Source organism: Hydrocarboniphaga daqingensis, assembly GCF_900129825.1.
GTDB classification, from domain to species: Bacteria; Pseudomonadota; Gammaproteobacteria; order Nevskiales; family Nevskiaceae; genus Hydrocarboniphaga; species Hydrocarboniphaga daqingensis.
Genome location: NZ_FQWZ01000001.1, coordinates 341,380 through 399,050, shown reverse-complemented (window position 1 = coordinate 399,050; position 57,671 = coordinate 341,380). Strand labels below are relative to the sequence as shown.

Genomic DNA, 57,671 nt, shown 5'->3' with positions numbered 1-57,671 from the left:
CCGGCCGTGCTGCTGGTGCCGGGGCCGCTGCGGCCCTTGCTGGCGCGCTTCGTCCGCCAGACCGTGCCCGACCTGCATGTGCTGGCCTACAACGAAGTACCCGAAACCAAGCGCGTGCGCCTGCTCGGCGCGATGGGCTAGCGCGTTGCCGGCGTCGCCGGCCGTGCGGCAACGCGCGGGTTGAGGATCGCCGACACAGGATCATGGCCGATGAAACCGACGATCGAACAAATCCCGACGCTGTCGTACGAGGAACTGGTCGAGCAACTGCGGCTGTCGCGCATCAACGGTGCCGACTACCGCGACATCAGTCGCGCGCTCAATGCCGAGATGCGCTTGCGCACGCCGTCGAGCCAGTACCGCTGCTTCAAATGCGGCCACACGGCTTGCGAGCTGATCCAAGTGCGCACCTCGGGTGGTTTTCTCAGCGCCGCATTCAACTTGCAGAATCAGCGCTTCACAGCCGCGGTCTGCGTGCGCTGCAAGTTCACCGAGTTTTATCACGGCAAGCCCAGCGGCTTTCAGCAGGTCGCGGATTTTCTGATCGGCGGCTAGTGGCCCGGACCCTGCTTCGGTAGGCTGCAGTGATTCCTGCGGCGATGCCGAAGATGACATCGCCCCTTTGCCGAGGAGCCGGCCCCGATGAGCCCGTCCAAAGTTCGCCGTGATCGGCTGCTGCAGTTCACCGACTTGCCCAATATCGGGCCGGCATCGGCGCAGGATTTTGTGCAACTGGGCTACACGCATCCGCTGCAGTTGACCGGCGCCGATCCGCTGGTGCTGTACGACGATTTATGTCGCGTTTCGGGCGTCTTCCAGGATCCTTGCGTGCTCGACGTGCTGATGTCGGTCACTGATTTCCTCGCTGGGCAGCCGCCGCGGGCGTGGTGGCATTACACCGCGCAGCGCCGGCAGCAGTACGGCGACCTGCGCGCCCGTGCCGCTGCGTTGCGCGCTATCGCGCAGTAGCGCGCAGTGCCTCGATCAACACGCGGTACCGAACAGCCGCTGGACGTCGTCGGCTGCGGTGCCCACGGCTCGTATGATGATCCGGTCAAAGATTGCGGAGACGCTCGTGAACGAACAGTTGATTCAGGACGTGCAAGGTAGCTGGGTTGCCGTCGAGGGCATCGCGCCGCAGGCGGCGGCCTTGTTCTACCGCAATCTGTTCGAGGCCGATCCGGCCCTGCAGGCGCTGTTCAAGGGCGACATGGTCGCGCAGGGCGCCCGACTGATGCAGATGATCGGCGTCGCCGTGTCGAAGCTGCGCGACATCGATGCGTTGGTGCCGGTGCTTCAGGCGCTGGGCCGCCGTCATGTCACCTACGGCGTGCAGGACGCGCACTACGCCGTCGTCGGTGCGGCGCTGCTGAAAACGCTCGGTCAAGGTTTGGGGCCGGCCTTCACGCCACAGGTGCAGGCATCGTGGACGGCCGTCTACGGCGCGATCAGCGACGTGATGATCGAGGCGGCGCACAAGCCCGCGCACTAGGCAGGCGATCCGGCCGTTCCGGCGTGACCCGATGGACTGGTCACGCGTCCGTTGCCGACGCATGCTTGTGATGTTTGCACGTGAGTCGAGCCCGACAGCGGGTGATGCTGCGTGCCATTGCGGAGGCTCGCGGGGAATCGATGACGTTGAGGCGGTCGAGGTCGCTAGAGGCGGCCTGTATCAGTTTATGTGGAGCGGTTCTGGCCTCGATCACGACGCTGGCTGGGGCTGATCCTTTAGCGGCGACGCGGCTGGATACCGCCCGGTTCGGCTATGCCGCGTCGGCGTTCGTTGCGCCGGTCGGCTACGGGGGGCGCACCGGCTCGTTGGCGCTGGGCATGATCACCGAGCGCGAGCGTGGCGATGCGTCGATCGCCGTGGCCGCGTCGGTCGGCGATCCCGATCGATGGCTGGCGCTCGACACGGCGGTGGTCATTTCGTCGCTGTCGGACCGATCGCTGGGCCAGGCTGGCTTCGGCGAGGAAGGCAGTCTGGCGTTCAAGCTGCACCGCAACGTCGGCGAGTCGACCGCCGTTGCCATCGGCAGCAGCGCGGTGCCTCGCTGGGGCGGGTCGGTGTATCGCGCCAGCAATCCTGCCGGGCACTACGTGGCGCTCAGTCACGCCGTGCCTCTGGGCAATCAGCTGCTGATGCTCAGCGGCGGCGCCGGCCAAAACGTGACCAACAAGAACGGCAACAGCGACGATCTATTCGGCGTCGACCTGTTCGCCGCGCTCGCCTGGTATCCACACCACGGCCTGTCGTTGATCGGCGAATACGACGGCTACTGCGTCAACGCCGCGCTGTCGGTGGCGCCGCTGTTCCGCTGGTGGCCACTGACGCTGACGGCCGGCTACGTCGACCTGCTCAGCGACCACAACCGCACGCCGCGGCTGACGCTATTGGCCAGCGTCGCCTATGCGTTCTAGGAGCGGGCGATGAAACGCATTCTGCTTCGGGCACGATCGAGCTTGGCATCGATCATCGTCGGCGTCGTCGCGGCGGGTACCGCATCGGCCGGCGTGCCGATCGACTCGCTCAATTCCGCCAGCGCCGGCGTCAATCCCGCCAGCGCGGCGACGCCGGGCCCGGCGCACGCGGGCCAGCCTGAGCGCCGCGGCCCGGCCGCCGCACTGCGGCGCATGGCCGAGCGGCAGCACCGTGACGACGCCCGAGCGTCGCCGGACGCGGACTCACCGCCGCCGCTGGACCCGGTGCACGACCGCTAGCGGCTGCGAGGGATGCCGACGGATCAGCGCGCCGCGGTGGGCGCGGGCCGCATCAGCAGGTACAGCAGCAGGCCGATCGAGCCCAGGCCCAAGGTCAGCAGCACGAACGGTATCGGGTTGCGGCCCTGGGCACGGGCGTCGCGCCAGATCCAGACGATGCCGAGCGTGCAGGCGATCACCAGATCGGCCAGTACTTGCAAGCCGGCCGGGTGCAGGTTGGCGGTAAACAGGCCCAGGTAGCCGACCTGGCTCAGAACCCACACTGAAAAAGCGGTAAACGGCAGCAGGATCAGCAGAACGAGCGGGCGGGGCAGGTGCATGGTGGGGCCTTGTCATCGACGGTGGAGGAACGCGACCAGACTCGCCGCTGACGATGACCCGCTCAATGACCTGTGACGTCATACCCGCACGGTCGGCGCCAGCGCACAATCCGCGTATGAACCCGACGCAGACGACCGCGGCACTGGCCGCCACCCCCGTTGAAGCCTGCGAGCGGCCGGCCGGCTTTGCCACGCTGCTGCGCGAACGGCGGCGCGGGCAGGGCATCAGCCAGATGGCACTGGCCGGCGACGCTGGGCTGTCGCAGCGCCACTTGAGCTGCCTGGAGTCATCTAAGGCGCGGCCGAGCCGCGCGATGGTGCTGCAACTGGCTGAAGCGCTGGCCCTGCCGCTGCGTGAGCGCAACCGCTGGTTGGTCGCGGCCGGCTTTGCGCCGCTGTTTGCCGAGCGCGCCCTGCACAGCCCCGACATGGCCCCGGTCCAGCACGTGCTGTCGCTGCTGCTGCAACAACAGGACCCGTATCCGGCGCTGGTGCTCGATGCGGGCTGGAACGTGCTGCAGGCCAATGCGGCGATTCAGCGGCTGCTGGCCTGGATCGCACCGGGCGGCGACGTCGACGCGCTGTGGCGGCGCGTCTGTGGCGATGGTCCGCCCAACCTGATGAAGCTGACGCTGCACCCCGATGGCCTGAGGCCGTACATCCGCAATCTCGACGAACTGGGCCCCGGCTTGCTCGGCCGCGCGATCCGCGAGGCCCGCGAAAGCCCGCAGGCCGCACAGACGCTGGCCGTGGTGCTGGCGTATCCAGGCATTCCGCCGCGCTGGCGCTTAGCGGAAGTGTGGACGCCGCTGGCGCCGGTGCTGCCGACGCGGATCGGGGTCGGCGACGCGACGCTGAGCTTCATCACGATGCTATGCAGCTTCGGAACGCCGCTGGACCTGACCGCCGACAACCTTCGAGTCGAGTGTCTGTTCCCGGCCGATGCGTTCACCGAGGCCTTTCTGCGTCAGCCGGGCTGAGATTCCCTGCACACGACCCGCGCAGGCGCGCGTCGCTTGCATCCGTTCAATGGTGCTCCCCGTAGCCCTTCGCTCAACAAGTGATGTTGCGTTCAGGTTGCTTCGCAGCGATCTAAAACAGGGAGTTACTTATGCAAAAGAAGAAATTCGGTGGGCGGCTGACGCCGCTCGCCGCCGTTGCGCCCGCTTTCTTGCTGGTATCGGCCTGTTCAGGCGACGGCCCGCAGGCCGGCGAACTGTCGCTGTCGCAGGCCTCGTACACCGTCGATGAGTCGGCGGGCACGATCACGATCAGCGTGCTGCGCACCGGCAAGAACCTGACGGAAGCCGGCGTCGACTACACCGTCACAGCCGGCACCGCCGGCGCGTCCGACTTCACCGCCGTCAGCGGCACGCTCAATTGGGCCGTCGGTGACAACGCTTTCAAGAGCTTTACCGTGCCGATCGCCGAAGACGTCGCGATCGAAGGCAATGAAACCTTCACCGTCACGCTCGGCAACGTCCGCCTCGCCGACCTGAAGGCGCCGTCGACGGCCCAGGTCACGATCGTCGAGAACGACCGGCTGGGCGACAGCTTCGCCACCAGCGGCAACACGCTGTTCACGTTCGACCGTGCGGCCCCGGGCAGCGTGCTCAGCCAGGCGACGCTGGGCGTACCGGCCGGCGAGACCGTGCTCGGCGTCGACGTGCGTCCTGCCACCAACGAGCTGTATGCGCTGACCGATGCCGGCAAGCTGTACGTCATCGACCCGGCCACGGGCGCGGCGACGCTCAAGTCGACGCTGGTCGCCGACCCGACCGATAACACCAGCCCGTTCAGCGGCGTGGGCAGCGGCACCTTCGGTGTCGACTTCAACCCGGTTCCGGACCGCTTGCGCGTGGTCAGCGACGCCGGCCTGAACTTGCGGATCAACGTCGACAGCGGCGTCACGATCACCGATGGCGCGATCAACGGTGCGGCCACCGGCTACGGCGCAGCGGCGTACACCAACAACTTCGCGGCGGCTTGCCGTACCGCGCTGTACACGATCGACCCGGTCACCGACCGCTTGCTGCTGCAGAACCCGCCGAACGACGGCACGGCCGTCGTCGTCGGCTCGCTCGGTGTCGACGTCGGCGCCGTCAACGGCTTCGACATCATCACCAGCAGCAGCGGCGGCAACACGGCGCTGGCTGCGTTGACCGTCAACGGCACGCCGAGGCTGTACTCGATCAACCTGAGCAGCGGCGCGGCCACCGCGCTGGCCGCGTTCAGCAGCACCAGCGTGATCTCGGGCCTGAGCTTCCCGGTGACCTCGGATGCGCGCTCGCAGGCAGCCGGTGACACGATCGGCCTGACCGAGACCGGCAAGCTGGTGACCTTCAACCGCGCGGCGCCAGCCAAACTGTGCACCTCGGCAGCGCTCAGCGGCCTGGGCAGCGGCGAGAACGTCGTCGGCATCGACACGCGTCCGGCCGACGGCCAGCTGTATGCGCTGACCAGCGCCAGCAAGCTGTACACGGTCGACAAAACCACGGCGGCGGCCACGCTGAAGTCGACGCTGTCGACGGCGCTGGCAGGCTCGGCGTTCGGTATGGACTTCAACCCGGTGCCCGACCGCTTGCGCGTGGTCAGTGATACCGGCCAGAACCTGCGCATCAATGTCGACACCGGCGCCACCACGGTGGACGGTGGCCTGACCGTCGGCGGCAGCACGCGCGGCGTCAGCGCCACGGCCTACACCAACAGTCTCAAGGGCGGCAACGCGGCCACGCTGTCGACGACGATCTTCTACCTCGACACGGCCAACGACCGTCTGCTGACCGCAGCCGATCCGAATGCCGGTGCGATGTCCGAAATCGGCGCGCTCGGCGTCGACATCAGCGAGGTCAACGGCTTCGACATCAACGGCAGCGACAACACCGCGCTGATCGCCGTCAACGCCGCCGGCACGCAGACCACGACGCTGCACACGCTGAACCTGAGCACCGGCGCGGCCAGTGCCTCGCTCGGCACGGTCGGGGGCGGTGAGCGTCTGGTCGGTCTGACGCCGTTCGCGGCGCCAGCGTCGGCCACCGTGTTCGGTCTCAACACCGCAGGCGAACTGGTCAGCTTCGTGCCCAGCGCGCCGGCTACGGTGACGACGATTGGCCCGGTCAGCGGCCTGCAGGGCGGCGAGACGGTGCTCGGCATCGACTTCCGTCCGTCGACCGGCAAGCTGTATGCGCTGACCAGCGCCGGTCGCCTGTACACGGTCGATCCGGCCACGGCCGTCGCCACGCCGGCGTCGACGCTCGCCGCCGACGCCAGCGACATGAGCTCGCCGTTCACCGGCATCGGCAGCGACACGGCCTACGGTCTGGACTTCAACCCGACCGGCCCGGTCGCGCTGCGCGTGGTCAGCAACAGCGGCCAGAACCTGCGCATCGGCAATCCGGACGCTGGCAACACGTTCACCGACGCACCGCTGGCTTACGGACCGTTTGCGGTTACGGCCGCTGCCTACACCAACAGCTTCGCGGGTACGGCCACGACGCAGCTGTTCGTGATCGATACCACCAGCGACCGCGTGTTCCTGCAGTCGCCGCCGAATGATGGCGTGCTGAAGGATCGTGGTCTGCTCGGTGTCGACGCTGACGCGGTCAACGGCTTCGACATCGTCGGCGCCAGCGACGCCTACGCGGTGCTGACGGTGGGTGGAATGGCGGGCTTGTACAAGGTCGACGTCGCCTCGGCGTTCTCGACGGCGCGCGCCACGCGCATCGGCGGCATCGGCGCCACTGGCTCGATCAAGGGCCTCGCGATTCCGACGACGATGACCGCACCGGCCACGCCGACGCTGTTCGCGCTGATCGGCACCAGCGGCGCCGACGTGCTGGCCAGCTTCCCGGCCGACGCGCCGGGCAGCGTGTCGACGATCGGTAACGTCACGGGCCTGGGCATGGGCGAGCAGTTGGTCGGTATCGACTTCCGCCCGGCGACCGGCGTGCTGTACGGCCTGACGCAGAACGGCAAGCTGTACACGATCGACACCACGACCGCGATCGCGCTGCCGGCTTCGACGCTGACCGCCGATGCGGGCGATTTGACCGCACCGTTCACGGCACTGGCGGGCACGTCCTTTGGCGTCGACTTCAACCCGGTGCCGGATCGCTTGCGCGTGGTGTCCAGCGCCGGTGAGAACCTGCGCATCAACGTCTCCAGCGGCGCGACGATCACCGACACGGCGCTGACGCGTCCGCCGCAGATCGCCGCTGCCGCCTACACCAACAGCTTCGCCGGCAGCACCGCGACGCAGCTGTATGTGTTCGACGCCAACAGCGCCGGCCTGAGCCTGCAGGCACCGCCCAACGACGGCGTGCTGACCAGTGTCAATCCGGTGGGCTTGAACCTGACCGATCTGACCGCGGTCAGCTTCGACATCGCCGGCGGCGGCAACGGCTTTGCGCTGGCCGCGCTGCAGGCCGACGGCGCCACGCAGTCGAGCCTGTACCGGATCAACCTGGCCACCGGCCAGGCGACGCTGGCCGGTGCGATCGGCGGCGCCGGCGCCTCGCCGCTGCGTTCGCTGGCGATCCAGGTCAAGTAAAGGCTCTGGGCGACCTCGCGACTTCAACGAGCATCTACGCCGAACGCGGGGGGTAATCCCCGCGTCATCGGCCTATAAACACAGCGCTGCAAGCATCTGGGCCGGTCCGCGAGGACCGGCCCTTTTTTTGTGCTGACGCCCCGCGTTTCGCCTCACTCCGGTGTTCGAGGGCGGGGCGATGCGATGTTCGCGCCGGCGACTTTGAACTGGCGGCTTTCGTGCGTATCATCCGGTGGTATATCCCATTAGGACATGGCAGATGGAACAGGGTGCCGTCTTCAAGAGCAACCGCAGTCAGGCGATACGACTGCCCAAAGCGGCGGCGTTGCCGGACGACGTCAAACGCGTGGATGTGGTCGCCGTGGGCCGCACCCGCATCATTGCCCCGGCCGGAGAAGCCTGGGACAGCTGGTTTGATGGAGCCGGCGTCAGCGACGACTTCATGGCCGAACGGGAACAGCCCGCAGACCAACAGCGCCAGCCGTTCTGATGCTGCGCTACCTGCTGGATACCAATGTCTGCATTGCCACGATCCGGGACAAGCCAGCTGTGGCCCGGACGGCATTCAAGCGTCATCACACGCAGATCTGCATCAGCTCGGTGACGATGATGGCGTTGTTGTACGGCGTAGAGCTGTCCTCTCAAGCGTCTCGAAACCTGGCGGTGGTGGAAGGGTTCATCGCGCGGCTGGACGTGCTGGATTACGACATGCCGGCTGCCGCTCATACGGCGCAGATTCGCGCCGAGCTCAAACGAGCCGGACTGCAAATCGGTCCGTACGACCAGATGATCGCGGGGCATGCCCGGTCGCGTGGACTGGTCGTCGTGACCCACAACACCAAGGAGTTCGAGCGCGTGGCGGGTCTGCGCATCGAAGACTGGTTGACCTGAAGCAGCGGCGCCGCTAGCCGTCCACTGGTGATCCGCAACCGACGGATCCGACGGACCTCGGTCCACCGATGCGTCCCTGGACGGTGCCGCTGGAAACCGCCGCGGCATCGATGCTCGGTGCAGCGCCGGTCGCCGTGTCCGCGTTGCGCTTATGACCTGCTGCGTCGTTGAGCGCGCCGCTCCCCCGGCCGACGCTGGCGCGGTGTCATTGATGACCCAAGCCCTGAGGTTGATTCCATGCGCTTCGACGCTGCCACCGCCCTTGCTGCCGCGCTGATGCTCGCCGGCGTCATCAACCTGTTGCCGCTGATCGGCGTGCTCGGCCAGCAGCAGCTGCAAACGCTGTATTCACTGCCGTTCGACGACGCCAGCCTGCGCGTGCTGATGCGGCATCGCGCGGTGCTGTTCGGGCTGCTGGGCGTCGCGCTGATCGTCTCGGCCTTTGTGCCGGGCTGGCGCCTGCCGCTGGCGCTGCTGGGATTGGCGAGCATGGTCAGCTTCATCGTGCTGGCCTATCTCGAAGGCGGTGGCAATGCCGCGATCCGCCGCGTCGTACGGGCCGATCTGATCGCCAGTCTGCCGCTGGCGGCGGCGCTGCTGTGGGGTCTGCGCTGATGCGTTTGCGGGCTGCGGTCGGCTGATCGGCAGCAGCTCGCCGGGTTTCCGACACCCGGCGGTCAGCGCGGCGGTCCGCGCTGCAATACGGCGACGGAAAACCCGCACGTCGTGGCGACGAGGGGCTGGTACAGCGGTTGCACCTAGGGCTCGCCGAGGCGCTTTGCCCGGCATGCAAGCCCCTACAGACCGCCGGCAGCCACGATGAAGATAAAACGATTCCAGGCGAACACCATGCGCGAGGCGATTCGCCTCGTGCGCGAAGAACAAGGCGCGGACGCCGTCATCCTGTCCAACCGCCGGGTGCCCGGCGGCGTGGAAGTGGTGGCGGCGACCGACTACGACGCGGCGCTGGTGCAAAGCGCGGCGCTGCGCAGCGAGCCGATGCCCGAGCGCTCAGCGCCGATGGCATCGCCGGCCAGCCCGCCGCCACTGCCGGCATCGCAGGCCGCCACACTGCGCCAGACCACCGAGCGTCCGCCGTCGCCGCCGGCACCGAACGCGCCGCCACCGCGCAGTCCGGCCGCCGCGCTGCCGGTGACCCCGCCGCCGCCGGAGCCCTTGTCGGCCGTCGCGGCCGCCGCGGCACTCGGCAACGATCAGCTCAGCCGCGAAATCCAGACGCTGCGCGCGCTGCTCGAAGAACAACTCGCTGGGCTGCGCTGGGGCGACATGCAGAAACACCGCCCGCGCCAGGCCGCTGCGCTGCGGGCCTTGGCCAACCTGGGCATCGAGCCGGATCTGGCGCGGTCGATCGCCGAAGAAATGCCCGAGTCCGCCGACCCGGAGCGCGCTCGCTTCCTGCCGCTGGGCCTGCTGTCGCGGCGTCTGCCGGTCAATGCGGCCGACCCGATTCTCGACGGCGGCATGATCGCGCTGGTGGGACCGACCGGCGTCGGCAAGACCACGACGATCGCCAAGCTCGCCGCACGCTACGCCGCTCATAACGGCGTCCGCGATATCGCGCTGGTCACCGCCGATCACTACCGGATCGGCGCTCAGGAACAGCTCTACACCTATGCCCGCCTGCTCGGCGTGCCTGTGCATGCGGTCGGCCCTTCCGACAGCCTGCCGACGCTGCTGGCGCGTCTGTCGGATCGCAAGCTGGTGCTGGTCGACAGCGCCGGCCTGTCGCAGAACGATGCGGCGCTGGGCGGCCAGATCGAGCAACTCAAGTTGTGCGGCCCATCGCTGAAGACCTGGCTGGTGATCGCCGGCAATGCCCAGCCCGGCGCGCAGGCCGACGCGGTCGAGCGCTTCGGCGCGGTCGGCCTCGACGGATGCGTGCTGACCAAGATCGACGAAGCGCACCGGATCGGCGGCGCGCTGTCGGTGGCGATGCGCACTCGCTTGCGGATCACCTACTTCACCGACGGGCAGCGTGTGCCCGAAGACCTGCACCTGGCGCGCGCCGACCGGCTCGTGCTGCAGGCCACGCAACTCGCGCGACGCTCGGCGGCCACCGTCGACGAATCCCTGCTGATCGCCGGATTTGCCGGCGGCTTCGGGGCCAGCGCTGGCAATGCGAGCCGCGCCAATGTCTAACCCGACCCCGATGAGTTCCACTGCATTCGAAGACCAGGCATCGGGCCTGCGTCGCCTGCGACCGCTACGGCCCGTGCAAGTCATGGCGGTCAGCAGCGGCAAGGGTGGCGTCGGCAAGACCAGTGTCTCGGTCAATTTGTCGATGGCGATGGCGATGGCGGGAAAGAAAGTCGTGCTGCTCGACGGCGATCTGGGCCTGGCCAATGTCGACGTGATGCTCGGTCTGCAGCCCAGCTACAACATGGCCAACGTGCTGGCCGGCGAATGCACGCTCGACGACACGCTGATCGAAACCGCGCACGGCTTGTGCGTCGTGCCGGCATCCAGCGGCAAGCGCCACATGGCCGAGCTGACGTCGATGCAGCATGCCGGCATCGTCCAGGCGTTTTCCGATCTGCGCCGGCCGCTCGACGTGCTAGTGGTCGACACCGCAGCCGGCATCGCCGATTCGGTGATCACGCTGAGCCAAGCCAGCCAGCAGGTGATCGTCGTCGTCACGCAGGACCCGTCGTCGATCACCGACGCTTATGCGCTGATCAAAGTGCTCAACCGCGGCCATGGCGTCCAGCGCGTGCAAGTGCTGGCCAACATGGTCGCCAACGAAGCCGAAGCGCAGGAAATCTTCGAAAGCCTGCGTCGCGTCGCCGAGCGCTTTCTCGACGTGACGCTGAGCTACCTGGGCTCGGTGCCTCAGGACGAATGGCTGCGCCGCGCGGTACGCCGACAGCGCGCCGTCGTCGATGCCTATCCCAATTGCCCGGCCTCGGCCGCGTTCCACTCGCTGGCCAAGAAGGCGCTGGCATTCGGATCGCCGCAAGGCGCGCGCGGGCATCTCGAATTCTTTGTCGAACGACTCGTCCAGAGGACCGCCGGATGAACGCCAGAAACTGCTACACCACGACCACGCGTGCCGTCGATCCCCGCTCGGAGGCCGGGCTGGTGCAACAGCATGCCGATCTGGTCAAACGCATTGCGTTTCATGTCGCAGCGCGTTTGCCGGCGAGCGTCGATGTCGAAGATCTGATCCAGGCCGGCGTGATCGGTCTGCTGGAAGCGGCGCGGCACTACAACGGTGAGCGCGGCGCTTCGTTCGAAACCTACGCCGGCATCCGTATCCGCGGCGCGATGATGGACGAGCTGCGCCGCGGCGACTGGGCGCCGCGCTCGGTTCATCGCCGTCACCGCGAGATCAGCGGCGCGATGAAGACCATCGAGCAGCGCGTCGGTCGTGAAGCTCGCGAAGACGAAATCATCGCCGAGTTGAAGCTGACACCCGAGGCCTACCGCGCGGCATTGCAGGACGCGGTTCAGTGCCAAGTGCTGTCGCTCGATGAGCCGCCCGAAGGCAGTGACGACCCGTTCGAAGCGGCCGATCCGAACGAGAACCCGCTGCAATCGCTGGAGCGCGACGAGTTCCAGATGCGGCTGGCGCGTGCGATCTCCACCTTGCCCGAGCGCGAGAAGCTGGTGCTGTCGCTGTATTACGACGACGAAATGAACCTGCGCGAGATCGGTGCGGTGCTCGAGGTGTCCGAAAGCCGCGTTTGTCAGATTCATGGCCAAGCACTGCTGCGAGTCAGAGCACAGTTGCAGGACTGGGCCGCTGCCGACCAGAAGCCCAAATCACGTCGTAGCGCCGATAAGGCGACCGACAAGTCCGCAGCCAAGTCTTCCACGCTGATGTCGCAACAGGCACGTGCGGCCTGACCCCAACCTTCCTTCATCTAGACCGACCGCCAAACGCCATGGACAAGAACGCCAAGATCCTGATCGTCGACGATTACTCCACGATGCGTCGCATCGTCAAAAACCTGCTGCACGACCTGGGATACGCCAATACCACGGAAGCCGATGATGGCCGCACCGCGTGGCCGATTCTGCAGGCGGGCGACTTCGACTTCGTCGTCACCGACTGGAACATGCCCGGCATGACCGGTATCGATTTGCTGCGCAACATCCGCGGCGACGCCAGGCTGGCCAAGACGCCGGTGCTGATGGTCACGGCCGAAGCGCAGCGTGACCAGATCATCGAGGCTGCCCAGGCAGGTGTGAACGGCTACATCATCAAGCCGTTCACGGCCGTCACGCTGAAGGAGAAGATCGACAAGATCTTCCAACGCGCCGCGACCGCCGCATAAGGGATATCGACATGAACTCGATTGCCGATATCAACAATATGTCCAACAGCGAGATGGCCAGCCGCCTGCGTGCGGCATTGGTGGCGATCGAGCATGACGATGCCGAGGCGCTCGACACCGCCGTCAACAGCATCCTGGCGACGGTACAGCGGCCGCTGGCGATGGGCGTGGCGCGCTTGGCGCGCGACGTCCGCCAGACGCTGCAGGAACTCGATCTCGATTCGCGGATCGTCGATCTGGCCGAAGGCGAGATCAAGGACGCGCGGACTCATCTGGACCACGTCGTCAAGATGACCGAGGAAGCGGCGCACAAGACACTCGACCTGGTCGACGACAGTCGTCGCGTGATCGACCTGATCGCGGCGCGGCCCGAGTGCGCCTCGCTGGCCGAGGAACTGGCCGGCCTACGCCGCAACATGACCTCGCTGGCCATGGCCCAGGAGTATCAGGATCTGACCGGGCAGCTGATCCGTCGCGTGATCGGCCTGGTGCGCAACGTCGAAGTGGCGCTGGTGGACCTGGTGCAACTGGCACGTCCGGCGCTCAAGGATCACTCGCGCGCGCCGATACCGTCGTCAGAGGCGTATCAACCGCTATCAGAGCTCAAAGGCCCGGCGGCCGCCGTGTCGGCCAGCCAGAGTGACGCCGACGCTTTGTTGGCCGACCTCGGATTCTGATCAGGATCGCAGACACACATGGGTATCGAACTCGACAGCGAATTGCGCGACGACTTTCTGACCGAAAGTCGCGAATTGCTGCTGCGCTTGTCGGAGCAGCTGGTCGATCTGGAACGTACGCCCGACGATCGCGACCTGCTCAACGCCGTGTTTCGCGGATTTCATACGCTCAAGGGTAGTGCCGGCTTCTTCGAACTGAACTCGGTGGTCAGGCTGGCGCATTCGGCCGAAGAGATCTTCGGCCTGTTGCGCACCGGCCAGTGCAAGCTCGATGCGTCGATGCTCGACTCGATACTCGAAGCGCTCGATGGTCTTCGCGAGATGCTCGAAGCGGTTGCCGCCGATCGCGAACCACCGGCGCCGAATCCGGATCTGCTGGAAGTACTCGAATTCATCGCGGTGGCCAACGGCGCCGGCTCGGCATCGGCTGCGCATGATGCGCCGGCCGTCGAGGTCACGGCTGCCGGCATTCCCGGTGATCCGTTCAGCGACGATGAATTCGAAGCGCTACTGAATCAGCTACAGGGCACCCCGTCGGCCCCCGCGCCGATCAGCACGGTAGCGGCGACGCCTGCTGCAGCCCCGACGCCGGCCGCACCGCCGCCACGCTCGACGTCACTGGCCACCGCAGCGCCGACGGCTGCGGCGGAGCACGCCCATGCAGCGCCCGATCCCGAGCAGGCCTCGGTCCGCGTCGATACACAGCGTCTCGATCAAGTGATGGACCTGCTCGGTGAACTGGTGCTGGTGCGCAACCGGATCAAGTCGCTGAGTGCCGTCGAGCCAATCAGCAGCGAAATGCGCAAGGCGATATCCGAGCTGGACGTGACCACGTCCGGCCTGCAGAACCAGGTGACGCGGATGCGGATGCAACCGATCCGCAAGCTGTTCTCACGATTTCCGAAGCTGGCGCGAGATACCGCGCGCAAGCTCGGCAAGATGGTCGACGTCGAACGCGTCGGTGAAGACACCGAACTCGACAAGACGCTGATCGAGCTGCTCGGCGATCCGCTGATGCACATGGTGCGCAACGCAATCGATCACGGTTTGGAGATGCCCGAGACGCGGCTTGCCGCCGGCAAGCCGGCCGGTGGCCGTGTCGTGCTGTCGGCCGAGCAGCTCGGTGGGCAGATCGTTGTCGCCATCAGTGACGATGGCGCGGGCATGGACCCGGACAAGCTGCGCAAGAAAGCCATTGAAAAGGGATTGATCGATCCGGCCGACGCAGCGCGCCTGAATCGTGACGAATGTCTGCAGCTGATCTTCATGGCCGGCTTCTCGACCAAGGATCAAGTCAGCGATCTGTCCGGCCGCGGCGTCGGCATGGATGTGGTGCGGTCGAATATCCAGGCACTCAACGGCGTCGTCGCGATCGAATCCGAACTGGGCAAGGGCAGCACGATCCGGATGCGCCTGCCGTTGACGCTGGCAATTCAGCCGGTGCTGATGGTCGAGCGAGGCCGGCGCTTGTTCGCGCTGCCGCTGCAGGCGGTACACGATGTGTTCAAGCTCGAAACCGCCATCATCACCCGCGCCGACAATGGCTGGGAGGTTGCACCGTATCGCGATGCGCAGCTGCGCTTGATTCGGCTGTCCTGTTGGCTGGGAGCGGCCGACGCTGCTGCGGACGAGGAGGTCGATCAACATATCGTCGTCGTGCTGATTGGGAGTGATTACTACGGACTCGTCGTCGGTCGCGTACGCGGGCGCGAAGAGATCGTCGTCAAGCCGCTGGGACGGATGCTCAAGGGCTTGTCCGGCGTTGCGGGTGGCACGGTGACCAGCGATGGCCGCATCGCGCTGATTCTCGAACTGCCCGGCCTGGTGTCGGCCTACGAACGCGCCCACATCACCGGAGCTCGTTGATGGATATTCTCAGCGTCATATCGGCGGTGCTGGCCTTCGTCGTGCTGATCGTCGGCACGATTCTGAAAGGCGCCAACCCGATGGCGCTGCTGTCGCCGGCGGCCTTCATCATCGTGATCGTCGGCACGCTGTCGTCGGTGATGATGCAGATGCCGATGAAGACCTTCGTCCACGGCTTGAAGCTGGGCAAGTGGATCTTCAAGCCGCCGACCACCAACGGCGCCGAGCTGATCGCCAAAATCGTCGAATGGAGCAACGCGGCGCGCAAGCAGGGTTTGCTGGCGCTCGAACCGATCGTGGAAACCGAGTCGGATCACTTCATCAAGAAGGGATTGCAGATGCTGGTCGACGGTGCCGAACCCGAAGTGATCCGCGGTACGCTCGAAGTCGAGCTGTCGGTGTCGGAGCATCACGATCTGGCCGGCGCCAAGGTGTTTGAAGCTTTCGGCATCTATGCACCGACGCTCGGCATCATCGGTGCGGTGATGGGCTTGATGGCGGTGATGGCCAACCTGGCCGATCCGTCCAAGCTCGGTCACGGCATCGCGGCCGCATTCGTGGCGACGATCTACGGCATCGGCTCGGCCAACATGTTCTTTCTGCCGATGGCGGCCAAGCTCAAGTCGGTGATCGGCGATCAGACCCGTGTGCGCGAGATGATCATCGAAGGGCTGATCGGCATCAGCCAGGGTGACAACCCGCGCAATATCGAAGTGCGCCTGCAGGGTTACCTGCACTGACCGTGCGGCGTCGCTGTCGTCGACGCCACTGCCGAACGAGTCGATCCCATGGCCCGCAAACAAGCCCACGAAGACCACGTCAACCACGAAGCATGGGCGATCCCGTATGGCGACATGCTGGTGCTGCTGCTGGCGCTGTTCGTCGTGATGTACGCGGTGTCGTCGGTCAATGAAGGCAAGTACCGCGTGCTCGCCGACTCCCTGCAGGCCGAGTTCAGCGGCGCGCCGCGGTCGGTCAAGCCGGTGCAGATCGGCGGTAAACAAACCGGCTCGGAGCCCGACAGTCGTTCCAGCGTGATGCGACAGCGCGCAGCGCAAACGGCCGGTGGACCGATGGCGCGCAGAGCCGATGCGACGCAGACGATACGCGAGCGGTTGCCGATGCCGCTGCGTCCTGCTGCCCAGCCGCTCAAGCCGCCCAGTCAGTCCGGTAGTGGCTACGGCAACGGCAATGGCCCGGCGATGTCGGAACGGCGTGCGCTGCAGAAGATGGGCGACGAAATCGAAGATGCCCTGGGCACGCTGGTCAAGCAGAACCTGGTGCGCGTGCGCGCCAGCGAGGACACGCTCGAAGTCGAGATCCGCGCCGACATCCTGTTTCCAAGCGGCTCATCGCAGTTCGTCGGTCAAGCCAGCGGCTTGCTCGGCCGCGTCGCCGACATCCTGAAGCGATTCCCGAACCCGATGCGAGTCGAAGGCCATACCGACGCAATACCGATCGCAACCTCGGTGTTCCCGAGCAACTGGGAACTGTCGTCAGCGCGCGCGGCCAGCGTGGTCCATCTGTTCGTTCGTGAAGGCATCGAGCCGGAACGGCTCAGCGTGGCCGGCTACGGCCAGTATCGGCCGGCGGCTTCCAACGACAGCGTCGAAGGGCGCAATCGCAATCGTCGCGTGGTCGTCGTCGTACTGGCACGCAACAACGAAGCGATTCCGGAAATCGGCGCCCTCGCGGGTAACAGCGGTGATGCTGCCGCTGCGCCGAGTGCGCTGCCGGCAGCGGCGACCGCGGGCACCACCGCCGCCGCGCCGACCGCCGTGGCGGCTTCTCCGGCCAGCGTCACGGCAGCGGCGAAAGCGCCTTAGCGCGACACTGGGGCGCACTGGCGCCGTTCTTGCGTAGGGGTAGGTAGATTTCCAACTGGGCCTGCCCCCGCACCATGCCTCCCGCCGTCGCTGCCGTACCGATCCGCGCTATTGCCCACCCGGAAACGAGGCCCGATCACGAAATCGGCTCTCAAGACCGCAGCGAGCGCATTCGACGGCTGTTCGAGGAACACAACCGCGCGCTGATCGGCTTTCTTGTAGCGCGCTTGCAGTCCGAGGCCGAAGCGCACGATGTTGCGCAGGAAGCCTACGTACGGCTGTTGCAGCTGGAGCGACCGTCCGAGCTGAGCTTCATGAGAGCGCACCTGTTTTCGATCGCATCGAACCTGGCCATCGACCGTCTGCGTCACCGCCAGGTACTGAACCGCAATTCGCCACAGGATTTCTTCGAAGAATTGCTGACCCGTCCGGGTCCCGAGCGTGCCGTGCTGGCGCAGCAGGAGCTGAGCGTGATCAAACGGGCGCTCTACGAATTGCCCGAAAAATGCCGGCGCGCCTTTGCACTGCACGTGTTCGGCGAGCAGAGCGTGCAGGAGATCGCCAAGGCGATGAACCTGACGGACCGGATGATCCGGCATTACATCGCGCGCGGTATGGCCACGTGTCAGCAACGGATGGAAGAAAGCGCGCACGGCTGAAATGCGTGACAATTCGCGGCGTGAAGCAGCCGATGACCACCGCTCTGGAACCCGACACCCGCGCCGAACAAGCCGGGCTGTGGTGGGTGCGGCTGCGCGAGGCCGACGTATCGCCCGAAGAGATCAGCCAGTGGCTCGACTGGTGCCAGGCCGATCCGGCGAATCTGCAAGCGTTTGAGGCCATCGACCAACTCGGTGGCCGCTTGGCCACGCTCGACGCCGATGCGCGCGCCGAACTGACGCGCGAACTGCTGGCGCCGTCGCCGTCCGATGCGCCTCGTCTCAGGCCGTCGCGCCTTCAGTTTCGGGCTTGGCGCCCGGTACTGGCAGCAGCGGCGAGCCTGCTGGTCGGTGTCGGCATCTGGCAATACCGGTCCGACGAGCGCGCCGCTGCAGCCGTCACCTATGCCACGCAGCGCGGTCAGCAGCGCGACGTCGCGCTCGACGACGGCTCGCATGTCGCGCTCGGCGGCCTGTCGAGCGTCGTCGTGCGGTACAGCGGTCAGCGGCGGCAGTTGCAGCTCGACGCTGGTGAAGCCTATTTCGAAGTGGCGCCCAACCCACAGCGCCCGTTCGTCGTGCAGGTCGGCGCCTACCGCGTTACGGCCGTCGGCACCGCGTTCAACATCCGCCGCACCGGCAAGCAGGTCGAGGTGGCCGTGGTCCACGGTACCGTCGACGTGCGCGAAGCCGAGCCCCACGTGACCGACGCTGATTCGCTGCGCAAGCTGCGCGTGCAGGCCGGGCATCAAGTCGTCGCCGGATCGCAGACGCCGCTCGACTGGTCGTTGCGACCCAGCGATACGCAACAAGCGCTGTCGTGGCGCAGCGGCAGCATGGCCTTCATCGACGAAAGCCTGGCCCGCGTCGTCGACAATGTGAATCGCTATGCGGCCCAGCCGATCGTGCTGGCCGACGCCTCGCTGGCCGAGCTTCGCTACACCGGCACCGTGATCCAGGGCCGCGAAGCCGACTGGGTCGAGGCGATCGAAGCGGCTTTCCCGGTGCGTGCCGAGCGTGACGGCCAAGGCCGGATGTTGCTGAGCGCGCGCTCCCGCTGACGCCCGTTGCACGGCCCCCGGGCGGGCCCGCGCTGACCGGAAATCCCCCATGCGGCCCGGTGTCCGGCAGCGCCACACTATCGTTGAACGATCGTCTGACCGATCGATTTCCGAATCGGCGTACTGAATCGTTCTATACCCAAGACGTGCGCTGCACGTCGCCCGCCTCACCGGCCATCCGCAAACGGGACCTCATGAACGATCCAAGCCTCAACCCTGCCGGCTCGATCAGCCGTCGCGACCTGCTGGCCATGATCGGCCTGGTCGCGGGCAGCAGTGCCAGCTACCGCGCCATGGCCAGCATGGGCCTGGTCAACGAATCCACCTACAAGGGGCCGATCAAGCTCGACGGCGGCGCCAAGAACAAGTCGGTGCTGATTCTCGGCGCTGGCCACGCGGGTGCGGTGGCCGCCTTCGAGTTGCGCAAGGCCGGCTACAAGGTGCAGGTGCTCGAATACAACGACCGCGTCGGCGGCCGTTGCTGGACGCTGCGCGGTGGCGACGAATACACCGAACTCGGTGGCGCGACGCAGACCTGCGGTTTCGATCCGGGGCTGTATATCAACCCGGGTCCGTGGCGCATCCCGTATCACCATCGCGCCGTGCTCGAATACTGCAAGCTGTTCGGTGTGCAGCTCGAGCCGTTCGTGCAGGTCAACTACAACGCCTACGTGCATTCGACCCAGGCCTTCGGCGGCAAGCCGCAGCGCTATCGCGAAATCGCCGCCGATTTCACCGGGCACGTTGCCGAACTGCTGGCCAAGGCCACCAGCCAGAATCAGCTGAATCAAGCGGTCAGCCCGGAAGATGCCGAGAAGCTGCTGCAAGCGCTGCGCGACTGGGGTGCGCTCGACAAGGACTATCGCTACACCGCCAATGTCGGCACCAGCGAACGGCGTGGTTATGCCAAGTCGCCAGGCGGTGGTATCGGCGCAGCGCCAGTGCCGTCGCAGCCGATGGCCGTTGGCGACGTGCTGCAGTCCGGTCTGTGGCATCACATGTCGATCGGCCAGCAGATCGAATTCCAGACCACGCTGTTCCAGCCGGTCGGCGGCATGGACATGATCGCCAAGGCGTTTCAACGCCAGATCGGCGATCTGGTGCGCTACAACAGCAAGGTCACGCGGATCGACCAGAACGACAAGAAGGTCACGGTGACCTACGTCGACACCAAGGCCGGTGGTGCGCCGATGCAGGCCACGGCCGACTACTGTCTGTGCACGATTCCGTTGTCGGTGCTCGGCCAGATTCCGACGCAGGTCGGACCGAAGATGCAGGCCGCGATCCGTGCGGTGCCGTACGAGGCATCGGTCAAGATCGGCCTCCAGTTCAAGCGCCGCTTCTGGGAGCAGGACGAGCATATCTACGGTGGTAACACGTACACCGACATGCCGATTCGCATCATCAGCTATCCCAACTCGAACTATCACGGCAGCGGCAAGGGTGTGTTGCTGGGTGGCTACATGTTCGGCCCGAATGCATACGAGTTCACGTCGCTGCCGCCCGCCGAGCGCGTCCGCAAAGCAGTCGAATACGGCGCGAAGATCCACCCGCAATACACGGCCGAGTTCGACAACGGCATCGCGGTCGGCTGGCATCGCGTGCCGTGGACGCTGGGCTGCGCCGGCGCCTGGACCGATGAGACGCGTGCTGCGCATTACGACAACCTGTGCGCGATGGACGGTCGCATCATGCTCGCCGGCGAGCACGCCTCGTACATTCCGGCTTGGCAGGAAGGCGCACTGCTGTCGTCGCTCAATGCCATCGAACGGCTGCATCAGCATGTCCACAGCCGCTGATATGCGCTGCTTCCAACGCCTACCGAGTTCGACGATGAATACCGATTCTGTTTCGTTGCGATTCCGCCGCCGGCAGCGGGCGCTGGCTGCCGTACTGATGCTGGGCATGGCCGGCTCCGCTGCCGAGGCGGGCGATGTCTCTTTCAGCCGCGGCTATACGTTCGACCAGCGCGATGGCGAGTCGCTGTATCAGAACATCTGCCAGGGCTGCCATATGCCGGATGCCGCGGGTGCCAGCGGTGCGGGTCAGTATCCGGCGCTGGCTCGCAATCCCCGGCTTGCTGCCAAGCTGTATCCGGCCTTGCTGGTCGTCAACGGGCAGGGTGCGATGCCGCCGTTCGGTCACGGACTGGACGACGAGCAGGTCGCTGCCGTCGTCAATTACTTGCGTACACACTTCGGCAACGCCTACACCGACACGCTGACCGCCGCCGAGGTCAAGCCGCTGCGAAAGTAAGCGCCGGCGGCTGTCGTCTGCACGCTTCTTGCTCCGAGGGATTCATCGGAGTCAGGGCATTGCGCCATGCGGCGGGCAGCAAAATCGAACGGAAGTTTCGGCATCGTCAGCGCGACCGCCCAGAGCCATTGGTCGGCGCTTGCACGCTGACGCAGGACTGCGGCGGCCCCGTCGTGCGCGCACGGCAGCGTGTGTCGCTGCGCTGAGCGGCTATTGGCTCGCGGCCAGCAGTGTCGCCGCGGCTGATCTACAAGCGCCGCTGCAACTCGATATCCCGGCTCAATCACTCGGCCCTTCGCTGAATCTGCTGTCGCAACAGGCGCGCGTGCAGATTGTCGCGCCGGCGGCGAGCGTCGCTTCGCGTCCGGCACCGGCGTTGCGCGGTCTCTACAGCCTGCAGCAGGCATTGGATCGCTTGCTCGGCGACGCGGCGCTGCAATATCGATTGATCGGTGACGGCACGCTGGTGCTGTCCCCGCGCGATACGCCGTCGCTGCGAAGCATGCCGCCCGTGCTCGCTCGCGACCGCTGCGAGGGCGCGGCCTGCGGCGAACCGCCGGCCGCCAGCGATGTGCCGGTTCAATTGCAAACGATTTCGGTGTTCGGTGCCGGCGAGGTCCGCGCCGCCAATGCATTGCTCGAACCTCGCTTCAGCAACCAAGTTTCCGGCTTTGCACCGCAGTCTTTCCTCAATCTGCTGCCCGGTGTCGACACGCAGACCACCGATCCTTATGGGCTTTACGAGTTCGGCACCAGCGTGCGCATCCGGGGTTTCGCTGCCGACCAGCTGGCGATCACGCTCGACGGCGTGCCGCTGGAAGAAACCGCGGACACGCGCGACGACACGCCGCCGAATCGCTATATCGACTCAGAGAACCTGGAACGACTGCAGGTGGCGCAAGGTTCAGCCGACGTGGATACGCCGTCATTTCATGCGCTCGGCGGCTCGCTGCGCTATCGCAGCAGCGATCCCCTCGGTGTCTGGCATCACAACAGCAGTGTCAGTGTCGGCAGCGACCAAGCGCGTCGCGTGTTCGCGCGGGTCGACAGCGCACCGCTGTGGTCCGATGGCCCGATCGCGATGCTCAGCGGCTCAAGACTCCACGCGGTGCAAGCTCAAAATCCGCTGGCGACGATGAGCAGCCATCGCGCACAGTTCAAAGCGGTCCAGGCATTCGATACCGGCCGGGTGACTTTCGGCTGGCTCTACGGCGATCGCGATGATCACGATGTCGGCAGTTACAACTTCGATGGCAGCGCCAACCTGGTCTACGCGCAGCGCCTCAGCGGCGATCCGGCACGAGACGCTCGCTACTACGATTACTGGCGCAACGGTCGGACCGACCATCTGCTGACGCTGGGAACGGAATGGCAGCTCGCGCCGGACACGTCGCTGCAGTTGCAGCCGTACATCGAATTCAAGCGGGGCTATGGGGTCGCTGGCGTGACGCCGGAAGCCGCGAGTACCGCCTACGGTCAAGCCTTGGCCGGCAATCCGGATCGCCGCGATGTCCAGCCGCCCGACGATGATCGCCCTTCGGGTCGTCGCGAATCGCTGTCGGGCGAGCGCCGTGGCCTGACGCTGAACCTGCAGAAAGGTTTCGGCGCGCGTCATCAGTTGAGCCTCGGCGGCTGGCTTCAGCACTATGACTTCAGTCAGCGTCGTCCGCTTTATCGAATGGGTGCCGATGGCCAGCTGTATGACGATCAGCCGGCGGTGACGCTGTTCTACGACCGACACGTCGAGACCCAGGTCTATCAGCTCTACGCCAAGGACAGCATTCGGTTGATCGACAATCTGCTGACGCTGCAGATCGGCAGCAAGAGTCTGTACGTGGACCGCGTCGCCAGCGGTTACTTGAACAATGCGGCGTTCAACGCCGAACAGCAGCAGCAACGCAGCAAGACCGACCGCGACTACCTGCAGCCGCAAATCGGACTGACCTGGACCATCGCCGCGGGTCGCGAAGTCTTTGCCAACTATGCGGAGAACTTCAGTGCCACGCCCAGACTCGCGTTCGTCTCGTCGAGCTTCAACGACCACTTGAAGCCTGAGACGTCCAGCAATATCGACCTCGGCTTGCGTATCACCTCGGACCGCACGGCGGTGACGCTGTCGATGTACCACATCGACTATCGCGATCGCGTGCTCGGGCTGCAGCTGACCGACCCCGATCTGGTCGGTGTCGACACCTATGACAATGTCGGTGCGATCCGCACCTTGGGCATGGAAGCCGCCCTTTACTGGAACCCGATGCCGCGCTGGCGAATCGGCTCGACGCTGTCCTTGAATCAGTCGCGATTCGACACCGACTATCAGTCATCGGATCAACAGCGCGGGGTTTATCGAGTGGACAGCGCTGGGCGAAACGTACCAGCGACGCCGTCGCGAATGATGACCGTCGATCTGTCGTGGCGGCACGCGACCACCTTTGCTGGCGCCGACTTCAAGTACACCGGTCCGCGCTACGGCGATACGCTGAATCAGGAACGGGTGGGTGGCTACGCGCTGGTGAATCTGAATGCCGGTCACAGCATCGACAGCCGTTTCGGTCCGCGGCTCAGCGTGCAGGCCAACTTGTACAACCTGCTCGATCGTCCGTACTTCGGCACGATCGTTCCCGGTGAAGACCGTGCGGTCTACAACATCGGCATCGGGCGCAGCGTGTACCTGATGCTCGGCTTGTCCTACTGATCCGGGCTTTCGCCGATTCGGCCCCGGAAAGCAAACGGCCCGCCGAAGCGGGCCGCGTGCTGGATGCGGTCAGGCTTAGAACGAATAGCTGACCTTGCCGTAGTAGTAGCCACCGTTGAAGCCAAACGGCGAGTACGTCGGATACAAGGTCACCGCCGAGGTGTCGAGCGTGTCGGTGTAGGTCTTCAGCAGATCGGCGCGCTTCTTGTCCGGATAGACATTGAACAAGTTGTTGGCGCCCAGGCTGAGCGTGATCGACGGGGTCGGCTTGACCGAAACCTCGAGGTCGGTGATGAACGCCGGGTCGACCTTGGTCTCGTAGTAGGTGCCGTCGTTGCCGAGTTCCTGCGCCGACGATTTGCCGAACAGCGTTTCACGCAAGGTGACCGAGTAGATGTCGCGGCTCCAGCTGGCGACAAAGTTCACGCGGTACTGCGGGGACGCGGTTTCGAGATCGGCGATCGCGGTCTTGTCGTACAGCGGCTGCGATCCGAGTTCGGCCGGGCTGGCGTTGACCTTGGTGACCTTGGTCTTGTTGACGTTGCCCGACAGGCTGTAGTCAACGCGGCCAAAGTCATAGGTCTGCGGCAGCGTCATCACCACGTCGACGCCGCGCGTGCGCGTCGTCAGGCCGTTGGCAAACAGATTGATGCCGCGCGTGGTCACGGTCGGGTCGAGCACGTTGCCATTGGCCGCAATGGCCGCCGAGATCGCAGTGCCGTCTTCCTTGGTGTCGCCGACGAACTGGCTGAACAGCGAGCCAGAGCCGACGACGCGGTCACGCACTTCGATCTGATACGCATCCACGGTGACCGTCAGCATGTCGGTCGGATGCATCACCACACCCAAGCTCAGGTTGGTCGACTTCTCCGGCTTCAGCCCGTCGCCCAGGCCCAGCAGCGAGGCGGCAGGCGCATTCGGCGCCAGCTGCACGAACGCGCTGCTCGGGCCGACGTTGGTCGCCGTGTAGTACGACTCGGCCAGCGTCGGCGCGCGGAAGCCGGTGCTGACGGTGCCGCGCAGCGCGAAGTTCGGCGTGAAGTCATAGCGCGACGTCAGCTTGCCGATCGTCGTGTTGCCGAAGTCGCTGTAGTCCTCGAAGCGGATCGCCGCATCGACGAGCATCTTGTCGATCGGCGTCAGCGCGACGTCGGCGTAGACGCCGACGTTGTGGCGGCTATGGCGGCCGGCGTCGCCGGGCTGCACGCCCGGGAAGGACGACGCGCCCGACTTATAGGTCGATGCCGGGTCGCCTTGTTCCAATTCGTAGGTTTCGTAGCGCTTTTCCGCACCAAGAGCGAGGTTCATCGGACCGGCCATGCCGACGTTGTACTCGCGGCTGACGTCGAAGTTGGTGGTCAGCTGGCTGGCGATGTAGGCGCCCGAATCGAAACTGGTCGGCGAGGCGCCGGTGTCAGCGTACAAGTCCGTGTTGATCGAATCGATCGTGGCGATGTCGACCTCGTCGCGACCCCAGGTCGTCGCAAGATCCCAGTTCCACTCGCCGGCCGTTCCGCGGGCGCCACCGGTGAAACCCATGTCGGTTTCATCGATCGCTTCGCGCGGGCTGAAGCCGAACGGGTACGGATAGACTTTCTCGGTCGTGGTGTCGCCATCGCTATCGGTCGTCACCTTGGTGAACGACGCGCGGTTGGGCATCCGGTAGTTCTGGAACGAGTTGGCCTTCTTGGTGCCGACGCTGGCCGTGCCGTACAGGTCGACCGACCCAAGCTTGTAGCCGGCGTTGAGCATTGAGACGACGGTCTTGATTTCCGGGTCGCCGACGATCTTGTTCAGGAACGGATAGCCGCGCACCAGCGTCACGTTGCTGTTCGGATAGGGCGTGGTGCTGTTGACGGCCGCGACGCGCGGATCGGCGCCACCGCGGTTGCTGCGCTGCTTGTTGCGAACTTCGACCGTGAGGTTGGCAAATGCCTCGGGCCCGCTGCCGAAGCCGATGTTGCCGCTGTGCGAAATGCTATCGCCACCGCCGTCGAAGTACTTGCCGTAGTTGCTGTCGACGCTGCCGCCTTCGTAGCCGCTCTTCAGGATGATGTTGATCACGCCGGCGATCGCGTCGGTGCCGTACTGAGCGGCCGCACCGTCGGTCAGCACTTCGATGCGCGCAATCGATGCGGCGGGGATGAAGTTCAAGTCGGCAGCAGCGCCGCCCTGGAACGGCCCACCCAACACGGCGAGATTGGCCGTCGTATGGCGGCGTTTGCCATTGATCAGTACCAGCGCGTGGTTCGGGCTCAGGCCGCGCAGCTTGGCGGACAGCGTCTGGTTGGCCATGTCGCCGCCGAACGCCTGCGCGGTGAACGACGGCACGATCTGCGCGATCGACGAGATCAGGTCAGGGCGGCTCGTTTCCGACAGCGCTTCGGCGCCAATCACCTGGATCGGGGCCGGGCTTTCGGAGGCCTGCAGGCCGCCGCTACGGCGCGTGCCGGTGACGATGATCTCTTCCAGGCTCGCGACTTGGGTGTCGGCGGCCGCTACCTGCAACTCGGCGTCGGCGGCGATCGCCCCCGAGGACATCAAGGCCAACTCGGCGCCCACCACCAGCGGCACACATGACATTGCCTTCAGCTTGCCCCAGGTCGATGCATCCCCCGATGACCGAACCCTGGCTGCTGCCTTCTGCTTTCTGACGTTCATCCCAGCTCCCTGTATCACGGATCGTTTTGGTTCACGGACGCAGCTTTGGCGTCTGCTCAGGGCTATAACGTCCGGCGTCGGCGATTCGGAAATACCGGCGGACTAAAGATTGGCGCGCTGCGACCGCTAACCCTCTGAGAGAACCATCGGGGTCATGCCATGCACGCTCAGTCCAGCTCTGTCGGACGTCAGGCGCCAGCCAGTGAAATCAGCCGGTGGGTCGGCTTCGAAGTGGCGCAGCAGGCGTTTGCACTGCGCATCGGCTGTGTTCGCGAAGTCGTGCCGGAAGCCAGCATTGATGCGGTGCCCGGCGCACCGCGCTTCGTACTGGGCGTAGCGGCGCTACGCGGACGCATCGTATCGGTGCTGGACTTGCACGGACGTCTGCAGGTCGAAGGGCAGGGCCTCAGTGGTGATCAAAACTGCTTGATCGTCGTCGAGTCGGCCGGCGAAGTACTCGCGCTGCGCGTCGATCGAATCGGACAGCTGTATTCGCTGCAGCGCGAGGTGATCAAGCCGCCTCCCACCGTCGCAGTGCCGGGCACGGACAATGCCGTCAGTGGTCACGTCGTATTCGACGACAGCTTGCTGACCCTGCTTGATCTGGACGCATTGGTGGATGCCATTACATTGAACTAGCCCGGTGTGCCGCCGTATCGGCACGTGTCGCAACGCATGTATCGATACAGGAGGCCATTACCATGAATCATGTTCCTGCCTTACGGAATCCCCCAGTAAACAAGCGGACGTCTGTCCGCATTCGCGATCGGTTCGCGCAGTCGGCATGCGAGCTGTTTGACCGGGTGGGGACGGTTCTCGGAGGTGCAGTGCTGACCCAGCAGCACTGGCTCAATGCCAATCCCGGGATGCGCGACATCGTCGACACCCGTGACGACTCCCAACACTGACTCCTCGAAAGCCCAACCGATAGATACGACGTAGAGGTCGATATGAAGCGCATCCGTTCTCTGAACATCGCAGGCAAGCTGTACGTCGCGTTCGGCGTCGCCTGCCTACTCACCGCGCTGCTCGGAGGCTTCTCATTGGCCCGTCTGAACGAGGCCAATGGTTACGTGGTTGACCTCGAACAGACGGTGCTCAAGCGCGTCGAGCAGTTAGCCGATCTGGAGTCTCAGCTGCTGAAGATCCGCGTTGATGAACTGCAACTGCTGCAGGCTCGCGACGAGGAAATGCGCAGTGACGAACTGCTGAGCCTTCAAGACGATCGTGTGGCGTATGTGGAAGCCGCCAAGCAGTACGAGCAGATGACGGCCGGTGAAAGCGGCGAGATGGCCGCTCGGATCACCGCGATGCAGCAGACGGCCTCACATTCGTATGAGGTCGGCACTCGCTTGGTCGAGGCGGTTCAAGCCGGCGAACTCAAACAGCTGCAAGCGCTCTCCGATGCGTCGAGCGAGGCGCGCCGCGCGCTATCCAAGGCGATAGATGACGTGATCGATCTGGAGCATCAGCGGCGTAACGAAGCGGCAGTCGCGACGGCTGAGCAGTTCCAGACCACGGTGGTGACCGTCGGCGTCGCCACGCTGTTGCTGTCGCTGCTGTCGATCATCATTGGCTGGCGAGTCGCCCGCGCCATCCGGATCCCGCTGGGACGGGCGCTGTCGGTAGCCGAAGGCATCACCGCCGGTTGTCTCGACAATCCGATCGGCGCTGTAACCCAGGACGAACTCGGTACGCTACTGGCACGGTTGGATACGATGCAGACTCAGCTGCGGCTGCGTGGCGAAGCCGATCGCGAGCGTGAGGCCGATTATTCGACGCGGATCGCCGCGATCCGTCGCACGCAGGCGGTCATCGAGTTCGATCTCGACGGCAACATCGTAGATGCCAACGAGCTGTTCCTGGCCGCGATCGGTTACCCGTTGGACGAACTGGTGGGACAGCATCATCGGTCGCTGGTTGATCCTGCGCTGCACGATACCGATGAGTACCGTGAGTTCTGGAAGCGCTTGCGTGGGGGCGAGAGCATCGCCGGGCAGTTCCGCCGAATCCGTAAGGACCGCAGCGATCTGTGGGTGCAAGCCGTTTACAGCCCGGTCAGCGACGCAGCGGGTATAACGCGGCGGGTGATCAAATACGCCACCGACATTACGGCACAGGTCCAAGCCTCGCAGGCGATGATCGCCGCCGTAGCCGAGACTCAACATATGGTCGAGGCGGCCCGCCAAGGCGATCTGGACAAGCGGATCCCGCTCGACGGAAAGGACGGCGAGGTCCGGTCGCTATGCGAAGGGGTCAATACGCTCGTCGACAACATTCGAACGTTCATCAACGATGTCGGCCGTGTTCTGGGCGCGCTGGCCCAAGGTGATCTCAGCCAAACGATCGACGCTCAGTACGAAGGCGTGTTCGCATCGATCAAGGACGACAGCAACCGCGGTCTGCAGCAGCTGGCATCGAGCGTCGCGTCGATCAAACTCAGTGCCGATGCGATTCATATGGCGGCGAGCGAGATTGCCGGCGGCAATGCCGATCTGTCGTCGCGCACCGAGCAGCAGGCCGCCTCGTTGGAAGAAACCGCTTCGTCGATGGAAGAACTGACCTCGACGGTCAAGCAGAATGCGGAAAATGCGCGGCAGGCCAATCAGCTGGCGATCGGGGCCAGCGATATCGCGATACGGGGCGGTAAGGTCGTTGACCAGGTCGTGACGACGATGGCCGACATCAACGAGTCCTCGCGCAAGGTGGTCGACATCATCAGCGTCATCGATGGCATCGCGTTCCAGACCAATATTCTGGCGCTGAATGCGGCTGTCGAAGCGGCTCGAGCCGGTGAACAGGGCAGGGGCTTTGCCGTCGTTGCGTCCGAGGTGCGGAGCCTGGCGCAACGTAGTGCAGTGGCGGCCAAAGAGATCAAGGCGCTGATCACGGACTCGGTCAAGAAGGCCGATGGCGGGTCGCGCTTGGTCGAGCAGGCCGGACAGACGATGGGCGAAATCGTAAACAGTGTTCGACGTGTCACCGACATCATGGCGGAGATCACCGCTGCATCCCAAGAGCAGAGTCTGGGCATCGAGCAGGTCACTCAGACGATCACGCAGATGGATGAAGTTACCCAGCAGAACGCTGCGCTTGTCGAGCAGGCGTCAGCGGCCGCTCGGACACTCGAGTCGCAGGCGACCGATCTGGCCACGGCGGTATCCCGGTTCCGCCTCGCTCAGTCGGAGCGCGCCGAAGTTGAGCCGGCGGCGCCGCTGCTGAGCGTCGTCAAATCCAGCGCGCCGGCCGCACCGGCATTGCCCACCTCCCTGGCGGACACCGCATCGCGCATGCGCCGCGCGACAGGGCCGCGACGCACAGGATCGACGGCTGTCGCCAAGCGTGCTGCCATCGACGCGGCGACGGCCGGCGATCACTGGGCAGAGTTCTGATCCGCTGTTGATCGGCGGAATACTGCCGCGCAGCGGTTTCGTCGAAGGCTTGCTCAATACCGCTAAAGGAACGCCCGCTCCGGCCGTTATCCGAGACGGATCATACGACCGGATACAACATGGATGCGCATCGCCCGAGATGGCGGCTGACACCGGCGAACCTGAAAAGGTTTACGGGTCGTCTGCTGCCGATCCCGATGCGCAGGTCGAACGATGATTCACGCCCTCTGATCGTGAGCAGACACGGTCAGTCGGCCGACAGGACCCGTTTCGCAATCGGATCGTCGGAGCCACGATCCAGGCAAGACGTCAGCCCACCGCATCAGGTCGGTGGAGCCCGAACCATTAACAGGATGTTTGGGGAGCGTGGGCGCCTCAACCGGACATCGTCGACAGGACTAAAATAATGACGACGAAAAAGTGGCTGATGCTGCTCGCCGGGGCTGGCATCTTTGGAGCACTTTCGCTGGGATCACTGGGCTGGTTCGGGCAGCAGCGCTTGCTCGCGATGGCCAACAATCAATCCGCAGTGTCGGCGGCGATCCGCGATCAGATGCAGATCGACATGATGCACGACGCGATTCATTCCGATGTACTGACCGTGCTGCTGCCGCAGAGCGTGTCGGACGCAGCGGCCCAGTCAGCGGCCAGCACCGATAGTCTCGGGCGCCACGTGGATAGCATCCGCAGCTCGCTTGAATCGGTTTCAAAGCTCAATGCTGACACCGAATTCAACCGTCAACTCGATCAGGTGAGGCCGCAGCTGGATGACTACGTCAGCAAGGCGCGTGAGTTGGTTGCAGCTGCGGCGACCAGTCCGCAGCGTGCACGCACTCTGCTGCCGGGCTTCGAGCAGAGCTTTGTCGTGCTTGAGGATTCGCTGGCGGCGCTAGGGGATCAGATCCAGGCTAACTCGGCTCGTATCGATGCCGAAGGTGCCGTGGCAGCCCGACGTGTGACGTTCGCCCAGATCGGAAGCCTGGTGTTCATGTCGATCGCGCTGGCCGCACTCAGCCTGTTTCTGACCCGCCGGATCATGGCCCAACTCGGCGCCGAGCCTCAGGACGCGATGCGTGTCGCCGACCGCATTGCGAAGGGCGAATTCGACTTCGTCAATGAAGTGGCATCGCATCTGGATGCCAGCATCATGGGCTCCCTCAAGCGCATGCAGCTCAATCTGCTGCAGCGACATCAGAGCGATGTCGTCGAATCAGCCCGGGTACGCCGGATCGAGCAGGGTCTTAACTCGGTCAATACCAACGTGATGATTGCCGATGCAGGTCGCAACATCGTGTGGATCAATCGATCCATGCAGGCCATGTTCAACGAAGTCGAGGCGCAGATCCGTGTCGATCTACCGGACTTCCGAGCGTCGGCCTTGATCGGCGCCAACATCGACAGCTTTCACAAGCATCCGGCGCATCAGCAGCGCGTGCTCGAACAGATGACGGGAACGCACAACGCCAATCTGAAGATGGGTAGCCGCCGCTTCCATCTGGTTCTGAATCCGGTCATCGACGCGGACGGTGCGCGCCTGGGCTATGTGGTCGAATGGCGCGACGTGACCGCCGAGCTGATTCAGAAGGAACGCGATATTGAAGCGCGGACCCGGCTCGACTCGATCAGCAAATCGCAGGGCGTCGTCGAGTTCGATATGGACGGCATGATCCTCGGTGCCAACGAGAACTTCCTTGGCGCCGTCGGCTACACCGAAATGGAGCTCAAGGGTCGACATCACTCGATGTTCGTCGACGCCGAAGAGCGTCGCAGCACCGAATATGCGCAGTTCTGGGAGCGGCTGCGCAGCGGCGAGAATATTTCCTCGCGCTTTCGCCGGATTCATCGGGATGGTCGTGATGTCTGGCTGCAGGCGTCGTACAACCCGATTTGTGACGGTAACGGTAAGCCCTTCAAGGTCGTCAAGTACGCCAGCGATATCACGCAGCAGGTCAATGAGGCAGCGGCGCTTCAGCAGGCGGTCGAGCAGACCCAGGATGTGGTCATGGCGGCGCGGCTCGGTGATTTGAGCCAGCGCATCCCACTGGAAGGTAAAGCCGGTTCGGTGCGTAGCTTGTGCGAGGGCGTCAATACACTGGTCGAGAATATGAACGCGGTGATCGGCGATGTCGGCCGGGTGCTGGGCGCTCTGGCCGAAGGCGATCTGACGCAGAGTATTGAAACCGACTACCAAGGTGCATTCGCCCAGATCAAGGACGACAGCAATCGTAGCGTCCGTCAGCTCGCTCGCAGCGTGGCCGACATCAAGAACGCAACCGATACGATCAATAGCGCATCGCGTGAAATCGCCAGCGGTAATGCCGATCTCTCGTCACGCACCGAGCAACAGGCCGCTTCGCTGGAGGAAACGGCATCGTCGATGGAAGAGCTGACCTCGACCGTCAAGCAGAATGCCGAAAATGCCCGTCAGGCCAATCAGCTGGCCATCGGTGCCAGCGATATCGCGGTACGTGGTGGTCAGGTCGTCGATCAGGTCGTCACGACGATGAACGAGATCAACGAATCGTCGAAGAAGGTCGTCGACATCATCAGCGTCATTGACGGTATCGCGTTCCAGACCAACATCCTGGCGCTGAACGCAGCGGTCGAGGCGGCCCGGGCCGGTGAGCAGGGGCGTGGCTTTGCGGTCGTTGCATCCGAAGTCCGCAGCCTGGCGCAGCGATCGGCAGCGGCGGCCAAGGAGATCAAGGGCCTGATCAATGACTCGGTGCAGAAAGCCGATAACGGCTCCAAGCTGGTTGGACAGGCCGGACGGACGATGAACGAGATCGTCACCAGCGTGAAGAGAGTGACGGACATCATGGCCGAGATCACGGCCGCGTCCCAGGAGCAGAGCCAGGGCATCGAGCAGGTCAATCAGACGATCACGCAGATGGATGAGGTGACGCAGCAGAACGCGGCGCTCGTCGAGCAGGCGACGGCTGCTGCGCGGTCCCTCGAGGAGCAGACGACCGGTCTCAGCGGTGCCGTATCCAAGTTCCGTCTTGATACGGCCGACGCGTCGGCCTCAGGTAGCCCTGGCGGTAACGCATCGCCAGTGGTGGTCAGCTGGCAGCCGCGGCCGGCTCCGGCCAAGGCCGCCGCCGTGACACCACTGCGGCGCCCGGCAGTTGCCAGTGCTAACTCGGGCGGCGCCCGTAGCGTGACCGGCGTGGTCAAGCAGTCCGATGCCTGGACCGAGTTCTGATGGCGATGAATCGCTCGGGAGCCCCTAGATGAAGCAGCCCTTGCAATCCCATGGCATCAGTACCGTCGATGATTTCGACGCCTGTGTGGTGCGCAGTGACTCGTCGTCGATTCGCGAGTTCACGTTCACCGTTGCCGACTTCAAGCGTATTAGCGGCCTGATCCATGCTCGGGCCGGTATCGCGCTCAACGACGGCAAGCGCGACCTGGTCTATAGCCGGATCGGTCGCCGCTTGCGCGCATTGAGGATGACCTCGTTCCGCGAGTATCTCGATCAGCTGGAAAGCAGCGGTGATGATGCGGAATGGCAGGCGTTCACGAACGCATTGACGACGAATCTCACCTCGTTCTTTCGAGAAGAGCACCACTTCGTTCGACTGGCGGAGCTGCTGGCCAAGCGGGCGCCCGGCGAGCGGATGTTGCTGTGGTGCTCGGCCGCGAGCACCGGCGAGGAGCCGTACTCGATTGCGATCACCGCAGCTGAAGTATTTGGAACGCTCAAGCCGCCGGTATCGATTCTGGCGACGGACATCGATACGCAGGTGCTCGACACCGCAAGTCAGGGCGTCTATGCCGATGAGCGCATCGAGCGTCTGTCCGAGGAGCGCAAGCGCCGATTCTTCCGTCGAGGAACCGGTGAGAACCAGGGTTTGGTTCGGGTTGTCGACGAGCTACGCGAGCTGGTGACGTTCCGGCAACTCAATCTGCTCGATCCGCGCTATCCGGTTCGAGGTCCATTCCGAGCGATCTTCTGTCGCAACGTGATGATCTATTTCGACAAGCCCACGCAGTATCAGGTGCTGAGCCGGATGGTGCCGGTGCTGGCGGATGATGGCTTGTTCTTCGCGGGTCACTCCGAGAGCTTCTTTCATGCCGGTGACCTGATCGAGTCCTGCGGTCGCACCATCTATCGAAAGGCACAACGCTGACATGAAGCCCTCCGCGCGAGGATTGGATCAGGCCGCCGGTCGCAACACCAGCGACGGCTACTACGACAGTCGATTCCTGGCGCAAGCCATCAAGATTCTCCCCGGTGAGTTCCGTGCAACCGGTGAGGATCTGATGTTGGTGACGGTGCTCGGGTCATGCGTCGCAGCCTGCGTCCACGATCCGGTCGCGTTGGTCGGCGGCATGAATCACTTCATGCTGCCGGAAGGGCCCGATGGCTCGCTGGGCGGCGACTCGGCCCGTTACGGCAGTTATGCGATGGAAGTGCTGATCAACGAGCTGTTCAAGCTCGGCGCCCGGCGCGAACGTCTCGAAGCCAAGGTGGCCGGCGGTGGAGCAGTGCTCCCCGGCATGACGTTTAATCCAGTCGGCGATCGCAATGGTCGTTTTGCGATCGACTACCTGCGTGCTGAGGGCATTCGGGTCGTGGCGCAGGACTTGTTCGATGTGTTCCCGCGGCGTGTTCACTTTTTTCCTGCGAGCGGTCGGATGCTGGTCAAGCGTCTGCCCGCGGTGGAGAGCAACGAGCTGGTCCGTCGTGAAGAGCAGTATCGCCGTCGGGTCGATCGTCGTCCTGCCGAGAGCTCGATCGAGTTGTTCTAACTCTATTCTTATAAGGACCGCTGATGGCCATTCCCGACAAGCGTATCCGCGTACTCGTCATCGACGATTCGGCACTGATGCGCAAGCTGCTGGTGGAGTTTCTATCGCAAGACCGTTCGATCGAAGTCGTCGGTACCGCGCCCGATCCCTTGGTGGCACGCGACAAGATCAAGCTGCTGTCCCCCGATGTTCTGACACTCGATGTCGAGATGCCGCGGATGGACGGTCTGACGTTCCTTGAAAACCTGATGCGGCTGCGTCCGATGCCGGTGGTCATGGTGTCATCACTGACCGAGCGCGGTGCCGATGTGACCTTTCAGGCGCTCGAGCTCGGTGCAGTCGATTTCGTCACCAAACCCAAGATCGATCTTGAAGCCGGTGTGCGCCAGTACGCTGCCGACCTGATCGCCAAGATCAAGTCGGCCTCCACCGCTCGTGTGCGCACGATCAACAATGGGTCACGACCCGCAGCGGCCGCGTCGGCGCCGTCGCGCCGGGTATTCCGGACGACGGACCGCATCATTGCGATCGGCGCGTCGACCGGCGGTACCGAGGCGATCAAGGAGGTGTTGCAGGCGATGCCCGCCGACGCGCCGGCGATCCTGATTACGCAACACATACCGGCGATGTTCTCGGCGCCATTCGCGGCGCGGATGGATCGCAGTTCGGCAATGAGCGTCTGTGAGGCGCGTGACGGTCAGCAGATCGTGCCGGGGCATGTGTATATCGCGCCTGGCGATTGGCATCTGAGCTTGGCGCGTGACGGTGCCCGTTACGTGTGTCGTCTTGATCAGAGTGCACCGGAAAACCGGCATCGCCCCAGCGTTGACGTGTTGTTCAAGTCGGTCGCGAAGTTTGCTGGAAGCAATGCTCTGGGCGCCGTGCTGACCGGGATGGGCGACGACGGCGCCCGGGGGCTGTTGGCCATGCGCAACGCCGGTGCCCGCACGCTGGTGCAGGACGAAGCCAGCTGCGTGGTGTGGGGCATGCCGGGGGCTGCGCATCGCCTGGGCGCGGCGGAGCAGGTTTGCCCGTTACCGCACATCGCCTCGCAGTTGCTGGATTGGTCGGCTGCATAAATCAACGAATCCGGTTCGATTGCGACTCAAGCAACGCCATCGCCGGCCGATAAACCTAGAGGGACGGCCCGCTTCCGGGCCGACGCGGATGACGGGCAAATGATCAAAATCAGACCTGAAGGCGTAGCGACGGCAGTATCGGCACTGACGGCCCTGGCGGCCTTGGTACAGGTACCGCGTGGACTTGGGCTGTTGCTGGCCGTGGTGACGGCAGCGTCCTGGGCATGGTTCTACATCAGGCAGCGAGCTGCCGAGCGCGAACGCGCGCTGCATGACGCGGCTCTAGACGCCGAGCGCCACGGGCAGGAGCGCAGTCTGAGCGAGTTGCGCGACGGGCTGGCAGGTGAAGTCGAAGGTCTGCGCCACGAGATCTCCCGAGTCCGCAGCTTGGTTCAAGGCGCGATCCGTCAATTGACGGTCAGCTTCGATGCGATGAACAAGCACGCCCGGCAGCAGGACGCCGTGGTCAGCCGGATTCTCGACCAGACCGATGGCGAAGACAGCCGCCGTGCCAGCGTCCGTCAGTTCGCCGAGATGGCCGGCAAGATCACCGGTGACCTGGTGGATACCTTGTCGGAGGTCGGTACCCAGAGTCTGGCCAGCATCCAGCAGATCGATGCGATGGTGTCGCATCTCGACGCGATCTTCGAGTTGCTCGGCGATGTGCGCTCGATTGCCGACCAGACCAACCTGTTGGCACTCAATGCCGCCATTGAGGCGGCGCGTGCCGGCGAGGCGGGACGAGGCTTCGCAGTCGTGGCCGAAGAGGTGCGAAATCTGTCGGAGCGTTCCAACAATTTCAACGAGCTGATCCGCAAGCGCGTCGCCAGTTCCAAGGATGCCATCGCCAAGGTCCGTGAAACGGTCGGCGGCATGGCGCAGCGCCATCAGCAGCGCAGCCAAAGTGCGCGAACCGAAGTCGACTTGATGCTGGAGCGGATCAAGGACGTCAACCGCTCGCTGGGCGAGGGCATGAAGGAAGTATCGGCCAGCGGCGAGCGTATCGGCGTCGCCGTGTCCGAAGCCGTGCGCAGCCTGCAATTCGAAGACATCGCAACGCAGGCACTGGCAGCGGCCGATGCCCATGTCACGCGTCTTGTTTCGATCAACACCGAAGTTGGGTCTCTGGCACTGGTCAAAGGTAGTGACCAGGTACATGCCCCGGCCGGTAGCAGCGCCGCGCTGCGTGTGCCGGCGCCGGCCAACGGGGCGATCAATCAAGCCCTGACGGTGAGCGACTGGCGTCAGCCCCAGCACAAGCCGGTGGCCCAAGTCAGCATGGATTCCGGCGCCGTCGAGCTGTTCTGACCGCTGGTCGAGCCTGCCGCGCCGTCGGTAAGCGGGCGACCTGAGCCCCTCAAGTTTCGCAGCACCGAGCCGTTTTCCCGATCGTAATCAGGAGTTCAGATGAGCCTCGACATCGACACCAGCGCCGTCGCAACGTCGCTCAATGCAGCGCAGGCTGCAATGCCGCTGACGCTGCCGGCTCAGCTCGGCATCGATCATGTCGGCGAACTGCACGCTCGGCTCGCCGATGTCGTCGACCACATCGAGCCGGTACGGATCGACGGGTCGGCGGTTGAACGCGTGCACACGGCAGCGATGCAAGTGCTCTGGCTGTTCGCGCAGGCGCGCAAGCGCCAGCACCAAGCGGTCGAAATCCTGAATCCTTCCGAGTCGCTGCAGCAGGCGGCGGCTCTGTTTGGCGCTACTGCACTGTTGCAGGCCGCGCCGTCTTCACTGCCTTCCATCGAGTAACAAGACCATGTCCAACCGAATTCTCGCCGTTGACGATTCGACTTCGATGCGCCAGATGGTGACATTCACGCTCAGCTCCGCCGGATTCGATGTGACCGAGGCCGAAGATGGCGTGGTCGCACTGAGCCTGGCGCGCAAGCAGAAGTTCGATCTGGTGCTTGCCGACGTCAACATGCCCAACATGGACGGACTGACGCTGGTGCGCGAACTGCGCGGCCTCAGCGAATACAAGTTCACACCGCTGCTGATGCTGACCACCGAGTCCACGCCGGAGAAGAAGCTGGAGGGCAAGGCGGCAGGTGCGACCGGCTGGATGGTCAAGCCGTTTGTGCCGGAGCAGCTGATTTCGACGATCAAGCGCGTCATCGGCTGATACGACCATGGCGATCGATCTGGCCCGATTCCACCAGGCCTTCTTCGAGGAAGGCTTTGAACGAGTCGACGCGATGGAGCAGGGCCTGCTCCAGCTCGAAGGTGGCGCTAACAACGCCGAAACCGTCAACGATATCTTTCGTGCGGCGCACTCGATCAAGGGGGGCGCTGCAACGTTCGGATTCACCGCCGTTGCGGAGTTCACCCACCACGTCGAAACCCTGCTCGACAGCATTCGCAACGGCAGCCGCGGCGTCGACGATGCTCTGGTTTCGCTGCTGCTGCGGTCGTCAGACCAGGTGCGCGCGCTGCTGACCGCCGCCCGCGATGGCGGCCAGGCCGACGCCGAGCTCAGCGCACGTCTGCAGCACGAGCTGCAACAGGCATTGCATCCGGATTCAAGCGACGCCGATTCGGCGATACCCGTACCAGATGAGGTCAGTCACGCGGTCGCCGGAAGCCAGGCCGCACCCGGCGAAGCGGGCTGGCGGATCAGGTTCGCACCGCATGCCGATCTATTCGCCAGCGGCAATGATCCTTTGCGCATCTTCGGCGCCTTGGCCGAGTTGGGACGTCTTGACGTCGTCGCGCGTCATCCGGGCGATCTGCCTGGGTTCTCATCATTGGACCCGGTTCAGTGCCTCACCGCCTGGGACCTGGTTCTGCATGGTTCGAGCAGCCTGGATTCCGTCCGCGAGATGTTTGCCTGGGTCGAGGACGAGTGCGATCTGCAGATCGAGCCGCTGCGCGCTGCTACGGTCGCCGAGCCCAGCGCCAAAGTCGTGCCCATTCACGCGCCAGCCGCCGCCGCCAGCGCCGCGCCAGCCAGCGCGGCGACCGCCCCGGCTAACGCGGCCAAGTCGCGCGCCCACGCCGATAGCTCGATCCGGGTTTCAACCGACAAGATCGACGGCTTGATCAATCTGGTCGGCGAACTGGTCATCACCCAGGCGAGCTTGACGCAGTACACCCAGGGCCTCGACCCACTGGTCCATGAACGTCTGTTGGCGGCGGTGCAGCAGCTGGAACACACGGCGCGGCTACTGCAGGAATCGGTCATGTCGACCCGGATGCTGCCGATCGACTCGGTCTTCAGTCGATTCCCGCGCATGGTCCACGACTTGGCCGCGCGCCTCGACAAGCAGGTCAAGCTGCAGACGATCGGCGAAGGCACCGAGCTGGACAAGAGTGTCATCGAACGCATCGGCGATCCGCTGACCCACCTGGTTCGCAACTGCATCGATCACGGCATTGAATCGCCTCAGGACCGATCCGCTGCCGGCAAGCCCGCCCATGGCACGCTGACGCTGACGGCGGCGCATCAAGGCGGACAGATCGTCATCGAGGTCATCGACGACGGACGTGGGCTATCGCGCAGCCGCATCATCGCCAAGGCACGTTCGAACGGACTGGCGATATCGGACAACGCGAGCGATGCCGAAGTCTTCAATCTGATCTTCGCGCCGGGCTTTTCGACGGCCAGCGAAGTTACCGACGTATCGGGTCGTGGCGTCGGCATGGATGTGGTGCGACGCAACATTGAACAGCTTGGCGGCGAAGTCGAGCTCAAGTCCGTCGAAGGCAGCGGTACCACGGTACGCATTCGCCTGCCGCTCACGCTGGCCATCATCGACGGCATGTTCATCGACGTTGGTGGCGAGACCTTCGTCGTGCCGCTGAACGGGGTCATCGAGTCTTTGCAGCCTCTGCCCGAGCAGATCAAGCGTGTCGCCGGCCAAGGCATGGTGCTGAAGGTCCGCGATGAATACATGCCGATGATCTCGGCACACGATCTGTACCGCGTCCCCGGTGCCGCTAAGCCGCCGCACCAGGCGATTGCCGTCGTGCTCGAAGCCGAGGGCTGCAAGCTCGCGCTGCTGGTGGATGAACTGATCGGCCAGCAGCAGGCGGTGATCAAGAGCCTGGAGGCGCATTACCGGCGCGTATTCGGTGTCGCCGGCGCCACGATTTTGGGTGATGGCCGCGTTGCATTGATCGTCGATGTCACCGAAGTGGTTCGCAACTGCGGCCGCGCGCTCGCGGCCTGATTTGGGGAAGCCAACATGAAACCGCAAGAAATCAAACAGAATCCACGCGAGTACCTGAGCTTCACGCTCGGTGACGAGGAGTACGGCATCGACATCCTGGCCGTGCAGGAGATCCGAGGCTACGACGCGGTGACCCGGGTTCCGGATGCGCCGGAGTACATCAAGGGCTTGGTCAATCTACGCGGCACGATTGCGCCGGTGGTCGATCTTCGCATCCGCTTCAAGCTGGGCAACGCTGAATACGATCACCTGACGGTGATGATCGTGCTCAATATCGGCGGTCGCATCGTCGGCATCGTCGTTGATAGCGTCTGCGATGTGGTGCCGCTGCTGCCCGAGCAGATTGCGCCGGCGCCGGAGTTCGGTGCTTCGTTCGATTCCAGTTACTTGCAAGGGCTGGCCAACGTCAACGACCGGATGCTGATCCTGATGGACATCGACAAGCTGTTGCACAGCGCCGAACTCGCGCTGTACGCACCGGCTGAAAGCCAGGATCTCCCTCAAATGATGGCGGCCGCGTGAGGCAGCGCCCGTCGCGACCGGCCGCCGCGACGGCGGTAGCGCTCGACACCGAATCATGGGCTCGGTCGGCGTTTTATTGATAGAAAAACGGACTTCAGGTCCAAAGGATTTCCGATGACGGGCAGCTCGAACCAGAACATCCATCAGCTGAGCACAGGTCGTTCATGGCGGAGTTGGTGGTCGCGGCTGATCAGCTCATCGCAGATCCGCGACCTGCGTGCTCAGGCCGCAGCCATCGACCGCTCGCAGGCCGTCGTTCAGTTCTCGGTCGACGGAAAGATCCTGTCGTGCAACCAGAACTTCCTGGACACGATGGGCTATACGCGGGCTGAGGTCATCGGCCAGCATCACTCGATGTTCGTCGAGCCGGCCTATCGGGCCTCGGATGCGTACCGATTGTTCTGGGAAAAGCTCGCGCGCGGTGAATACGATGCGGCTTCCTACAAGCGCCTTGCCAAGGGCGGGCGGGAAATTTGGCTGCAAGCCAGCTACAACCCGGTGTTCGACGGTGGCCATCGTCCGACCAAGGTCATCAAGTATGCGACCGAGATCACCGAGCAAACCTTGCGTAACGCCGATTTCGAAGGACAGCTCGATGCGATCGGAAAGTCGCAAGCCGTCATCGAATTCAGTCTGGACGGCCGCATCCAGAAGGCCAATGGATTGTTTCTCGATGTGATGGGCTATACCGCCGATGAAATCATCGGTCGGCACCACTCGATGTTCGTCGATCGCGACGAGCGTCAATCACCCGGCTACCGCGCGTTCTGGGACAAGTTGGCGCGAGGCGAGCATGACACCGGCCGCTACCAACGCTTCGGCAAGAACGGTCGCTCGGTCTGGATTCAGGCCAGCTACAACCCGATCTTCGATCGGTCTGGCCGGCCGTTCAAAGTCGTCAAGTACGCCACCGACGTGACGGAACAGGTCATGCAGGCGCGTCTGCTGTCGGAAGCAGTGGAGCAGACACAGACCGTCGTCGATAGCGCCTGCAGTGGCGACTTGACGGTTCAGATTCCGATGGAAGGGAAGACCGGGGCCGTTGCCGAGCTCTGCGCCGGCGTCAATCAACTGATCGACAACATGGCCAGCGTCGTCGGGCAGATTAAACAGTCGACCCAGGCGATCAGCCTGGCCGCGACCGAGATTGCAGCCGGCAATCTGGATCTGTCCACACGCACCGAGCAGACCGCCGCCTCGCTTGAAGAGACCGCATCGTCGATGGAAGAGCTGACCTCGACCGTCAAGCAGAATGCCGACAACGCCAAGCAAGCCAATCAACTGGTGCTGGGTACCGTCGACGTGGCGCGACGTGGGGGTACGGTCGTTGGTGATGTGGTCAAGACGATGGCCGAGATCAACGAGTCGTCTCGCAAGATCGTCGATATCATCACGGTGATCGACAGCATTGCCTTCCAGACCAATATTCTGGCCTTGAATGCAGCCGTTGAGGCGGCGCGTGCCGGCGAGCAGGGCCGCGGTTTCGCGGTCGTCGCATCGGAGGTTCGCAGCCTCGCACAGCGTAGTGCCGGTGCCGCGCGTGAGATCAAGACGCTGATCGGTGACTCGGTCGAGAAAGTCGGCGCCGGTTCGCGACTTGTCGAGCAGGCGGGTACCACGATGGACGAGATCGTGATCAGCGTTAAGCGGGTCACCGACATCATGGCCGAGATCGCGGCAGCGTCTCAGGAACAGAGCCAGGGTATCGAGCAGGTCAATCGCGCCGTCACGCAACTCGACGAGGTGACGCAGCAGAATGCGGCGTTGGTCGAGGAAGCATCCTCCGCAGCGCGCTCGCTCGAAGAGCAGACCGTTGGATTGAATGGCTCGGTATCGCATTTCGTCGTCAGTGCCGCCGGTCCGGCTGCAAGCACGGCTGCACCAGTGGCCGTGGTCGCAGCGCGCCCCGTCACGGGCGCACGCTCCCCGTCTTCACCGCGTGCGGCCGTTACCAAACTGGTCACTCGTACGGCCAGGGGCGCGGGCTCGGCTTCGACGTCCAACGGTGGCAGCGTTGCGAACCGCCCGGCACGGCGTAGCGCGGGTGGTGGGTCGTCTGCCGCTGCGTCGGCCGGCGGAGCCAGTGGCAGCGAAGACCAGTGGACGGAGTTCTGAACGGCGAGATCACACAGATGCCGTAGTTCGGCATCGCGGTGCGACGGCGGGTTCTTCGACAACGTGGCATCGATGCTGCGTTCGTCGGAAGAGCCCGCCATTTTGGTATCGGGAACAGCCTGCTGACGGCCACGGGCCGCCGGTGACGCTCTGGATCCGTACCAGAGTCGGGCCGCGACGATGCGGGCCCGGATGACGACCGTGATGCGCTTCGCTAGTCGGCGACCATGGCGCGACTGGCCCGACGATCGACCATCACCAGCTCGATCAAGCGCTCCGACGGGATGCTCGGATAGAACAGCCAGCCCTGCGCGTAGTCGAAACCAATCTCCTGCAGCACGGCGAGCTTGCGCGGGTCGTCGACGAATTCGGCGACGGTCGTCTTGCCGGTCGCGCGTGCGACCTGATAGATCGCGCGCACGATCTTCTCCGACACCGAGCTGTGCGCCAGCTCGCGGATGAACGTACCGTCGATCTTCACCTCATCGACCGGCAGCGAGTGCAGATAGCCGAACGAGCACAGGCCGGAGCCGAAGTCGTCCAGGCTGAAGCGGCAGCCCAGCGTCTTGAAGTCGAGGATCACTTCAGCCGCGACGTTCAGGTGCTTGATCGCCGCGGTTTCGGTGATCTCGATGCACAGCTTGTTGCGTGGAAGCCGGGCATGACGGACTTCATCGAAGAATTTGCCCATGAAAAGGCCATCGATGAACGACGGTGCGGAGAGGTTCAGCGACACGCCGTCGAGGCGGTCGAGCAGGCTGCGGTGTTCATCGATCCAGGCCAGCAGATGCTGTGCCGAGAAGCTGTCGAGTTCGGTCGACAAGCCATGCACCTCGAGCGCTTCGATCATGCCGGGCGGTGGCGGTGACCAGACGCCGGGCTCGCGCTCGATGCGCAGCAGGAACTCGGCCTTGGCGATCCGGGGTTCGCGGGCGCGAATGTCCATGATCGGTTGGGGTTGCAAGCTCAACTGATGATGGTCGAGATACCGACGGAACTCGGTGACGGCGTCGGACCCACCGTGGGGGCGGGATACGCGCGTCATCGAACTGTGGAACGAGATCTGGTTCAAGCCGCGCATCTTGGCGTTTTCGCAGGCCTCTTCCGCCTGGCCCAGCGTGGCGGGCCAATCCAGCGGCATCCGCAACGGCACGACGCCGATGCTGACAGCGAGCTGGCTGGCGCCATGACTGCCGGTGTAGCGAAGCTCGGTCAGCGCATCGCGCAAACTCTTGGCTTCGTCCGCGGATTGCTGTGCGTGATCCATCGTCTTGATGGCGATGAACTCGTCGCTCCATAGCCGTGCCGACAGGCCGTCCGGTCCGGCCCACTTCTGCAGGCGCTTGCCGACATCGGCAACCAGCCGATCGGCAACCGCCGGGGTTGCAAGACGGTTGACGGACCGCAGATGACACAGATTGACGTAGAACAAGGCAGCCGCCGTATCCGGCTGCCAGCGATTGAGTGTCTCGAGCAGCTTGGTGTATCCGGAGCCCTTCACAGGGCCACGCGAGGCAGCGTCATGCTGTCCTGTTGATTGATCATCATCCCGCTCCTCGATGCGAATCGGGGAACCGATGCAGATGGGGTGAGCTGCGACGGTCCTGCGTTCGTGGTCGCACTGCATCGACCAACGCCGACGTTGCAACCCTCTGAAGCCGTATCGGCCCGCGTGATTAAAGCTGTAGTGCTTGCGCGGTGCCGTGCGTCGGGGAATGAGCGGTCTTGGAGCTGTGGGTGATCGGCCGATCGGGCGCTGCGCTCAATTTTGCCGGCATGGCGCCGTTAACGAAGCGGGGGCCACAGACGTGGGCAACTTCGATCATCACCCGGCCTCGGCACGAGCCGGGTCATCACATACCCGGCGCCATCGACGTGCCGGATGCGGCGAGGAGCAAGCATGGCCAAGATCGGTGTGTTCGTCATCGATGACTCGGCAGTGGTGCGGCAAGTGGTATCCGAGGTGCTGACGGCTGACCCCGGCATCGAGCTGATCGGGTCGGCGATGGACCCGCTGTTCGCGCTCGACAAGATGGCGCAACGCTGGCCCGACGTGATCGTGCTCGACATCGAAATGCCGCGGATGGACGGGCTGACGTTCCTGCGCAAGATCATGGCCGAGCGGCCGACGCCGGTGGTGATCTGTTCGTCGCTGACCGAGAAAGGTGCCGAGACGACGATCGAAGCGCTGGCAGCTGGCGCGATCGGGATCGTCTGCAAGCCCGGCATCGGCGTACGGCGCTTCTTGATGCAGGACGCTGCCGTGGAGTTGGTGCAAGCGGTAAAGGCGGCCTCGCACGCGCGGATGCGCCGCATCACGCCTGCTCACGCCGTTGCGCCGAAGCTGTCGGCCGATGCCGTGTTGTCGCCGCCGTCGTCCGGTGCCTTGACGCAGACCACCGAGCGTTTGGTCGCGATCGGCACGTCGACCGGTGGTACGCAGGCACTGGAGCAGGTCCTGACCGCGCTGCCGCGTACATCGCCCGGCATCGTCGTCGTGCAGCACATGCCGGAGAAGTTCACCGCGAGCTTTGCCGCGCGCTTGAACGGTTTGTGCCAGATCGAAGTTCGCGAGGCGGTCAACCGTGATCGCGTAATGCCGGGACGCGCGCTAATTGCACCGGGTGGCCAGCATCTGCTGGTCCGTCGCAGCGGCGCGCAGTACTACGTCGAAGTCGTCGACGGGCCGCTGGTGAGTCGGCATCGACCTTCGGTCGACGTGCTGTTCCGCAGCGTTGCCAAGCAGGCGGGCCGCAATGCAATGGGCATCATCATGACCGGCATGGGCGACGACGGCGCGCATGGGCTGAAGGAGATGCGCGATGCCGGCGCCACGACGCTGGCGCAGGACGAGGCCAGCTGCATCGTCTACGGTATGCCGCGCGAAGCCGTGAAGCTCGACGCCGTCGATCGCGTCGTCAGCTTGCGCAGCGTCGCATCCGAGATCGCCCGGTTCGGTTGATCGCGTCACGCATCCGTAGCCCGGCCCGATGCCGGCCCGGGCGGCTCAGTGCTTCAGCGACTGCTTGATCCGATAGACCCAGTCGAGCGCATCGCGCGGTGACAAGCCGTCGGGATCGATCTGTTCAAGCAATCGCAGCGTCTCAGCGGGAATGCTGGGCGCCTGGAACAACGGCAGTTGCGGCGACGCTGCGGGCGGCATCGCGGCCGTCGCCGTAGCGCCGGTGACTATCGCAGGTGGTTGCTGTTCGAGTTCGACCAAGTAGCGACGGGCTTGGGAGACGACGCGCGTCGGCAAGCCGGCCAGCGCCGCCACCTGCAAGCCATAACTGCGATTGGCGGGTCCGGCTTTGACCTGATGCAGGAACACCAGCTTGGGCGCTTCGCCGGCGCTGCCGCCGAACTCGACGGCGTCCAGATGCACGTTGGCGATGCCCGGCAGCCGCTCGGCCAATTGCGTCAGTTCGAAGTAGTGCGTCGCAAACAGCGTGTAGGCGCCGACCTGCGTCGCCAGATGTTCGGCGCAGGCGCGGGCCAGCGACAGGCCGTCATAGGTCGACGTGCCACGGCCGATCTCATCCATCAGCACCAGCGAGCGCCGCGTTGCGTTGTGCAGAATGTTTGCGGTCTCGCTCATCTCGACCATGAACGTCGATTGGCCGCTGGCCAGATCGTCGGCGGCACCGATCCGCGTGAAGATGCGATCGACCGGTCCGATCCGCGCGGCGCTGGCCGGCACGTAGCTGCCGGCATGTGCCAGCAGCACGATCAGCGCCGTCTGACGCATGTAGGTGCTCTTGCCGCCCATGTTCGGGCCGGTGATCACCAGCAGCCGCGTGTCCTTGTCCAGGCACAGGCCATTGGGGACGAAGGCCGAGCCGATCATCCGCTCGACCACCGGATGGCGGCCGGCGGTGATATTGAGACATTCGTCGTCGACCAGCTCGGGCCGTGCCAGATTCAGCGTCAGCGCGCGCTCGGCGAGGCAAGCCAGCACGTCGAGTTCGGCCAGTGCTTGAGCCGTGGCTTGCAGCGGCTGCAGCAGGCCGCCGAGCTGGTCGAGCAGCGTGTCGTACAACTGCTTTTCGCGGGCCAGCGCACGGTCGCGCGCCGACAGCACTTGGTCTTCGAAGCGCTTGAGTTCTTCGGTGATGTAGCGCTCGTAATGCGTTAGCGTCTGGCGCCGCGTGTAATGCGCCGGCACCTTGGCGGCGTGCGTCTTGCCGATCTCGATGTAGAAGCCGTGCACGCGGTTGTAGCCGACCTTTAGCGCATCGATTCCAGTGGCGGCGCGTTCGCGCTGTTCCATCTCCAGAAGGAAGCCGTCTGCGTTTTCGGACAAGGCGCGCAAGTGATCGAGGTCGGCGTCGTAGCCGGCCTGGAAGATGCCGCCGTCGCGCACCGTCAGCGGCGGTTGCTCGTGCAGCGCGCGTTGCAGCTGCGCCGCCAGGTCGGCATGCGGCGACAGCGCCTGGGTCAATGTCTGCAGACGCGGCGCTTCGAGGTGCGAGGTCAGCGAGGCCAGCGTCGGCAGCATCACCAGCGTGTCGCGCAGGCCGGCCAGATCGCGGGGCCGCGCCGAGCGCAGCGCGCAGCGTGCCAGAATGCGTTCCAGGTCGGCGACGTTGCGCAGCGCGTCGCGCACGGCGCTGAGCCGCCGGTGCTCGCGCTCATGATCCAGCAGATTGGCGATTGCACCGTAGCGCGCATCCAGCTCGCTGCGGTCGCGCAGCGGCCGCAGCAGCCAACGGGCCAGGGCACGGCTGCCCATCGCCGTGATGCAGCTGTCGAATACGTGCAGCAGGCTGTTGTCGAGCTCGCCGGACAAGCGCCGGTCGATTTCCAGGTTGCGCCGCGTCGACGGGTCGAGAATCAGCGCCTCTTCGGGCTGTTCGACGCGTACGCCGCTCAAGTGCGGCATCAAGGACTTCTGGGTGTCCTGCACGTACTGCAGCAGCGCACCTGCGGCGCCGATCGCCGCGTCCATGCCTTCGCAGCCGAAGCCGCGCAAGTCTTTGGTGCCGAACTGCGTCAGCAACAAGCGGTAGGCCGAGGCGGGATCGAAATGCCACGGCGGCCGCCGCGTTGCATCGAAGCCCAAGTCGGAGGGCGCGCCATCGTGATCGGCCAGCAGCAACTCGCTGGGCCGCAGCCGGTGAAGCTCGGCGCGCAAGTCGGCTTCGCGGGTGGTTTCGAGCAGACTGAAGCGGCCCGACGACAGCTCCATCCAGGCACAGCCATAGCGCTCGCCGTCGCGTGTGGTGAGCTTGCAGATGGCCACCAGCAGATTCTGTGCACGCGGATCGAGCAGGCTGTCGTCGGTGGCGGTGCCCGGCGTGACGATGCGCACCACCTCGCGCCGCATCGGTCCTTTGTCGAGGCCCGGTTCGCCGACCTGCTCGGCGATCACGGCCGACTCACCGGCCTTGATCAGCCGCGCCAGGTACTGCTCCATCGCGTGGACCGGTACGCCGGCCATCACCACGGGCTGCCCGGCGGATTCGCCGCGCCGCGTCAGCGTGATGTTCAGCAGCCGCGCGGCCTTGCGCGCGTCGTCGTAGAACAGCTCGTAGAAATCGCCCATCCGGAACAGCACCAGCGTGTTCGGATGCTGGGCCTTGATGCTCAGGTACTGCTGCATCAGGGGCGTGTGGGCGGCGAGGCTGGGATTGTCCATGTGGCCGCGATTTTAGCCGGGTGGGGTGGTGGCCGTCGTCGCCGCGGCCCGCGACGTGCCGCCAACAAAAAGGCCCGGACGACTGGCGATGCGCCAGCGGTCCGGGCCTTGTTCGCCGCGATTGCGGCGCGGCGCTTAGTTGCCCAGCGCCAGCGGCTTGACGCCGGCTTCGCCGACGACCAGCAAGCCATCCTTCCACGTGGCAACGCCGGACAGCGTGCCGCCCGAGGTCGCACCCGCCGCCTTGGCGTCGGTGACGACCTCGAAGCTGCCGTCAGGCTTGACCAGCACCGAGTAGTCGTCGGCGCCGACTAGCAGCGCGCCGCTGCCGTTGACGATCGTGCCGCCGAACAGCGACAGCTTCGAGCCGGTATCGACCTGAGTCCACGAGCCGGCGTGGACGTCGGCGGTCAGGAAGATGTTGCCGCGCTGGCCGAACACGATCGCGCCTTTCTCGCCCCATGGCAGCGCGCCATAGAAGCTGCCCGGATACGGCGATTCGAGCCGCGTCCACGGGCCGCTGAGGCCGCGCACCGCGAGCGTGCCCTGCTCGCCGGCGATGAACAGTTCGCCGGTGTTGAGCCGGGTCATGCTGCTCAAGTGCAGTTCGTCGGCGCGAACCGGCGGTGCATCGACTTCGTTCCAGGTGTCGCCGCCGTCGGTGGTCTGCAGCATCAAGCCGTAGGCACCCAGCGCATAGGCGTACTGGGCGTCGATCACCAGCAGGTTCAGCAACGGCTTTTGCAGATCGGGATCGAAGTGCTGCACATCCCAGGTCTTGCCGCCGTCGGTGGTATGCAGGATCACCGCGTCGTGACCGACGGCCCAGCCGTTGTCGTCATCGGCGAAGGCCACGGCCGTCAGCGTCGAATTCACGGGTGAGGGCGACTGCGTCCACGTCGTGCCGTCGGTGCTGACGATGATGTTGCCGCGCTCGCCGACCGCAACGGCCTTGTTGCCGGTACTGGTCACCGACAGCAGCAGGCCTTGGCTGACGCGCGGCATGATTTCGGCCGCGCGCAAGGTGTTGCCGGCCGGCGCTGCCGGTGCTTCGGCGGCGGTCGAGGTTTCATCCTGGCCAATGGCCGTCAGCGAAAACGCGGCAGCCGCAGCGGCCAGCGCCATAACTTTGAATGTCGTCTTCATGGCGATCTTGTCCTTAGGCCTTGGCGGTTTCGGCATGGGCGGCATCGCCGCTGCCAGGCTGGGTTTTGACGAGGAAGGCAGCGAAGGCCGGCAGCAACAGCACGGCGGCCGCGGCATTGGCCAGGAACATGATCGTCAGCAGGATGCCCATGTCGACCTGGAACTGCAGGCCCGACAGCAGCCAGGTGCAGACGCTGGCCGCCAGTGCCAGCGCGGTGACGACCACCGCCTTGCCGGTCTGCTTGAGCGTGTTCTCGTAGGCCTCGCGCAGGCTCTGGCCCTTGCCGACACATTCTTCGAGCACGCTGTAGATGTAGATGCCGTAGTCGACGCCGATGCCGGCGGCGAACGCGGCAACCGGCAGCGTCGAGACCTTCAGGCCGATATCGAGGAACACCATCACCGCATAGGTAATGACCGACACCATCCACAACGGCAGCAGCACGCACACCAGGCTGCCGAAGCTGCGGAAGCTCAGCCACACGCAGATGCCGATGCACAGGAACAGCCAGAACAGCACCGTGTGCTCGGTATCGCGGATCACGTCATTGGTCGCGGCCATGACGCCGACGTTGCCGGTGGCCAGCTTGAACTGCACCTGCGGGTTGGGCCCTTGTTCGCTGATGAACTGATTGACCGCCGCGACGACCGTGTTGATCGTCTCGGCCTTGTGGTCGGCCATGAAGATCAACACCGGGATCGCGCTGCAGTCGGTGTTCAGGAAGCCGGTCGAGGTCGGGAACTGCTGGCCGGCCAGCACCAGGCCGTCGCTAGACCGCGGCAGCACGTTGTACTTGGGGTTGCCCTCGTTGAACGCGCTGTAGACCAGCTTGCCCAGCTGCGGCAGCGACAGCGTCGACTGCACGCCCGGCGTGTTCTGCATGCGGTAGGCGAAGCGGTCGATCTCTTCCATGATCGAGTAATCGATGCAGCCGTCGGCCTTGTTTTCGGCGATGACCTTGATCAGCTCCACGCCGATCGAGTAGTTCGCGGCGATCTGGGCCGAGTCACGGTTGTAGCGCGAGTCGGGCCGCAGTTCGGGCACGCCATCGTGCAGCTCACCGATCTTCAGGTCCTTGGAGATGATCTCGGCGGCGCCCCAGCCGGCGAAGCTCACCAGCAGCACGCCGATGGCCACCGGCTTGAGCGTGATCTTCGACAGCAGGCGCCACAGCGGCTCGAAGCTGGCGTCGCGCTTGCGCTGGTAATCGCGGAACTTGTTCGGGTCGCCCAGGTGGGCATACGACAGCAAGCACGGCAGCAGGATCTTCTTGCAGACGATGACCGCCAGCAGGCCGAACATCGCGTTGATCGCCATCTCGCGGATGATGCCGACTGGGATCAGCAGGATCGTGCCGAAGCCGACCACGTTGGTGACCAGCGCGGTAATGCCGGGCGTGACCAGCCGCTTGTAGGTGTTGCGTGAGGCATCGAAGCTGTTGGCGCCGCGCTCGGCGACTTCCAGCAGCCAGAAGCTGGTGATCTGGATGCCGTGCGACACCGAGATCGCCAGCACCAGGAACGGCACCAGGATCGCGAACGGGTCGAGACCGTAGCCGGCCATGTGCAGCATGCCCAGTTCCCAGACCACGGCCAGCAGGCCGCAGGACAGCGGCAGCAGCGCGATGACCGCCGAGCCGGTGTACCACCACAGCACGACCCAGGTCAGCAGCAGTGCCAGGCCGAAGAAGCCGACGACTTCGAAGGTCGCGTCGCCGATGTCGCCGACGACCTTGGCGAAGCCGACGATATTGACGTCGACCTTGGGGTTGTAATCAGGGTTGTCCGATTCGACGACGTCGACGTCGCTGCCGGACACCTGGACGATGTTGGCGGCGTCGGTCGGGCTGACCGTCTCGATCGTGCTGAAGCGGAACGTGAACTTGCGCGGGTCCATGTACGTGGTCTTGACCACGGTGCCGGCCGGGATGCCATCGACGTCCTTTTTCAGCTTCAGCTCGTACATCTTCTGGCTGGTGAAACGCTGACGCACGTCTTCGATCAGCTTGGCGGTGGCCAGGTAGTCGAGGCGCTTGCCGGTCAGCGGGTCGATTTCGAGCAGCTCGCTGAACACCATCGCGCCGGTCTGGTCGTTGGTGACGTAGCGGCCGATCGCCTTGGCCTTGGCCGTGTTGCTCTTGATGATCTCGACCATCTCGGGCGTCGGCGCGTACTCGGCCGGAATCACGTTACCGCCGCGGAAGCCGTCCTCGACCGTTTCGAGATAGCGCACGTCGGGCGTGAACAGCGAGCTGACGCGAGCGCGGTCGACACCCTTGGTGAAGAACACGGTCTGCGTCAGCTTGCGCAGCGTTTCCATGAACTCGGGGTTGTAGATGTCGCCTTCTTTCTGCTGCACCGAGAACAGCACGATGTTGCCGCCGCCGAATTCGGTCTGGTACTGCTTGAAGACCTTCATGTACGGATGGCCCAGCGGCAACTGCTTTTCGTAGCCGGTGTCGAGTTGCAGATGCAGCGCCTGCCAGACCATGAACAGCGTGGTCAGGAAGATCGCCAGCAGCGTCCTCGGGCGGTTGCCGAACACGATCGGCTCGGTGACGCGTACAAACGCTTTGGAGAACTTGCCTTGGGCTTCGCCGTGCATCAAAAACTCCTCGTCCGCCACCGGCGGCTTGGTTTAGATTTATTTGTCGCTGGCGCGCGGCCGGCGCGCCGTCCCTTTTAAGCGTACTGGATGCCCACTCGTAGGGGCCTTGGCCTGTGTGACAGCGTACGGGTCATCCCCCCATCCTACCCGGCGGCGGGCCTGGGCGTCCCCACTCGCTGCAACACGGCGCGCACGACCCAGAACACCAGCAGCGGCACGATGAACATGCAGAAGGCCAGCACTTTATGGCCTTCACCCAGCGGTGCCCATGTGTGACAGGGCAATTCAAATTCCAGGCGCGGCAGTGACTTCTGCGAGCCGGCGATGCAGAACTCGTTGGTTTGGGACAATTGTTCGCCGGTGACCAGCGTGCAGTCGAGGCAAACCTCGTCGTAGACCGGCGGTGCCAGCTCCGGGAAGATCGCCCGCGCTCGGCCTGCGTTGTTGACGTGATAGAACACCCCGGTCGGGTCGCGCATGATCAAGCCAGCGCCCGGAATCACCGACAGGTCGTTGATCCGCGAGCGCATCGCCCGCGCTGGCACATCGGTCAGCTGCCAGCTGATCGCCGCCCAGCCGGCCAGCAGCAGCCAGAACAGCAGCCGTCCCACGGCAAAGCCGCGGGTGCCGCGCCACGCACGTGCGGCTTGCTGTCTCGGTTCTGGATTCATGTTCCTGCCACCTGGGCTTGTCTTCAATTATAGGGGCCGATGCCCGATCGATGGACGGGGTAAGCCGTGCAGACCGCCGATCGATGCCGCTCAGCGCAGACTGCCAGCCCGCAACGGCCGCCGACAGTGGCTCTGGCATACTGCCGCCACTAGAAAAACCGCCGGCGCGCGGCTTTCGCGCGTCAACGTCGCGGAGGACAAATGAATGACCCGAGGAGCCACACCCTGAGCCGGCCCGCTGCTGCGGCAGGGGATCAGGAGCCGGTCCGGCCGGTGCCGACGTCCGCCACGGACACGGCCCGCGAGCAGGACAGCTTGCTAGCACAGCTCGAAGCGGCGAGTCCGCCCGCCGACGCAGCGGGTACGTCGATCGCCGGTTTCGTCCGCGCGTTCTACGACACCGCCTCGCTCGACGCGCTGCGACAGCGCAGTCCGGACGAGTTGCTGAATCTGGCGCATCGACAGCGACAGTGGAGCGAGGGGCGGGTGCCGGGTGAACTGCGCTTGCGGCTGCTGCCGCCGGGTCGCGACGGTGACGCACTGCCAACCTTGGCGGTCGTGGAAACCTGCATCGACGACATGCCCTATCTGGTCGACACGGTCGCTATTGCCGTTCGCGAGGCTGGCGTGTCGATCGACTGGGCGGTGCATCCGATCCTCAAGGTCCGCCGTGATGGGCAGGGCCGGATCGCTGCGATCGGGGACGCATTGGTGGGCGATGCCGACGCGCCACTGGAGTCGTGGATCCACATGGAATTCGAGCCGCTGCCGAACGATGCGGCTTATGCAGCGCTGGAGCGGCAATTGCGCGACGCGCTCGGCGACCTGCGTTGCGCGGTCGCTGACACGGCGGCCATGCGCGCCCGCGCGTTGTCGCTGGCCGAAGGGCTGGCGACGGTGCCGCCGCAGGCGGACCCGGCCGAATTTGCCGAAGGCCGCGAGTTTCTGCAGTGGCTGGCGGACGGTCATTTCATGTTTCTCGGCTATACCGAAACCCAGGCCACTGCGGCGGCCGGCGGCCGCAAGCAACTGGTCCACACCCATGAAGCGGCGCTGGGCCTGTCACGGCCCGGGCAGCGCTACGCCGACACCGAGGCGCTGATCGCGCCCAAGGCCGAACTCGACAAGTACGCCGAGTCGCCTCGGCTGATCGTCGTCACCAAGGCCAGCCGGCGCGCGCATGTCCATCTGGCCGATTACATGGACGTGATCTCGGTCAAGCAGTACGGCAGTGACGGCGCCGTCGCCGGTACCTGCCGCTTCGTCGGACTGTTCGCGTCGGATGTTTATGTCGACCGTCCGCGGACGATCCCGCTGATCCGCGCCAAGGCCGACTACGTGATGCGGCGCTCGCGCATCGGCGAGCAAACCCACAGCGGCAAGCTGCTCAGCGAAATTCTGCATCTGCTACCGCGCGACGAGCTGTTCCAGTCGTCCGAGGACGAGTTGTACCGCACGGCGATGGGCATCCGTGCACTACGCGACCGCCATCAGCTGAAGCTGTTCCTGCGCCGCGACCGTTACGGTCGCTTCTACAGTTGCATGATTTATTTGCCGCGCGACCGCTATTCGCGCGAGCTGCGCGACCGCATCGCCGCCGAACTGCTGAAGTTGTTCGGCGGTACGTCGATCGACCGGCAAGTCGATTCGCTACGCGGCTCGATGGCGCGCATCCGCTACATCGTGCGCACGCCGCCGGGTACGTCGGTGGATATGAGCGTCGAGCAGATCGAGCAGCGGCTGATCGCCGCGACGCGCAACTGGCGTGAGCAATTGCGCGAGCTGTTGCAGCGCACGGCCGGGGCCCTCGACACGGTGATGCTGGCACGCTACGCCGATGCGTTTCCGCAGTCGTATACCGAATCGGTGACGCCGGCCGACGCCGAAGCGGACCTTCATTATCTGTTACGACTGTCCGAGGCTGAGCCGCTGTTGCCGCGCCTGATCTTCGATGCCGACGTCGTACCGCCGCGCGCGCTGCGATTGACGCTGTATGCCCGTGACAATCCGGTCGCGCTGTCCGATGTGATGCCGACGTTGGAAAACTTCGGCTTGCGCGTGCTCAGCCACGATCCGACGCAGATCACGCCCAAGGAAGGCCCGGCGCTGTGGATCCAGCAGTTCAGCGTCGAGGCGCCGACTTCGCGCTTGTCGGCCGAGGTGCAGAAGCGCTACTTCGAGACGGCGCTGGTGCAGACCTTCCGCGGTGCGACCGAAAACGACGCGCTGAACAAGCTGGTGCTGGCTGCCGGGCTCGATTATCGGCAAGTGGCCTGCGTGCGAGCGCTGGCCAAATACATCAATCAAGTCGGTCTGCCGTTCGGCCGCGCCGACATCGAAGCGCAGCTCGGCGCTTATCCGGACATCGCACGCTTGCTGGTGCGCTTGTTCGAGTCGCGCTTCGATCCGAAGCTGGAGCCGGTGCAGCGGCGCAGCGACGAGATTCGCTTTGCACAGGAGATCGACGCGGCGCTCGACGCGGTCACCAGCCTTGATGCCGACCGTGTGCTGCGTGCGTTCTTGTCGGTGGTCCACGCCAGCTTGCGCACGAACTTTTACCAGAGCGCATCTGACGGCAGCCAGAAGCCCTATATCAGCATCAAGCTCGACCCGTCGAAGATTCCGGAGTTGCCGTATCCGCGGCCGATGTTCGAGATCTGGGTCTATTCGCCGGACGTCGAAGGCGTGCATCTGCGCGGCGGACGCGTGGCCCGCGGCGGCTTGCGCTGGAGCGATCGTCGCGAAGACTTCCGTACCGAAGTGCTGGGCCTGATGAAGGCGCAGATGGTCAAGAACGCGGTGATCGTGCCGGTCGGTGCCAAGGGCGGTTTCGTCGTCAAGAAGCCGGTCGATGCTGCCAACCGCGACGCATGGATGGCGCAGGGCATCGCCTGCTACAAAATCTTTCTGAGCGGCCTGCTCGACATCACCGACAACCGCGTCGGCGACGGCATCGAGCCGCCGCGCGACGTCGTGCGCCTCGACGAAGACGATCCGTATCTGGTCGTCGCCGCCGACAAGGGTACGGCGACGTTTTCCGACATCGCCAATGGCGTGGCGCAGGACTACCGGTTCTGGCTCGGCGATGCGTTCGCTTCGGGTGGCAGCGTCGGCTACGACCACAAGAAGATGGGCATCACGGCCAAGGGTGCTTGGGAGAGCGTCAAGCGCCATTTCCGCGAGATCGGCCGCGACATCCAGCGCGAGCCGTTTACCGTTGTCGGCATTGGTGACATGAGCGGCGACGTCTTCGGCAACGGCATGCTGCTGTCGCGCCAGATCCGGCTGCTGGCCGCGTTCGACCACCGCCATATCTTCATCGACCCGAACCCCGATGCCGAGCGGAGTTTTGATGAGCGTGCCCGGCTGTTTGCACTGCCGCGCAGCTCCTGGGCCGACTATGACGCCAGCCTGATATCCGACGGTGGTGGCGTCTATCCGCGCAGCGCCAAGCTGATCAAGCTCAGCGCTGCGGCACAGGCCGCGCTGGGCATCGACAAGGTGGCGATGACGCCGCCCGAGCTGATGAACGCGATTCTGAAGGCGCCGGTGGATCTGCTGTGGAACGGCGGCATCGGCACCTATGTGAAAGCCCAGCATCAGAGCCACGCGGACGTACGCGACCGCGCCAACGACGTGCTGCGCGTCAACGGCCGTGAGTTGCGGGCGCGGGTCGTCGGCGAGGGCGGCAACCTGGGCTTCACCCAGGCCGGCCGCATCGAGTACGCGATGCAAGGCGGACCTCATGGTGCCGGCGGCGGACGCATCAACACCGACGCGATCGACAACAGTGCCGGCGTGCATTGCTCCGACCGCGAGGTCAACATCAAGATCCCGCTGAACCGACTGATGGCCGAAGGCCAGCTAACGCGCGATCAGCGTGATCCGCTGCTGGCCGCGATGACCGATGACGTCGCCCGACTGGTGCTGCGCGACAACTACGTGCAATCGGCTTGCATCAGCCTGATCGAGCGCGAAGCGGCGACGCGGCTCGACGAGCACGCCGGGCTGATACGGACGCTGGAGCGCGACGGGCTGTTGAACCGCGCCATCGAATACTTGCCCGACGAGGAAACGCTTAAGGAGCGTCGCAGCGAGGGGCGCGGACTGACCCGTCCCGAGTTGGCGGTACTCGTTGCGTATTCGAAGGTGTCGCTGAACGATGCGGCCTTGCAGTCAGATATGCCCGACGACCCGTTTTTCGAGCGCGATTTGCTGGCGAACTTCCCGCCGCTGCTGGTCGAGCGCTATCGCGAGGCATTGCTGCAGCACCGGCTCAAGCGCGAGATCATCGCCACGATTCTCAGCAACGCCGTGGTCAACCGGATGGGCATCGCGTTTGCGCACCGGATGGCGGCGGACCATGGCGTGGCGCGCGCCGATGTGCTCAAGGCCTACGCCACAGCGCACGAGATCCTGGGTGGCGATGCGTACTGGCGCGGGATCGAATCGCTCGACAATCGTGTCGCGGCCGCACTGCAGTACCGGCTGATGCAGCGCACCACCGGCCTGCTCAAACACGCCACCGGGTGGTTGGTGAGCAGCGGCGCGGCGGCGCGGTCGGTGGGTTCGCTGGTGGCGCATTACCGCGAGCCGGTCGCTGCATTCGAGGCCGCGTTGCCGGACGTGCTGTCGCCGGCTTATCGCGACGAATGGGACCGCAGTTTTGCCGCGATTCGCGCTGACGGCGTCGACGAGCCGCTGGCGCGGATGCTGGCCAATACCCTGGTGCTCGGCTGCGCGTTCGACATCGTCGACCTGGCCCAGGGCGCGCAAGCGCCGCTGGACCGCGCGGCCGCGGTGTACTTCGCAGTCGGCGAGCGCTTGCGCATGCCGTGGTTGCATGCGGCGATACTCGCGCTGAAGGTCGGTGATCAATGGCAGGCGCTGGCGCGCAACAATCTGCGCGACGACGCCTACCGGATTCATCGCCGCATCACCGCGCGCGTGCTGCTGCAGCCCGGCGACAGCGCTGAGGCACGGGTCGATGCCTGGGCGGCCGCACACGAACGCGAGGTGCGCTTCGCGCTCAACCGCATGGCCGAGTTGCAGACCAGTGGCGGCGCCGACTTCCAGGCGCTGGCGGT

General features: G+C 64.8%; 46 protein-coding genes (2 of these 46 only partly in view). 39 read left to right on the top strand and 7 right to left on the bottom strand.

Features of this window, described 5'->3' with window-relative positions:
- The 6 genes from flhA to BUB09_RS01725 form a co-directional block, all read left to right on the top strand.
- Positions 1 to 141, top strand: partial view of a flagellar biosynthesis protein FlhA gene (gene flhA, locus BUB09_RS01750; RefSeq protein WP_072893250.1) — the 3' end only. Its footprint begins 1,914 nt before the window's first position; 141 of the gene's 2,055 nt are visible here — the last part of the coding sequence; its start codon lies off the left edge, out of view; the stop codon is at positions 139 to 141.
- Positions 142 to 210: 69 nt separating this feature from the next.
- A complete protein-coding gene (locus BUB09_RS01745; RefSeq protein WP_217650205.1) occupies positions 211 to 555 on the top strand; it encodes a zinc ribbon domain-containing protein in 345 nt (114 codons plus the stop codon).
- A gap of 87 nt (positions 556 to 642) precedes the next feature.
- Positions 643 to 969, top strand: a complete 327-nt coding sequence (locus BUB09_RS01740) for a helix-hairpin-helix domain-containing protein (protein WP_072893248.1) — start codon at positions 643 to 645, stop codon at positions 967 to 969.
- 106 nt (positions 970 to 1,075) lie between these two features.
- Positions 1,076 to 1,492, top strand: a complete 417-nt coding sequence (locus BUB09_RS01735; RefSeq protein ID WP_245793055.1) for a globin family protein — start codon at positions 1,076 to 1,078, stop codon at positions 1,490 to 1,492.
- A gap of 146 nt (positions 1,493 to 1,638) precedes the next feature.
- Entirely contained in the window at positions 1,639 to 2,421 is a 783-nt protein-coding gene (locus BUB09_RS01730) for a hypothetical protein (RefSeq protein WP_139250062.1), read from the top strand.
- A 9-nt stretch (positions 2,422 to 2,430) separates the two neighbouring features.
- Positions 2,431 to 2,721 (top strand): hypothetical protein, encoded by a 291-nt coding sequence (locus BUB09_RS01725; protein ID WP_072893244.1) that lies wholly within the window; start codon positions 2,431 to 2,433, stop codon positions 2,719 to 2,721.
- A 23-nt stretch (positions 2,722 to 2,744) separates the two neighbouring features.
- Here the strand turns inward: BUB09_RS01725 and BUB09_RS01720 are convergent, their stop codons facing one another.
- A complete protein-coding gene (locus tag BUB09_RS01720; RefSeq protein WP_072893242.1) occupies positions 2,745 to 3,041 on the bottom strand; it encodes a DUF2834 domain-containing protein in 297 nt (98 codons plus the stop codon).
- Between the two features lie 116 nt (positions 3,042 to 3,157).
- Here BUB09_RS01720 and BUB09_RS01715 point away from each other — a divergent pair, with 116 nt between their 5' ends.
- The 18 genes from BUB09_RS01715 (at position 3,158) to BUB09_RS01630 (ending at position 23,819) form a co-directional block, all read left to right on the top strand.
- Complete coding sequence (locus BUB09_RS01715; protein ID WP_175550081.1) at positions 3,158 to 4,021, top strand: helix-turn-helix domain-containing protein; 864 nt, start codon at positions 3,158 to 3,160, stop codon at positions 4,019 to 4,021.
- A gap of 131 nt (positions 4,022 to 4,152) precedes the next feature.
- Positions 4,153 to 7,590, top strand: a complete 3,438-nt coding sequence (locus BUB09_RS01710; protein ID WP_072893240.1) for a DUF4394 domain-containing protein — start codon at positions 4,153 to 4,155, stop codon at positions 7,588 to 7,590.
- A gap of 259 nt (positions 7,591 to 7,849) precedes the next feature.
- Positions 7,850 to 8,080: a type II toxin-antitoxin system VapB family antitoxin gene (gene vapB / locus BUB09_RS01705; RefSeq protein ID WP_072893239.1), complete on the top strand. Its 231-nt coding sequence runs from the start codon at positions 7,850 to 7,852 to the stop codon at positions 8,078 to 8,080.
- Positions 8,080 to 8,481, top strand: coding sequence for a type II toxin-antitoxin system tRNA(fMet)-specific endonuclease VapC (vapC, locus tag BUB09_RS01700; RefSeq protein ID WP_072893237.1), 402 nt, complete (start codon positions 8,080 to 8,082; stop codon positions 8,479 to 8,481). Before vapB ends, vapC begins: the two co-directional genes overlap by 1 nt.
- Before the next feature lie 237 nt (positions 8,482 to 8,718).
- On the top strand, positions 8,719 to 9,096 hold the full coding sequence (locus BUB09_RS01695) for a hypothetical protein (RefSeq protein WP_072893235.1): 378 nt from the start codon (positions 8,719 to 8,721) through the stop codon (positions 9,094 to 9,096).
- Positions 9,097 to 9,300: 204 nt separating this feature from the next.
- Positions 9,301 to 10,641 (top strand): flagellar biosynthesis GTPase FlhF, encoded by a 1,341-nt coding sequence (flhF, locus tag BUB09_RS01690; RefSeq protein ID WP_084083078.1) that lies wholly within the window; start codon positions 9,301 to 9,303, stop codon positions 10,639 to 10,641.
- Positions 10,619 to 11,518: a MinD/ParA family protein gene (locus tag BUB09_RS01685; protein ID WP_084083077.1), complete on the top strand. Its 900-nt coding sequence runs from the start codon at positions 10,619 to 10,621 to the stop codon at positions 11,516 to 11,518. Before flhF ends, BUB09_RS01685 begins: the two co-directional genes overlap by 23 nt.
- On the top strand, positions 11,515 to 12,348 hold the full coding sequence (locus BUB09_RS01680) for an RNA polymerase sigma factor FliA (protein WP_084083076.1): 834 nt from the start codon (positions 11,515 to 11,517) through the stop codon (positions 12,346 to 12,348). Before BUB09_RS01685 ends, BUB09_RS01680 begins: the two co-directional genes overlap by 4 nt.
- Before the next feature lie 38 nt (positions 12,349 to 12,386).
- A complete protein-coding gene (locus BUB09_RS01675) occupies positions 12,387 to 12,779 on the top strand; it encodes a chemotaxis response regulator CheY (protein ID WP_072893230.1) in 393 nt (130 codons plus the stop codon).
- An 11-nt stretch (positions 12,780 to 12,790) separates the two neighbouring features.
- Positions 12,791 to 13,456: a protein phosphatase CheZ gene (locus BUB09_RS01670; protein WP_072893227.1), complete on the top strand. Its 666-nt coding sequence runs from the start codon at positions 12,791 to 12,793 to the stop codon at positions 13,454 to 13,456.
- Positions 13,457 to 13,474: 18 nt separating this feature from the next.
- Positions 13,475 to 15,322, top strand: a complete 1,848-nt coding sequence (locus BUB09_RS01665) for a chemotaxis protein CheA (RefSeq protein ID WP_072893225.1) — start codon at positions 13,475 to 13,477, stop codon at positions 15,320 to 15,322.
- Complete coding sequence (locus BUB09_RS01660; RefSeq protein WP_072893223.1) at positions 15,322 to 16,062, top strand: flagellar motor protein; 741 nt, start codon at positions 15,322 to 15,324, stop codon at positions 16,060 to 16,062. Before BUB09_RS01665 ends, BUB09_RS01660 begins: the two co-directional genes overlap by 1 nt.
- Before the next feature lie 48 nt (positions 16,063 to 16,110).
- Positions 16,111 to 17,148: a flagellar motor protein MotD gene (gene motD, locus BUB09_RS01655; protein WP_072893221.1), complete on the top strand. Its 1,038-nt coding sequence runs from the start codon at positions 16,111 to 16,113 to the stop codon at positions 17,146 to 17,148.
- A 74-nt stretch (positions 17,149 to 17,222) separates the two neighbouring features.
- Positions 17,223 to 17,807 (top strand): RNA polymerase sigma factor, encoded by a 585-nt coding sequence (locus tag BUB09_RS01650; protein WP_084083075.1) that lies wholly within the window; start codon positions 17,223 to 17,225, stop codon positions 17,805 to 17,807.
- A gap of 32 nt (positions 17,808 to 17,839) precedes the next feature.
- Positions 17,840 to 18,868, top strand: a complete 1,029-nt coding sequence (locus tag BUB09_RS01645) for a FecR family protein (RefSeq protein ID WP_139250061.1) — start codon at positions 17,840 to 17,842, stop codon at positions 18,866 to 18,868.
- 194 nt (positions 18,869 to 19,062) lie between these two features.
- Positions 19,063 to 20,667, top strand: a complete 1,605-nt coding sequence (locus tag BUB09_RS01640) for a flavin monoamine oxidase family protein (RefSeq protein ID WP_072893204.1) — start codon at positions 19,063 to 19,065, stop codon at positions 20,665 to 20,667.
- A 34-nt stretch (positions 20,668 to 20,701) separates the two neighbouring features.
- A complete protein-coding gene (locus tag BUB09_RS01635; RefSeq protein WP_072894009.1) occupies positions 20,702 to 21,124 on the top strand; it encodes a c-type cytochrome in 423 nt (140 codons plus the stop codon).
- Positions 21,125 to 21,263: 139 nt separating this feature from the next.
- Positions 21,264 to 23,819 (top strand): TonB-dependent receptor, encoded by a 2,556-nt coding sequence (locus BUB09_RS01630; protein WP_072893201.1) that lies wholly within the window; start codon positions 21,264 to 21,266, stop codon positions 23,817 to 23,819.
- A gap of 75 nt (positions 23,820 to 23,894) precedes the next feature.
- Here the strand turns inward: BUB09_RS01630 and BUB09_RS01625 are convergent, their stop codons facing one another.
- Positions 23,895 to 26,402, bottom strand: a complete 2,508-nt coding sequence (locus tag BUB09_RS01625) for a TonB-dependent receptor plug domain-containing protein (RefSeq protein ID WP_072893197.1) — start codon at positions 26,400 to 26,402, stop codon at positions 23,895 to 23,897.
- Between the two features lie 237 nt (positions 26,403 to 26,639).
- On the opposite strand from BUB09_RS01625, the gene BUB09_RS01620 reads away from it, so the two are divergent.
- From BUB09_RS01620 to BUB09_RS01560, 13 genes are all read left to right on the top strand, one after another.
- The gene (locus BUB09_RS01620; protein WP_072893191.1) at positions 26,640 to 27,119 is read left to right on the top strand and encodes a chemotaxis protein CheW; all 480 of its coding nucleotides are present in this window, start codon (positions 26,640 to 26,642) and stop codon (positions 27,117 to 27,119) included.
- A gap of 62 nt (positions 27,120 to 27,181) precedes the next feature.
- Positions 27,182 to 27,388, top strand: coding sequence for a hypothetical protein (locus tag BUB09_RS01615; RefSeq protein ID WP_072893186.1), 207 nt, complete (start codon positions 27,182 to 27,184; stop codon positions 27,386 to 27,388).
- A gap of 42 nt (positions 27,389 to 27,430) precedes the next feature.
- Positions 27,431 to 29,872 carry a methyl-accepting chemotaxis protein gene (locus BUB09_RS01610; protein WP_072893181.1) on the top strand — a complete coding sequence of 814 codons (2,442 nt, stop codon included), beginning with the start codon at positions 27,431 to 27,433 and terminating at the stop codon, positions 29,870 to 29,872.
- 406 nt (positions 29,873 to 30,278) lie between these two features.
- Positions 30,279 to 33,077, top strand: a complete 2,799-nt coding sequence (locus BUB09_RS17540) for a methyl-accepting chemotaxis protein (RefSeq protein WP_072893177.1) — start codon at positions 30,279 to 30,281, stop codon at positions 33,075 to 33,077.
- A gap of 28 nt (positions 33,078 to 33,105) precedes the next feature.
- On the top strand, positions 33,106 to 34,005 hold the full coding sequence (locus tag BUB09_RS01600) for a CheR family methyltransferase (protein ID WP_084083074.1): 900 nt from the start codon (positions 33,106 to 33,108) through the stop codon (positions 34,003 to 34,005).
- Between the two features lies 1 nt (position 34,006).
- Positions 34,007 to 34,627 (top strand): chemoreceptor glutamine deamidase CheD, encoded by a 621-nt coding sequence (gene cheD, locus BUB09_RS01595; protein ID WP_175550080.1) that lies wholly within the window; start codon positions 34,007 to 34,009, stop codon positions 34,625 to 34,627.
- A 23-nt stretch (positions 34,628 to 34,650) separates the two neighbouring features.
- Positions 34,651 to 35,706 carry a protein-glutamate methylesterase/protein-glutamine glutaminase gene (locus BUB09_RS01590; protein WP_072893174.1) on the top strand — a complete coding sequence of 352 codons (1,056 nt, stop codon included), beginning with the start codon at positions 34,651 to 34,653 and terminating at the stop codon, positions 35,704 to 35,706.
- 99 nt (positions 35,707 to 35,805) lie between these two features.
- Positions 35,806 to 37,014: a methyl-accepting chemotaxis protein gene (locus tag BUB09_RS01585; protein WP_139250059.1), complete on the top strand. Its 1,209-nt coding sequence runs from the start codon at positions 35,806 to 35,808 to the stop codon at positions 37,012 to 37,014.
- 99 nt (positions 37,015 to 37,113) lie between these two features.
- Positions 37,114 to 37,464, top strand: coding sequence for an STAS domain-containing protein (locus BUB09_RS01580; RefSeq protein WP_084083073.1), 351 nt, complete (start codon positions 37,114 to 37,116; stop codon positions 37,462 to 37,464).
- A gap of 7 nt (positions 37,465 to 37,471) precedes the next feature.
- On the top strand, positions 37,472 to 37,837 hold the full coding sequence (locus tag BUB09_RS01575; RefSeq protein ID WP_072893170.1) for a response regulator: 366 nt from the start codon (positions 37,472 to 37,474) through the stop codon (positions 37,835 to 37,837).
- A gap of 7 nt (positions 37,838 to 37,844) precedes the next feature.
- On the top strand, positions 37,845 to 39,884 hold the full coding sequence (locus BUB09_RS01570) for a chemotaxis protein CheA (RefSeq protein ID WP_072893166.1): 2,040 nt from the start codon (positions 37,845 to 37,847) through the stop codon (positions 39,882 to 39,884).
- Positions 39,885 to 39,899: 15 nt separating this feature from the next.
- A complete protein-coding gene (locus BUB09_RS01565; RefSeq protein WP_072893163.1) occupies positions 39,900 to 40,406 on the top strand; it encodes a chemotaxis protein CheW in 507 nt (168 codons plus the stop codon).
- A 114-nt stretch (positions 40,407 to 40,520) separates the two neighbouring features.
- Positions 40,521 to 42,521: a methyl-accepting chemotaxis protein gene (locus BUB09_RS01560; RefSeq protein WP_072893159.1), complete on the top strand. Its 2,001-nt coding sequence runs from the start codon at positions 40,521 to 40,523 to the stop codon at positions 42,519 to 42,521.
- 214 nt (positions 42,522 to 42,735) lie between these two features.
- Here the strand turns inward: BUB09_RS01560 and BUB09_RS01555 are convergent, their stop codons facing one another.
- The gene (locus tag BUB09_RS01555; protein ID WP_072893155.1) at positions 42,736 to 44,022 is read right to left on the bottom strand and encodes an EAL domain-containing protein; all 1,287 of its coding nucleotides are present in this window, start codon (positions 44,020 to 44,022) and stop codon (positions 42,736 to 42,738) included.
- Between the two features lie 399 nt (positions 44,023 to 44,421).
- Here BUB09_RS01555 and BUB09_RS01550 point away from each other — a divergent pair, with 399 nt between their 5' ends.
- Positions 44,422 to 45,483, top strand: coding sequence for a protein-glutamate methylesterase/protein-glutamine glutaminase (locus BUB09_RS01550; protein ID WP_072893150.1), 1,062 nt, complete (start codon positions 44,422 to 44,424; stop codon positions 45,481 to 45,483).
- Between the two features lie 45 nt (positions 45,484 to 45,528).
- On the opposite strand, the gene mutS is transcribed toward BUB09_RS01550, so the two are convergent.
- The 4 genes from mutS to BUB09_RS01530 all read right to left on the bottom strand — a co-directional run bounded on the left by mutS (position 45,529) and on the right by BUB09_RS01530 (position 52,584).
- Positions 45,529 to 48,159, bottom strand: a complete 2,631-nt coding sequence (gene mutS / locus BUB09_RS01545) for a DNA mismatch repair protein MutS (protein WP_072893147.1) — start codon at positions 48,157 to 48,159, stop codon at positions 45,529 to 45,531.
- A 135-nt stretch (positions 48,160 to 48,294) separates the two neighbouring features.
- The gene (locus BUB09_RS01540; RefSeq protein ID WP_175550079.1) at positions 48,295 to 49,305 is read right to left on the bottom strand and encodes a WD40/YVTN/BNR-like repeat-containing protein; all 1,011 of its coding nucleotides are present in this window, start codon (positions 49,303 to 49,305) and stop codon (positions 48,295 to 48,297) included.
- Positions 49,306 to 49,318: 13 nt separating this feature from the next.
- Positions 49,319 to 51,910: an efflux RND transporter permease subunit gene (locus BUB09_RS01535; RefSeq protein WP_072893995.1), complete on the bottom strand. Its 2,592-nt coding sequence runs from the start codon at positions 51,908 to 51,910 to the stop codon at positions 49,319 to 49,321.
- Between the two features lie 146 nt (positions 51,911 to 52,056).
- Positions 52,057 to 52,584 (bottom strand): hypothetical protein, encoded by a 528-nt coding sequence (locus BUB09_RS01530; protein WP_072893142.1) that lies wholly within the window; start codon positions 52,582 to 52,584, stop codon positions 52,057 to 52,059.
- Between the two features lie 201 nt (positions 52,585 to 52,785).
- On the opposite strand from BUB09_RS01530, the gene BUB09_RS01525 reads away from it, so the two are divergent.
- Positions 52,786 to 57,671, top strand: the 5' portion of a protein-coding gene (locus tag BUB09_RS01525; protein ID WP_084083070.1) for an NAD-glutamate dehydrogenase. Its footprint extends 37 nt past the window's final position; the window shows 4,886 of its 4,923 coding nt (coding positions 1-4,886); it begins with the start codon at positions 52,786 to 52,788; its stop codon lies beyond the right edge, outside the window.

Bases quoted from the DNA above. Each gene is read 5' to 3' on its own strand.
- BUB09_RS01745 (WP_217650205.1), top strand. From the start codon at position 211: ATGAAACCGACGATCGAACAAATCCCGACGCTGTCGTACGAGGAACTG.
- BUB09_RS01740 (WP_072893248.1), top strand. From the start codon at position 643: ATGAGCCCGTCCAAAGTTCGCCGTGATCGGCTGCTGCAGTTCACCGAC.
- BUB09_RS01725 (WP_072893244.1), top strand. From the start codon at position 2,431: ATGAAACGCATTCTGCTTCGGGCACGATCGAGCTTGGCATCGATCATC.
- BUB09_RS01720 (WP_072893242.1), bottom strand. From the start codon at position 3,041: ATGCACCTGCCCCGCCCGCTCGTTCTGCTGATCCTGCTGCCGTTTACC.
- BUB09_RS01715 (WP_175550081.1), top strand. From the start codon at position 3,158: ATGAACCCGACGCAGACGACCGCGGCACTGGCCGCCACCCCCGTTGAA.
- BUB09_RS01710 (WP_072893240.1), top strand. From the start codon at position 4,153: ATGCAAAAGAAGAAATTCGGTGGGCGGCTGACGCCGCTCGCCGCCGTT.
- vapB (WP_072893239.1), top strand. From the start codon at position 7,850: ATGGAACAGGGTGCCGTCTTCAAGAGCAACCGCAGTCAGGCGATACGA.
- vapC (WP_072893237.1), top strand. From the start codon at position 8,080: ATGCTGCGCTACCTGCTGGATACCAATGTCTGCATTGCCACGATCCGG.
- BUB09_RS01695 (WP_072893235.1), top strand. From the start codon at position 8,719: ATGCGCTTCGACGCTGCCACCGCCCTTGCTGCCGCGCTGATGCTCGCC.
- flhF (WP_084083078.1), top strand. From the start codon at position 9,301: ATGAAGATAAAACGATTCCAGGCGAACACCATGCGCGAGGCGATTCGC.
- BUB09_RS01685 (WP_084083077.1), top strand. From the start codon at position 10,619: ATGCGAGCCGCGCCAATGTCTAACCCGACCCCGATGAGTTCCACTGCA.
- BUB09_RS01680 (WP_084083076.1), top strand. From the start codon at position 11,515: ATGAACGCCAGAAACTGCTACACCACGACCACGCGTGCCGTCGATCCC.
- BUB09_RS01675 (WP_072893230.1), top strand. From the start codon at position 12,387: ATGGACAAGAACGCCAAGATCCTGATCGTCGACGATTACTCCACGATG.
- BUB09_RS01670 (WP_072893227.1), top strand. From the start codon at position 12,791: ATGAACTCGATTGCCGATATCAACAATATGTCCAACAGCGAGATGGCC.
- BUB09_RS01665 (WP_072893225.1), top strand. From the start codon at position 13,475: ATGGGTATCGAACTCGACAGCGAATTGCGCGACGACTTTCTGACCGAA.
- BUB09_RS01660 (WP_072893223.1), top strand. From the start codon at position 15,322: ATGGATATTCTCAGCGTCATATCGGCGGTGCTGGCCTTCGTCGTGCTG.
- motD (WP_072893221.1), top strand. From the start codon at position 16,111: ATGGCCCGCAAACAAGCCCACGAAGACCACGTCAACCACGAAGCATGG.
- BUB09_RS01650 (WP_084083075.1), top strand. From the start codon at position 17,223: ATGCCTCCCGCCGTCGCTGCCGTACCGATCCGCGCTATTGCCCACCCG.
- BUB09_RS01645 (WP_139250061.1), top strand. From the start codon at position 17,840: ATGACCACCGCTCTGGAACCCGACACCCGCGCCGAACAAGCCGGGCTG.
- BUB09_RS01640 (WP_072893204.1), top strand. From the start codon at position 19,063: ATGAACGATCCAAGCCTCAACCCTGCCGGCTCGATCAGCCGTCGCGAC.
- BUB09_RS01635 (WP_072894009.1), top strand. From the start codon at position 20,702: ATGAATACCGATTCTGTTTCGTTGCGATTCCGCCGCCGGCAGCGGGCG.
- BUB09_RS01625 (WP_072893197.1), bottom strand. From the start codon at position 26,402: ATGTCATGTGTGCCGCTGGTGGTGGGCGCCGAGTTGGCCTTGATGTCC.
- BUB09_RS01620 (WP_072893191.1), top strand. From the start codon at position 26,640: ATGCACGCTCAGTCCAGCTCTGTCGGACGTCAGGCGCCAGCCAGTGAA.
- BUB09_RS01615 (WP_072893186.1), top strand. From the start codon at position 27,182: ATGAATCATGTTCCTGCCTTACGGAATCCCCCAGTAAACAAGCGGACG.
- BUB09_RS01610 (WP_072893181.1), top strand. From the start codon at position 27,431: ATGAAGCGCATCCGTTCTCTGAACATCGCAGGCAAGCTGTACGTCGCG.
- BUB09_RS17540 (WP_072893177.1), top strand. From the start codon at position 30,279: ATGACGACGAAAAAGTGGCTGATGCTGCTCGCCGGGGCTGGCATCTTT.
- BUB09_RS01600 (WP_084083074.1), top strand. From the start codon at position 33,106: ATGAAGCAGCCCTTGCAATCCCATGGCATCAGTACCGTCGATGATTTC.
- cheD (WP_175550080.1), top strand. From the start codon at position 34,007: ATGAAGCCCTCCGCGCGAGGATTGGATCAGGCCGCCGGTCGCAACACC.
- BUB09_RS01590 (WP_072893174.1), top strand. From the start codon at position 34,651: ATGGCCATTCCCGACAAGCGTATCCGCGTACTCGTCATCGACGATTCG.
- BUB09_RS01585 (WP_139250059.1), top strand. From the start codon at position 35,806: ATGATCAAAATCAGACCTGAAGGCGTAGCGACGGCAGTATCGGCACTG.
- BUB09_RS01580 (WP_084083073.1), top strand. From the start codon at position 37,114: ATGAGCCTCGACATCGACACCAGCGCCGTCGCAACGTCGCTCAATGCA.
- BUB09_RS01575 (WP_072893170.1), top strand. From the start codon at position 37,472: ATGTCCAACCGAATTCTCGCCGTTGACGATTCGACTTCGATGCGCCAG.
- BUB09_RS01570 (WP_072893166.1), top strand. From the start codon at position 37,845: ATGGCGATCGATCTGGCCCGATTCCACCAGGCCTTCTTCGAGGAAGGC.
- BUB09_RS01565 (WP_072893163.1), top strand. From the start codon at position 39,900: ATGAAACCGCAAGAAATCAAACAGAATCCACGCGAGTACCTGAGCTTC.
- BUB09_RS01560 (WP_072893159.1), top strand. From the start codon at position 40,521: ATGACGGGCAGCTCGAACCAGAACATCCATCAGCTGAGCACAGGTCGT.
- BUB09_RS01550 (WP_072893150.1), top strand. From the start codon at position 44,422: ATGGCCAAGATCGGTGTGTTCGTCATCGATGACTCGGCAGTGGTGCGG.
- mutS (WP_072893147.1), bottom strand. From the start codon at position 48,159: ATGGACAATCCCAGCCTCGCCGCCCACACGCCCCTGATGCAGCAGTAC.
- BUB09_RS01540 (WP_175550079.1), bottom strand. From the start codon at position 49,305: ATGAAGACGACATTCAAAGTTATGGCGCTGGCCGCTGCGGCTGCCGCG.
- BUB09_RS01535 (WP_072893995.1), bottom strand. From the start codon at position 51,910: ATGCACGGCGAAGCCCAAGGCAAGTTCTCCAAAGCGTTTGTACGCGTC.
- BUB09_RS01530 (WP_072893142.1), bottom strand. From the start codon at position 52,584: ATGAATCCAGAACCGAGACAGCAAGCCGCACGTGCGTGGCGCGGCACC.